Consider the following 56,973-nt stretch of genomic DNA (forward strand, 5'->3'; position numbering starts at 1 on the left):
CCGTAGTTCGCTTAAGATTTGGTAACAAGGGAACGAACAGACTCGGTGGTCGGCACATCGACCTTGAGCGAAACGAACAGATCGCGTTGTTTCTTGGTCACTTCGTTCAGGACCAATTTGCTCCCCATCCTGGACACTTTCAGCTTGGAGAGCTCGTTGATCACATCAGGATACCAGACCTTTCCCTTGAGTCCGCTCTCGGATATCCTTCTGAGAAGCTCCGACCGGAGGATAAGCGAGACGAACTGGACGAAGATCAGACCGTCGGCCGTGCCGTCGGTCTGAAGATACCTGACCCCGCCTTCCAAGTCGGATTTCAACTGCCTGAAGTCGAATTCTATGTCGTTCCTCGTCCTGTACCTCGAGAGAACCGTATCCCACGGGTCCTCGCTCGTGGTGAGAATCACCATCCTTCCGCAGACGTTCTCCCTGGCGGTTATGGCGTTGCGCTTCCTCTGGAACGCCACTTTGCCTCCGTCGTCGGACAGGTCGAAGAACCTCAGGATATCGGTGCCGAACCGTTCCCTGAGCTTCTTGTGGATGCCTTTGGTCCATTTCGCATCCGAAAGCACGGATTCGAACGAGCATATGCGAGAGTACAGGGAGCCGATCTCGTCCAGCCTCCTGCCCTCGTCCAGATAGGATATGGCCCTGACAGAGCGGTCGCCCATAGCAACCCGTGTCTCGTATACACGGAAGACGGAGCCGCAGAACATGTATGTGCTTAGGGAGCTGTTATCCCGGACGGATTCCGAGACAACAGATTTGAACACCTTCCTGCCGGACTGGACAGGCGTGGTGAAGCCCATTCCGGCATCCAGCTGCGAGAGCAGGTTGCTCTCGCTGTAGAAGCCCCTGTCCATGACGAAGTGGACGTCATCGCATCCCAATGACGAGACGAATTCCGCCATGTTCTTCAGCGTGCTGACATCAGAGATGCTCCCGCTGTACAGGCGGTAGCAGAACGGCCTCCCGCTGTCCATGGAATGCACCATTCCCATGGATACCTGCGGCATATGGATCTTGCGATAGTCGTCGCCGTATTCCAGCCTGGACATCCTCGCGGATTCGGAGCCGAAGGAAGACAGATCGAATATTATCGCGCCTCCGCCCTCGTATATCGATCCGAAGAAAAGGTTCCTCGATTTCTCGCTGATGCCCATCATCAGTCTCGACAGGTCCCTTGAGCCCATCCCGTCGTTGCTGCGGTATTCCGAGAGGAATGACTCCTGCATCTGGTCGTCCACTTGTCTCAGCGGCAGTGGGCGGACGCACCTGAGCATCGCGATGCTCAGTATGTCCTCCCCCACATCCCGGCCGAAGCAGTCGCGGAGTTTCTCTTCGAGGCCCAGCGAGTCGGAGATCTTCTGGAGGAGCCAGTATGGTCCGAACGTCTTGCTCGCGATCACGGCCTCCCTGCGCCTGGATTCGACGAGGTTCCCGTCCTCGTCGCACGGGCCGACATACTCGCGGACCTGTCTGGAATTCTTCTTCACAGGGTCCCAGACCCCGGTGACACGGTACAGGTAGTGCTTGTCCCCGACGGTCTTGATGTGGTTGTATGTCATTATTACCATATGGTAACAATGATTAATAACCTTTGCTATGCCTGGCCAGATCCGGAAAACAATGGGATTGTTACCAAAAATTACGCGAAGTTAGGCTCCATGGGGAAGAGAAAAGAGTAGGCTACCTCGGAACCGGAGAACATAGAAAGGGTCCGGCCGTGGAGAAAAACATCACACCACCTCACCGCTCTGGAATAGTGCTTCATATTACGGTCCAGCACGCATCCTCTCAGCTCCGCGTCCACGTCGCCGATATCAGAGCATCCATCGAAGTAAGGCAGAAGACGGCGGACTTCCCTCCTGTTCCCGTAGTCGCAGGATAATGTGCGCAGATACCTCAACGCAGCCCGTATGAGCCTGTTCTCGGCGCGGTCGGTGCCGAAGACCTGATAGGATTGGTAGGTCCTCTCCCTGTGCGAAGAATTGAGCCTGATGTCGTCGGAAAACAGAATCCTGCCTGCTGACGTTCCCGAACCTGCGCATCTCTCGGCCCAATGCGTCCCCCAGCTGAACATAAGATCCATTGGAAATGATTAAATCGCCTCCTTGATTACTGCTGAAGATTAGCGGGAGGAATTCCATTGGAAGGCAACGATGTTGATGGGCAGAAAAAAGAGATCAGCGAATGGGAGGAGCTGGAGAATCTCAGCAAAGACGAACTCATAATCGAGCTGGTCAGGCAGAGATGGCTGTATCGTAGCCTCAAGAGACTGATCGGAAGCCTTTCCGAGGATGAAGGCTGGTACGCAGACATCGGAGGTCAGATCCCTCCTGAAGAATGGCAGAGGAAAATAGCCGATTATGTGTTTCCGAATGTCGAGGACGGCGGATATGAGGACTTAATGACCTGGGGAGTCGACGAAACAGTGGGCGAGGCCCTCTTTGACGAATATTACGAAAAGCATTTCGACGGGAACGGCAAGAGGATATGCCGAGAGAATCGGATTAATCCTTCGGAGACTCCTGCCGTTCCCATCATCCGGTCAACAAATGGATGGACTGTCGATCCCTTCTGAGATCAATTTCTTCTGTTTCTCTATTATGGGAACGAGACCGTCCTCATCGTTCATCTTCTCAGCTAAGGCGATGGCTTCCTTGGCTTGATCGAACATGCCCAAGCATCTGAGGACATCGGCTTTGATCATGATGTCCTCGACCCTGCATTGTTTCTTAGAGATCTCCTCCAGAAACTTCCTGCGCATATCCGCGGCGGCAGCCCCGTCGCCTTCGTCGTCCGCCATCCATGCGGCCCTGAGATATGCGGAAGCGGATTGGCCGTGCATCCCCTTCAAAGAACGCAAAAACGCTATTGCAGCATATCTGTTGGAGATGGAATCGTGCCTGATGATCTACCGGTACTCGGGCAGCTCGACATCCTCCTTCGTTACAGTCGTCTTCTCTGAGATGTCCTCGGCGACATATCCGCATTCGCAGCGATCGATATATCTCATGGGATCATCCCCCATGAAAATCGGTCTGGTATCCATCATGCACCCCATGGTGGAGCATGAGCATATCACGCAATAATTGGCTTCAGCTTTGCAGACGGCACATCTTTTAGAAATTTTTCTCATCGTGGTCATGCATCTCTCCCTCCTCGCTTAAGCGCCCCAATGAAAAGGCGAACCTGCATATTAATAAATCCCAAGATGGCACGCAAAATACGCACAATTCGCTATCGAGCCACAATAATAATCCAAGCGCTACAATCAAATCAGATCATAGGCCCAGTCAACTTTATATGGCGGATAACATCAACAACCAGAGTAAAAGGAGATGAGAATGGCAAGCGAATGGGAAGAACTGGAGAGGCTCAGCAAGGACGAGCTTATAATCGAGCTGGTGAGACAAAGATGGCTGTATAAGGATCTCAAGCTGCAGCTCAGATACATGTCCGAAGAGGAGGGACAATACGCCGGCGCTCCGGGACAGGTCCCCTCTAAAGAGTGGCAGAAGAAGATCGCCGATTATGTGTTCCCGAATATCGAGGACGGCGGATATGAGGACTTAATGACCTGGGGAGTCGACGAAACAGTGGGCGAGGCCCTCTTTGACGAATACTTCGAAAAGCACTTCGATGAGAATGGCAAGCGGAAGAAAGTTTGAGACTGAATCAAGGGCTTAAAAACCACAATAAGCTGTGTCGCATATCTTCTGAACCGTCCAGTATTCAGCCAAAGGTGCAGTGAGAATTTCACTTATTTACAATTCACATCCCGAACAGGATTCCTGTTACCTATATAGAGCACTATAGTCTGACCATAAATCGGACAACTGTCCAGAGCCTCTGATTAATAGTACTATAGTCCGATTTAAACACCGGTTCGAGATATGAACCTCTTCGATTCCAATGTTAATGCAATAATAATGAATTAAACCCTGAACGATGACAGACCCCTCATAATCTCTTAAGAGCTTCCTGAGCATCTTTGCGGACGGAGAAATCCTCTAACTGATCGGCGGCTTTCTGATACCATTCGCGGGCGCTCATCAACGACCGGGTGACCCCCTCTCCCCTCTCATACATAGCAGCAATATACAGCTGAGACGGCGGATCGCCGTTCTTCGCCGCTTTCTCAAGCCAAAAGAAAGCCTCTTCGTACGACTGCGGAGTGCCCGTTCCATTATAATACATGAGCCCGAGGGTGCATTGGGCTCCGGCATGTCCCTGCTCGGCCGCTTTGCCGTACCATCTCAGAGCCTCGGAATAGGACTTCCCGATGCCGATCCCCTCGCGATACATGAACGCCAAATTGTTCTGCGCGACGGCATATCCCTGCTCTGCCGATTTCATGTAAAGTTCGACGGCTTTTTCATCCGATTTCAGCACCCCTCTGCCGTTCTTGTACATGTTTCCGAGGCTGCATTGGGCGTAAGCATCGCCGGATTCGGCCGCTTTGCCGTACCAGAGCGCAGCTTCCCGGTCGGATTGCTTCACCCCTCTGCCGGCATAACACATCCATCCGTAATTGTACTCGGCCTCATGGAACCCCTGCTCCGCGGCTTTCCTGTAATATCTGGCAGACTCGGAATCCGATTGCGGGAGGCCTTGGCCTTTCTGATACATCATCCCAAGCCTGTTCTGCCCAAGAGCATCCCCTTTGTCGGTCGCTTCCGTGCACAGATCGACGGCTTCCAGATATGACTGCGGGACCCCCAGGCCTTTGGCATACATCTCGCCCAGCCTTCCTTGGGCGCGAGCGCATCCCTGGTTTGCGGCTTTCCCATACCATTCGACGGCTTTTTCATTCGATTGCGGGACTCCCCTTCCGAAGCGGTACGAGTTGCCGAGGCAGTTCTGAGCCGGAGCGTACCCCTGCTCCGCGGCTTTCCTGTACAGCAGAGCGGCCTTCTCTTCGGATTTCGGGACGCACAGGCCCTCTTCATTCATGACGCCCAGAATAGTCGTTGCCGGGAGGTCTCCGGATTCTTCCAGCTCGGAGAACCATGCGGCTGCCTCTTCATCGGTACGGAAAGAAGGCTTCCTATCGTCCATCAAGCTAGTGAATACATCATAAGTATCCGCGGAAGCTCTGCTCCTCTCATACCAGACGGCTACGGCGGCGCTCCGGATCGGAGAATACTCGCCCCCATCATCATGGCCATCTGCGCTGTCTTTTCCTCTCCCGAAGAGCCTGAACGCCATGGCTCAAAATGCAGGTCTGCGGTTAAAAGATTTCAGGGTCCGCCCCTATCATCGGTCGGAGAGATTGCAGCCATTCCCAGGAACCGTTAAGAACGCACGGATGCATCTTTTCTTATGAAAGCCAGCTGGGCACTCATCCCTGTCGTGGTCGCCGCGATCGTGGCGATTCTGGCTGGGACATTCCTCCTCCAGAACGATGACAACGGAGCTTTCGAAGCCAAACTTGTCGGCGAAGGCTCATCCAGCAGCATAAAGCTGGATGTCCCGCGCGACGAATTCTATGCCCATGGGATAGAGCTCGGAGACCGTCTGGCCCTGTGCTTCCCGGACAAAACATACTATGCCTATTTCATATGCGACCGCAGCGGAATCGCATCGCTGGACATGTATGTGAACTGCTACTCAAAAGACCAGGAAGTGGAGATCGGAATCTACGATTACGACATCAACCTCCTATTCGATTACGATATGGGAACCGAATTCACGGTCTGCAAAGAAGGCGGGAAAGCCGACTACTTCGACAAGATCCCCCACTATTCGGCGGGCTATTCCGACGACAGAGAAGACTTCAGCTCCTCCCAGGGTTACGGAAACTACCGCGAGGTGACCCAAGGCAGCTTCAAGCAGGACAGGCTTTACAGATCGGCGTCCCCGATGCAGCACAACGGGACCCGCTTCCTTTACTGCGACGAATTCCTGAGGTCCGTGGGAGCCGACTATGTGTTCTCTATCAGCATAGATATAGACGAAGTGGAAAGCTACAGATACCCGGGATCGTACGCATTCTCTCTTTACGACGAGGGGAAAGTCGTGGCGAAGAATCTCAGCCCTTCGATACTGTGCCACAAAGACGAGATACTATTCGTCATGGACACCATCCTCAGCCTGGACGGAAGCGTTGGCATATCTTGCTCCCAAGGAAAGGACCGCACCGGACTGTACTGCGCCATACTGGAATCATTGGCTGGCGCCAGCTACAAGGAGGTCCGCGACGACTATCTCCTGTCCATGTGCAACTACTGCGGCATCGCAGAAGGCAGCGAAGAATACGACACCGTAGGTTCGATGGTGATAGACCGCATTTTCTACATATTCCAGAACCCAGAAATCCTGGACCACGTCACCGATGTGGACTGGAGCGGGATGGACATAAGCGGATACGATGCGGAAGGGATAGTGACCGGCTATCTCCTCGGGATAGGGATGGACGAAGGAAAACTGAATATGCTCAAGTCCAGCCTCAGAACGGATTGACAGAGGAGCTTCCTGTCCTAAAAAGAACCTGAAGAATGGAATCTGAACTAACGCCCCTCGGCATCAAAACTAAGCCCGAATCGCTGAGCAGATATTTATCAGATGGCATCCTGTGAGATTAACGCATACCTTTGGAGCCCTAACCTCGCTAATATTGGCGGCAACAGCCCATCTCGAATCTCGCATGGCAACATCTTCTGCCCGACAACAGGTTGGATTATATAGCAAATGTACCAACTATTCTATTTTATAAGGAGATTGGACGATGACCGAACAGATGAAATTCGACAAGGTACTGGTGCCTATCGACGGTAGCGCATCTTCCAAAGCGGCTATCGATCTCGCCTTGCATTCTGCTCTGGAATTCTCGGCGACCCTCGTTTTCGTCTATGTCGTAGACATGACAAGCCTCAACAAATTCGGATCCGTAGACCCCGCCCAGGACTATTACAAAGCCAAGATCGAAGGGAACATAATCCTTGAGAGCGCCGCCAAACAGGCGGAAAAGGTAGGCGCAAAGCATGAGGAGGTACTCGCTGAAGGCGCCCCCTGGGAGATACTCAACGAGATGTCCAAAGACGCCGACATGATGATCATGTCCGTCACCGGAAAAAGCGGCATGAGAGCGGGACGCATCGGATCCACCGCGAAGAAAGTCATTGAAGGAAGCTATTGCCCCGTGCTAACGCTCAAATCCGCGTCCTCGCGCCTGGAAAAGATTCTCTTGCCGGTGTACGAAGAGAACAGGCCCGCCATAGATGACGCCATACAGACCGCCAAACGTTCCGGCTCCAGCATCACCGTACTCAGCGTCAAAATGAAGAACAGCGACCCGCAGCCTCTGGTAAACAAGATAGCCGCCGAGATACAAGCCGAAGGCATAGAATGCGAAGGTACCGTAGTCGAAGGAGACCCCGTGGAGACCATACTGAGCCTCTCCGGCAAATATGACCTAATAATCGTTGGAGTCGACAAACGCAGCAACCTGGATTCGATCCTCCACGGAGGGAAGACAGAGCGCATAGTCACGATGGCTTCGTGCCCGGTGACCGTGATCAGAAACGTCTGAACCCAAACATAAATCTGGGGCGTAAACCCCAGGCATCTTTTTTACGCCAGCCCCTTCCATTAGAATTCTTTAGAACCTTTAAGACACTATTCATTTCGATTATGACTTGGACTCCGTGACTTCGAACTTTTTCGCTGAGCCATGCCCGCTGAATATCGACCATTTTCCGGGGCCGAGACGCTGCATGAGAGCTTCGCGCTCCTCTTTGCATATTTTCGGATCTGTATCCACGGATGTCATAAGAATGGGCGCATATCTGTTGTATTCGGACTGCTCGGCGGTCATCCCATGGACATTCACGTATATGTCGCCGGTGAATGCGATTTTAGCAGTATATTCTATCAGGACGATCTCCCCTTTGAGATGCCCTCCGCGCCCCTCATAGACTTCGAAACAGAACTCCCCCACGTTGAGATAGCCCGCAGGATACAATGGGACCGGGCTTTCCGGGCGCGCCTTCCAAATGATGCTCACTTTATCCGTAGGGATGGGCTCGTACGAAGTGAGTATCTTGCAGATGCTGATATACGGTTTATGCAGAGGATTGGACTCCCTGAATCCGTCCCGTCCCTCGAATTCCTCGCGCATGCATATGGCGCTGTTCTCGCTGGACAGAACCTCATCAAAAATGCCGCATAGTCCTATATGATCCAAATCCGCATGGGTTATGAGCACCCTCTTCCGCATGCCGTCAAATCCTGGGACGACTTCCCTGATGAGCTTAAGGGTCTCTTCTTTGTAGCATGCATAACCAGAATCCACGAACAGCGTCTCCCCGTCCGATTCGATTATGGTCACGTTGCTTCCGCACGGAGGCTCGATCACTGTGATCATAGATCTCTCCGAGATTCTGTGGCGGGTGACCCTGGACGAGAATGCATCGCCTTTGCATCTGACCAGAAGCTCCGCCAGCTTCCCTATGGAATCGAAGGTGCGGTATGGGGACAGCCCCCTCTCATCGAGAAGCTGCATCGCCCTGTTGCAATTGACCAGAAGCTCCTCCTTCTTCTCCGGGCTCAAAGCCATGCTTCCGGATAAGGCGGAAACAAACGACCTGTAGAAGATTGAATTGTCGTATACGGTGTTTGAGCTGTTGTAATCGAGGATGTTCACCTCGCACAGCTCGGATACCTTGGCCATAAAACTCGAAACTTTCTCGCTGTCATCCACGAAGAGACCCATCTTGAACCTCTGGAATGGGGTGCCGTCCTCCTGCGACGATATGTATGAGATGTTGAACCCGAACTCGGTTATGAGCTCCAAAACTTTTGTGACGCTCCCCGGCTCATCCCGAAGGATGAACTCCATCAGCATGACGGTGCGCTCGCCATCCGTCGACTGTATGTAACCTATTTCGCGCAGCTCGACGTCAGCTTCGGCAAGCTGCTCAGGCGTGCCTTCGGCATCTATGAAGAGGGTGTGCATGTCCACGGCTTTGTTGTAGCTTACCCTCGTGATATTGATCCCAAGCGATGCGAAACATCTGCTGGCTTTCAGGAACGCGCCTATGTTGTCCGGCATCGTGGTTACGTACGACTTCCTCATCGCTGGCGTATCCCCGTCCCCAAAATATAACTTGCACCCTGAAAGCAAACTGCGGCTGGCAGTCGAGATAACTTTTATTTTCCAGCGGACGATAAGAATCCATGGAGCCCACTTCCAAACCCTATGCGGCGCTTGCAATACTGGTTCCGACCTTGGTCATCGTCTTCGGACTGATAAGGGGTTGGAGCTGGTTTTCCCTGCTTTTCTCCGCCATAATCCTGTTTTCCTGTTTCCCCATCGTTTGCGCGGGCCTGTGCATGTGGCTCCATGGCAGCGGCTACAGATTCCTGAACGTAGGCGTAGATTGGAAATCGATGGATGAGAAAAAGAGAAGGGAAGTCGCATCGAGATGGGGGCTTTGGATAGCCATCGGAACCGTCGTCCTGATTTGGGGGACAGCATTTCTGATGTTGAACCTTGTGATAGGCATAATCCTGATGGCGGCAGGTACCATTCTGATGGTCCTTCCATTCGCCAAAGGCGCAGCCAAAGGATCCCCTGTACCGAATTGGTCCAGAGGCAAGCGCATCGTGGTTGTGGCCGCTTTCACTCTGCTTACTGCAGTCCCTTTCGCATTCGTCATGGACGGCGGCGCAGGATCGATGTCCAATTCGGTCGATATATCGCTGGGAGATGATAGCTTCACGGTGAAGGCACCGTTCTTCGACCACAGCTTCTCCTATGATGAAATCGATGACTGCCAATACTTCGAGGACTTCCAGAAAGGCAGACGCGTCATGGGATACTCTGACGGAACTATTTCCAGCGGACGGTATGACAACGATCTGTTCGGAAGATACGAGCTGGCATCTTACACCAAAATAAAGCCGTGCATAGCAATCTCTGTCGGAGGAGAAATATACGCATTCAACCAAAGCTCAGAAGATCTGACGGAATCCCTGTACCAATCTTTGCTGGATAAGATTTTGAAACTATCCTGAACTGATTCAGAACAAACGCTGGGAGCGTGCCATCTTGGGTGCGCCCCACTTTATCATTTCCTTATCGTTCCCTAGGAGTCCCTTAGGATTGCTTAGACCCTAAGGGCTCCTTAGAATCTCTAATACTCTCTTACCGATCCCTTAAACGCTCTTAGAATCCCTTAGAAATCCCCTAATCGTTCCCTAAGAGTCCCTTAGGATCGCTTAGCTCTCTTAGAACCCTAAGGGCTCCTTAGAATACGCTTAGATTCCTTTAGAATTCCTTAAGGGCCCTTATAATCCCTTAGAAATCCCCTAATCGTTCCCTAAGAGTCCCTTAGGATCGCTTAGACTCCCTAAGAACCGTAAGAGCCTCTTAGAATGCTCTTAGGTTCCTTTAGAGTTCCTTAAGGGCCCTTAGGATTCTTAGACCCATAAGGTTGTCTTAGAGTGAGCTTAGATTGCCTTAGAATGCTCTATGAGTCCCTTTCGATTCATTATTATTCCTGTGTGAAAACAATGGAAGACGAACAGATGCCGCAATCTTGGAGACGCATTCAATAGATGGAAAGCAATCCGAACATATCCGCCAGTCCGAAAATCAATATTGCCAGCAAACATATGGGGCACACGAAACGGATCATCACTCTGAACAGGCCCTTGGATCTGAACGGATTTCCGCATGCCTCCACCTCGTCCTCTATCGGCTTGGTTTTTATCACGAAGCCGATGAATGCGCAGGTCAGGACAGCCACTATGGGCATGAGCAGAGAGTTGGTGACCATATCGAATATCCCAAGCCACCCTGCGCCCTGATCGAACGGAGCCAGATCGGTCATCAGCGGCCCGAACCCTAGAATACAGAAGGCACCCAAGACAGCCACCGCTGAACCGGCCATTGCCAAGGACCTCCGGCGCTCTATCCTGAACCTGTCCATGAAACCTGATACCACCGCCTCGAGCAGAGAAATCGCCGACGTCATCGCGGCGAACAGCACCATCAGATAGAAGACCGGCGCGACGATCGCTCCTCCGGGCATCTGAGCGAACACCTGCGGCAGAGATACGAACATGAGCCCCATCGACTGGCTGTCCCCGAACCCGAACATGAACGCCGACGGCACGATCAGCAGCCCCGCCAATATCGCCACGGCGGTGTCGATCATGCTTATGCCGCGCACCGACTTCTCGATGCTGTCCTCCTTCCTCATGTATGATCCGTACGTTATCATGATCCCCATGGCCAAAGACATGGAATAGAATATCTGGCTGGTGGCGCCGAGGAACGTGCCCATGCTGAGCTTGGATACGTCGGGGCTGAGATAGAATACGATTCCGTCCCAGATTCCGGGGAGGGTCATCTCGTAAGCCGTTATGACGACTATCATCATGAGAAGCGAGGGCATCAGTATCTTGCTCATCTTCTCTATGCCTTTGTCGACGCCGATAGCTATGCAGATCACGCATGCCGCAGCGAAAAGAGCGAACCAGATGAATGGATCTCCCATGCCTTCCGCCTCTCCGGTGATGTATTCCCACCAGAAGCTGCCTCCATCCGAAGACAGAACCGACAGACTTCCGGACGCCGATTCGAAGAACCATTTGAAGACCCATCCGCCGATGACGCAATAGTACGGCACTATTAGCATCGGGACAATGCCGGCCAAAGTGCCGATCCATCCGTGCTTCTCAGACAGTTCGCGGAACGCTGTGGTGCAGGATTTGCCGGTCTTCCTTCCGATAGCGATTTCGGCAACCATGAGCGAGAACCCGAACGTCAAAGCCAATATGATGTACACCACGACGAATATGCCGCCGCCGAAATGCGAAGTCAGGTAAGGGAACCTCCACAGATTCCCCAGGCCGACAGCGGATGCCGCCGCAGCTATGATGAACCCGATCCTGCCGCTGAAAGATGCGCGCTCGCCTTCGGTTCCTCCTGACATGCGGAAACAAAAAGGTCGTTTTCCTATAAACGTGGCTCGGCCATATCCAATACAGCGAAAAGAACCGGAGCATATCGGTCTGCCGCCAGCCGGAGATAGCTGCGAATCCTGAGCTCATGGGCCGAGTCCCGCTGTTAATAACTATCATGGCATCTGTTGATGAGAAATTAATAACATTATAATTAGTTTTTAATAGTCATAGTAATCAGTCAGAATTCATGAATAAGATAGCGATCGCAGCCGTAATCGCCGTGGCTTTGATATGCACCGGAGCCGCGATGGCATTTGCACTGATGCAAAGCGAAAATGGCAAAGAGAAAATCGCAGTCACCATGCCATGGGAGAAGACCCTCGTGGAATCCATCGCCGGAGACGATTATGCCGTGGCATCCATGATCGGGGAAGGCTTCGATCCCCACTCCTCGTATAGCACCCCAAGCAACATAGCTGATCTGTACGGATCGAAGATATTCTTCGAGATCGGGTCTGGAGTGGAATGGGAGACCGCCTTCCTCAAGAGCGTGAAATCCGACATCCCATCCTCGGTCAAAATCGTCAATCTGGCCGATTCCATCGAGTACGAGCCTATGGCATCCTCCCACCGCCATGATGGGGCAGCGGACGATGACGAGGAGATGGACGCACATATCTGGACCTCCCCCGCAATAGTAAAGAAGATAGCGGCCGCGATCGCCGATTCGCTCAAAGATCTCAATCCGAAGAATTCATCAAAGTACGCTAAGAATCTTGCCGAGATCGAATCCAAAATAGACCTGCTGGACGCGAAAGCGAAGAGGATCGCCGACGCCTATGGGAGAGAAGAGACGGAGATCATGGTCTGGCATCCGGCATGGGGATACATGCTCGGGCAATACATGGGATCGTTCGGCGCCGACCTTGACATGGTATCCATCGAAGCCAACGGAGAGGTGGAATCTGCTGCGGACGCTGCGGCCATACTGTCCGGCGAAAACGCCAAATCGATTGTAGTGTCGCCCCTCGACGACGGATACGTCTTCCGCGACGCCCTTACCGACACGTACGGCGTCAAGGTCTATGCGGTGAACCCTACGGCATCGGACATTCTGAGCGAACTCAACCTCTTCCTGGACGATCTCGCGGAAATACTGGGAGTCTCCCTGGGGCGATGCCATGGCCGAGATTCCGATCTCCATCAGGAACATGACCGCGGGATACGATGGGATCCCAGTCCTCAGGAACGTGACCCTGGACCTCAGGGACAAAGATTACTTGGCTATCGTGGGGCCGAACGGAGGGGGAAAAACTACCCTCCTGCGCATCGCCCTGGGCCTTCTGGAGCCTATGAAAGGGGAAGCGGAAGTATTCGGCGAGAGCCCCGCAAAAGGCGCGCGCCGCTTGGGATACGTGCCCCAGCATGGAACCTTCGACCGCCGCTATCCGATAAAAGCGGAGGAGGCAGTCATGACCGGTCTCAGAGATGCGAGCCGCGGATTCCAGCTGAGATACAGCAGAGAAGAGAAGGAATCCGCGGAGAAAGCGATCGAGATGGTTGGGATCGAACATTTCCGCGGGAAGCGCATCGGAGACCTTTCAGGTGGGCAGATACAGCGCGTCCTCATCGCCAGAGCTCTCGCCAGAAACCCTGAAGCCATCCTTCTCGACGAACCTACCGCGAGCTTGGATCCCGAGATGTCCTCGAAGATCTATGATATACTCAGGAACATCAATTCCAACGGCGTCGCAATCATGCTGGTCACTCACGACCTAAACTCCATGACCCAGGGGGTGAAAAGGGTGGCCTGCGTGAACGGCAGCGCGATTGTCGGCGAAAAGCCAGAAATCACCCCCAAGATGTTCGAACTTGGGTACGGGATACGCATAGGGGAGGCGGCACAATGACGTCCCTGCCGGAGTATCTGGCCATCCCGCTGATACAGAACATGTTCGTCGCCACCGCGGTCGTCTGCGTGCTGTGCGGTATAATAGGGGCGTACGTCGTCGTCAATCGCATGGTTTCAGTAACTGGGGGAATCGCACACACCGTCTTTGGCGGCGTCGGATTCGCATATTATGTGAGCTCCGTGTTCCTGGTCAGCTGGCTAACCCCCATGATGGGCGCCTTGCTGTTCGCTGTGATAGCCGCGATAATAATGACCCTGCTGAAACGCATCAAAAACATCAGGCAGGACACCTCGATCGGAGTCATATGGGCCGTCGGGATGGCGCTGGGCGTGATATTCATGTGTTTCGTGGACCGCACAAAGGTGATACCGGCCTCCTTCGAATCCATCCTATTCGGGGACGTTCTTTACGTGGGCACCCAGACGCTGTTCGTCATGATTGTTCTCGCCATAGCCATCATCGCGATCGTCGCGTTTCTCTACCGCGATTTCCTCATACTCACTTTCGACGAGACGCAGGCGAAGATCTCCGGGCTACGCACCGGACTTCTGGACCTTGTCCTTTACCTGCTCATAGCGATAACCTGCGTGATGGTATCGAACGTAGTCGGGATAATCATGATAATCGCTCTCGTGACCATACCGTCCGCCATCGCGAACCTGTTCTCGGACAGCCTGAAAGAAATGATGGCCATCGGGACGCTGCTGTCGCTTGGCCTTTCCATATTCGGCCTGTTCATGGCGCTGGCTCTCAACACCCCGCCGGGATCGACGGTGGTTCTGGTCATCGGGCTTGCGTTCGTCTCGGCGCTGATGATCAATCGCATCCAGAAGAGGGGGAAGGCCACGGAAAAAAGCCCATCCAATCGATATGACATGCGAAACAAAGATGATCCTAGCCTTTCACGAGTGGGTGATATAAAGACGATAGAAGCTCGATTTCACTTCAGATAGACCAGCGTACCCCCGTATTTGGGGCTGTATTCGCTCTCCATCGGGCACTCCTTATCAAACGGCAGCACCGTACTCAATCCCGCGAGGGCCATCGTGCTGTCTATGCAAACCACATTGCCGTTGGGATCGTCGCGGATCAGCAGCGCCTTATGGTCCACAGACAGATGGACGAAATAACGGGACTTCTTGAACCCGTCCGATCTGAGCGTGTCAGGTCCGGTCCTTACGATCTCGAGGCTTGAAGGTTTCAATCTGTCTCCGAAACCCTCCGGCACATCCTTAGACGGACAGGGGGCAGCGGACGGGACTTTGGCTGGAGGATCGTTCTCCATCACCAGCACCTTCGCCTTCAGGAGCTCCGCCTCTTTCTCCTTGGCGGCTATGATTTTCGAATCCTCCTCCTTGATTCTCTTCAGCTCATCGATCTGGTCGGACAGGTCGGAGATCGTCTTCTCGAAGGACGCGGTCTGCTCCCTGACAGCTTTCGCGATCTGCTCGTTGACCACGTTCTTGTAGATCTCCTCCAGAAAAGGCTGCAGGATGGTCTTGTTGTTTTCCCACAGATAAAGGCTGAGAGAATCGATTTCGTCCTTCTTCATCTCGTAGAGAAAGGAACCGTCGATTCTCTTGATGGGTTTAGCGAAATAATTCTGCCCGGTCTTTGGGTTCAGACTCAGAGAAACGATCCATATCTCGCCCGGGTTTATTTCCAGCAGATAGTTGTTGTCTCTGTATACCCTCTTCCCGCGGTACATCCCGGAGACATAATTCCGGTCGTCATAATCGAACTTCACGACGCCGGATTCGGACAGAAGGCTCCAATCTTCGTCGCTCGTACCAAACTTGTCGTTTTGCGAAGCGACCCAGTCTTTGAATTCCATCGGACCATCTCCAAAGTGCCGTCCTGCGTAAGGACTTCGGAAATATTCATGAGAGACAGTATCGGTTCCTTATCCAGATTGTGATAGACATCGCACTGGCGCTCCATCTCATCCGATTTGGAATTGCTGAATGCGGCGACCTCCACCCTTTTGCCGGCCGCCTGGACCTCCTGTATCGCCGGAATGAAATCCCTGTCCCCGCTGACGACCACGGCGACGTCATAATTATTCTTGTACGCATGGGTCACCATCTGCACGGCCATGGCCACATCCACCTCTTTCTGAACGTTATGGTCTGGGTCGTAAGAATCTCTGGCGATGACCCTGAAGCCTTTGTATCTCAGATAATCATGGAAACGCTTCGATTTGTCGGTGGCATCGATGGCGCCTTTGCTGTCGAACACATAAGCCGCGATGAGCTTTCTGGGACCTTTCAGGCATCTCACCAATGAAACATAGTCCACCTTGGAATACTTTGAATCCGCGGACACGCTCTTTATGATGTTCCTCAGATCGATGAAAATCATGATGCGATCGTTCGCATCGTATGATATTATTGACATTCCTCTTCCTCCTTCCCACGGATTTGACGTCGACTTGTTAGAGATTCGGATTTGGTTCGCTATATGCTTAAGAATGTAATACTGGATTCCGATAAATATTTAGGCATACCTATACTTAATACTTATCGGCTCAACCTGCATTATTGTCCATTTCTCAATTGTAATAAATCTTTTTTAGCCGAAATTAGCGTCTTCGAACAGACCCACCCACAAGAATCATATCGGCGGAACCAGAGTGCGCACCATGGAAATCTCCGGAACAGTACTGGAAACTGATAGGCGCGGATTCCGCTTATGGCTCGAAGATAACCATGATTCCGCCGATTTCTGCTGGGTCGTCTGCCCCAGAAAAAAGCCGGAGAACGGGGAATTCTGCTATCTTGACGCTGTAGAGGAGGCCATTTGCTTCGGATGGATAGATTCCACGCTGAAAAGGACCGGCGGAAAAACGTACAACCGCTTCTCACCCCGGAAAAAAGGCAGCCATTGGACTGAGCTGAACAAAGAAAGGGCCAGAAGATTGGAGAGGCTGGGGCTGATGCGCGAATCGGGAAGGGAAGCTCTCCCGGATATGGATGCCGCGCCCCGCATGGACCCGAACATCAGAAGGTGGTTCCGGAAGAACCCCGAAATGGAGGCGAGGTTCATGTCATATCCCGGTCTCTACCGCAGAATACAGCTCTCCAACCTTGAATTCTACAGGGACAGAGGCGGAAGCGAATACCGCCGGAGACTAAAGAGCTTCAGGAAACATGTTGAAGACGATCGCATGATACCCGGTTGGGACGACTACGGAAGGCTTACCGGAAATTATAGCCGGGATCGATCTGTCTCCCATCGGATTCACAGATCGGAGCTCTGTTTCCTGTATCTCTCCAGCTGAGCCATGGCGGCACCTTCGTCTATGAGATTCCCGGCGATTTCGGCCCCTTCGGCCAGGCTTTTGGCTTTCCCGGCGCAATATATTCCGGAAGCGGCGTTCATGACGGTTATGTCGCGCCTGGCGCCTTTTTTTCCGGACAGAATCCCGATGATTATGCCGGCGTTCTCCTCCGGGGTCCCGCCTACGATCTCTGATCTGGAAGCCCTCTGGAACCCGAAATCCTCAGGCGAAATCGAATAGGCCTCGATCTTATCATGGTCGAATTCGCACAGGAACGTCTTGTCCGAGATGGATATTTCGTCGATGCGATCGCTTCCGAACACGGTCATTCCCCTCTCTACGCCCAGGCTTCCCAGCACACGGGCGAGAGGCTCCAAAAGCGGCATATCGTAGACGCCCAGAACGCAGCAAGAGGGACGCGCGGGATTCGTCAGGGGCACGAGGACGTTGAAGACAGTCCTGATTCCGAGATGCTTCCTGATGCTCCCGACGAACCGCAGGGATTGATGGTATCTTTGGGAATTCAGGAAGCAATAGCCGGCATCTCTGAGAAGCGATTCGGCTTTCGTCGGACTCTGGTCGGTCTCGGTCCCCAAAGCTTCCATGACATCGGCAGATCCGCAGCGGGATGATACTGCGCGGTTTCCGCTCTTGGCCACCGGGATCCCGGATGCCGCGGCTACGATGGAGGCGGCTGTGGAGACGTTGAAGCTCCCGGAGTTGTCCCCTCCGGTCCCGGCGATGTCGAGCGCCTTGAGATCTGAATGGAATCCCAAAGCGTGCGCCCTCATGGCGGCCGCGCTCCCGGCTATCTCGTCCGTCGTGCCTGCGGTGGTGCTTTTTGTGGACAGCGCAGAAAGATAGGCGGCATTCTGTATCGGAGAGGTCTCTCCGGAGAGCATCTCGTCCATCACCCTGTACGCTTCCTCATAGGTGAGGTTCTGCTTGTCCACGACCTTGATTATCGCCTCTTTTATCATCCGAATCCCTCGTCAGCCCCGGTTCCCGCGTCTGAAAGGAATCCGATCGGCAGACGGGGAAAGTGCCGGCAGCATTTAATTGTCTGTGGGGCGGGAGGGTTCCTTCCCCTCCCCAGACCTCTTTGCGTCGCCCATCTCCCTGATGCGGACGAACGTCTCTATGGGAGTGACCATGATTATCCCGTCCCCGTTGTGCCCGGTATAAGCCGCTTCCGCTATGGCATCCGCGAGACGGCGGACCGCTGAATCGTCCTCGACGACAACGTCCACCCTCGTCTTCTCGATCTCGTCGACGAGTATGTCGCCCACCCTGGTGGTGAAGCGCAGGCCCGCTTGGGTTCCTCTCCCATGGACCTGCGTCATCGTCATCCCGTTCTGGCCCTCGCGCTTCAAGGCATCCTTGACCGCTTGGCACATGTCAGGCCTTATCATCGCTGTAATCAACTTCATCGTATCACATCATGTAAGCGGGCTCGGCGTTCTCAGCCAGATCCTGCCCTATCATCTCTTCCTCCGGCGTCAGCTTGACTCTCATGAGCTTCGACAAAACCCAGATTATGGCGTACGAAACAGTAAAGCAGAAAGCCAAAGTGATCAGAACAGCGGCTATCTGCCCGACGAAAAGATCGGTACCGCCGAATGCCAAACCTCTGATCCCACCGGAGAGGGCCGGATCGGCGAATATGCCGGTAGCGATTGCGCCCCATATCCCTCCGGTACCGTGAACCGCGAAGACGTCAAGCGCATCGTCCAGAGGCACCTTGGCGCGGAACAGACGCACCGCAAAGAAGCATATGACGCCGCCGGCGATGCCCACCAAAAGCGATTCGCCGTATCCTATGTATGGCGCTCCTGGGGTTATAGCAACCAACCCTGCTACCGCTCCGGTGATCATCCCGAGAGTCCCGACGCGCCCGACCTTCATGTATTGAGCTAACGACCATGAGAGCAGCCCTCCGGCCGCGCTTATCTGGGTTGTCATGATGGCGTGAACGGATACGCCATCCGCTGACAGACCCGACCCTCCGTTGAATCCGAACCAGCCGAACCACAGCAGAATCCCTCCGATGAAAGCGAACGGAACGTTGTGGGCTCTGGAAGCCTTGACATGGTCGCTTCTGCTCCCCAAAAACGCGATCAGAGCGAGTCCCGTGGCTCCTGCGCAGATGTGCACCACAGTGCCGCCTGCGAAATCCAGCACCGTCAGGAATCTGTCGATGAGACCTCCTCCCCATACCCAGTGGGCCATCGGCGCGTAGACGACGACGGACCAGATGACAAGGAACCAGATCATGGCGCTGTAGCGTATCCTCTCGGCACATGCACCGATAACTATCGCGGCGGTGATCATGGAGAACATCATCTGGAAGATCGCGAACTCCATCTCGGATATGCCGTCGACAGCCTCCTCGGACACGCCGTGGAGCAGGATGCTGTCAAACGATCCGATCAATATGCCGTCCCCGCTGAAGGACAGGGAATATCCAACGAGGAACCATGAGACAGTCATGACGCCCATGGCGGCAAGGGTCTGGGTCATGATGGAAGTCATGCTCTGCTTGCGAAGCATCCCTCCGTAGAACAGGGCGACCCCCGGGACCATGATGAACACCAAAGCAGAGCATATAAGAATCCAAGATATCTCTCCCGGACCCGCGGCTGACCCTACGGAGGCTACCGTCCCCGTGGCCGAAATTATTTCCTCGCTGATCTCATTCATTTGAACACCTATCTGGTAATTGAAATTTGAATTAGACAAATGTCTAATCATATTTGAATTTATACCGACATTCATTCATGATTTTATGAATAAAGCGCCATATATCTTCTAAATGGCGCATTGGCCCGCCCTAATGCCATTCAACAATGAGTGCTCGGAGAAGGAAGAACAGGTTTCACCCGCCAGGCCCTGCTCTGTTGTTTTCTCTTTTATACTCTTGATTCCTCAAGATTCTGTATCTTTTCACAATCTCAGAAGGATAGCCATCCTTAATCATATAATTCTGATAATTCAGAATTTTTTAACTGACATGCAATAAAATTCTAATATTTCAGAATTTTTTAATATGCGCATCGCATCATCGTATCGTGGAAATAATCAGGGAAGACTACCTAAAAATGCTGGCCTCGGCCAAAGATATGCCGAGCACCGCCAAGATCCTTACTGGAATGAGACGTACGGGAAAAACCACGATACTGAAACAATATGTGGATCGTCTGCGCACTATGGGCGTAAATGACGATAACATATTCCATATCAACCTGGACCTTCTGGTTGACGTACCGGATAATTCCTGGCTTCTCGAACAGATTGAGCCTGTTCTGAAAAAGAAAGGGATGCATTACATCCTCATAGACGAGATACAGGATGTGGATGGGTGGGAAAGATTCGTGTCGATGCTTATCGCCAGAGACGATTGCGACATATACATCACCGGGTCCAATTCCAAGATGCTGTCCTCAGAATTGGCCACAAAATTATCCGGGAGATACATTGAGATCAATATCCTCCCCCTTTCATTCAAAGAATACCTGGAACTGCATCCGGGGGATAAAGAGAAAAGATTCGACGAATACCTCAGATTCGGAGGCCTTCCAATGATCGACCCCGACAGAGGAGAAACTGTATGTGCAGATCAATCCGAGGGAGTGTTCAACACCGTGATGATGAAGGATATACTGTCACGCATATCCGGAAATGCCAGAAGGCTCACAGCCATCTGCAGATTCCTTTATTCGAACATCGGCAACGTAACTAACGCAGACAGGATATCTGATGCGCTCAAGATACCGAAGGATGACGTCTACAAATATATGGATGAGATCGTCTCCGCCCACCTGTTCTATCATGCAGACAGATATGACATCGTCGGGAAGAAATATCTGAAATCCAAAGGAAAATACTACGCTGCGGACTTGGGAATGAGGTACATGACACTGAATCCCGGAAGTCTGGTCGATCTCAGCAAGCCATTGGAGAATGTCGTATACTTTGAATTGCTGAGAAGGAATTATAAGGTGTCCGTTGGCAGTTACATGAATTCGGAAATAGATTTCACAGCCATGAAAAGCAAAACAGCGGAATATTATCAGGTTTCACAGACCATGATGGCGGAAGAGACCTATTCAAGAGAGATGAGACCTCTGAAAGCGGTTTCCGACAACTATGAGAAAACGATTCTGACCATGGACAGATTCGGACTGGGCAACGATAATGGGATCAATATCGTTAATGTGATCGATTGGCTGCTCGAATGAATGATGAAAATAATCATTAGAATGCGATGGGCATTGGAACTGAAGTTATCGTTTGGCTTCGATCGGACATTCTATAGGCGTCTTGCTTTCGGTGATTTGATTGCCTTGATCCCACAATTGGTCAGCAGTGCCAGACATGAATTCCGAATCGGAAGGACCATCCCTATCCAGCAAGCTCGGAGACCGTGATTACGGGGCTATCTTTTTCACAGCGTTCAACTGAGAAATATCAGATCTGATGATGAATGAGAACGCGTATCCTCGAGAAATCTTTACAGCAAAATGAAGTCCGTGGTCAATCGTTCATCCTTGGATTCGAGAAGCCTCTTTTTTCTCATGCTCCAGCCTTACCGTTCCGAACTGATCCGTCTCTTCTGCTACATAGACCATCCTTTTATCTTGCGTACATCGGCGATGACTTAGGGACGACGAACGGAAGCCCGCGATGGTCGATGATCTCCACTTCCATGCCATACACTTCCTTGATGAGCTCCTCGGTTATCACTTCGCTTCCGCCATAGGCGGCGATCTTCCCGTCTTTGAGGAACAGGAACGAATCGGAATAGTGCACTGCCAGATTGATGTCGTGCATGGTCATCACGGTGCACATGCCTCTGGAGCGGACGATCCCGGATATCATCTCCATGGTGCGGTGCTGATTGGCTATGTCGAGATTGTTCGTCGGCTCATCCAAGACCAAGACCGACGGCTCCTGGACTATGGCCCTTGCGATCTGGGTTTTCTGGAGCTCTCCCCCGCTGATCTCCGTGAGATACTTGAGCGAGAGGCTCTCCATCCCCAGGCCTTCGATGACTTCTGTGACCTTGTCTATGTCTTCCTCGGAAGCCATCCAATCGATGTAAGGCCTCCTCCCCATCAGAATGGAATCGAACACGCTCATGCGGGATGCCTGGGCGGCCTGCGGCACATACCCTATCTTTCTGGCTAGCTCCCTCCCGCGAAGACGGGCGATATCCGTGCCGTCCACTGAGATGGTTCCGGACGACGGCTTGCTTTGGCCGCACACGCATCTCAGAAAGGTCGTCTTTCCGGTTCCATTGGGCCCCAGTATGGATAGGATTCCGTTGTCCTCGAACGAGAAGGATATCCCTTTGAGCACCTCTTTGCTGCCATAAGAAAAAAAGACGTCCTTGACCTCTATCATCTTCTGTACCTCCTGAGAAGGATGGCTATGAACAGCGGCCCGCCTATGGCCGAGGTTATTATGCCGACCGGCACGACGGTCTCGAAGGCGAATGATCCCACGATGTATGACAGCAGCATTACGATCGCACCGACCGCCATCGAGCCCGGGATGACATAGCGGTTGTCGTTGCCTATGATCCTCTTGACTATGTGGGGGCCGACCAATCCAATGAATCCGATCACACCTACGAATGATACCACCGTCGCCGTGAGAAGGGCGGAAACCGTGAGACCAACGAATCTGGTGATGCGGATGTCGGTCCCGAGTCCGCGGGCGACCTCCTCCCCGGATTCCATGGCGTTGTAATCCCAGCGCTTGTAGAAGAAATACAAAGCGGCTGCGGCCAGAACCACGGCGATTATGCACGCCTGATCCCAGGTTATCTTGCTGAGATTCCCGAATTGCCAATATACTATGGCAGACAGCGCGACGTCATTCGCGATGTATTGTAGGAATGCCAGCCCGGCCGAGAATATGGCGGAGATAGCCATTCCCGCGAGCACTATCGATTCTGGGGTGCACTCCGTCACCCTGACGAGAAGAAGCATCACGCCGGTGGCCAGCATCGCGAACAGGAAGGCCATGGCAGTCACTAGGAACGGGCTGTTGACATCGACATACGCCGACGCCTGCCCGACGATGACTCCGCCTTCCATGAAAAGAATTGCCAGGGACGCTCCGAACGCAGAAGCGTTGGAGAGCCCCAGGGTGAAAGGGGATGCGAGGGGATTGCGGAGGATGGTCTGCATCACCGCGCCTGCGAGGCCGAGTGCCATGCCGGTTATGATTGCGGCGACTATCAGCCTCAGGCGAAGATCCCACACGACCGTGGTGTTCCAGGAGTCGTCTGGGGAGAACAGATATTTCATTATCTCCGAGTAAGTGAGATCGGTGGCCCCCAAACGTATGGTGACCATCGACAGCGCCGCAAGCGCCAGCACAGCGATGGCCAAGAAAAGGAGCTTCCCCCTCGAATACTTGAGGTATCCTTCCTTGACCTTGCCGGTCCCGATATCCCCGCGCATCATTTGGATCACGCGGCCGCAATGGTGTATTCGCTGCCGTTCTTCACTACCTTAGCCTCCCCGAGAATGGGGAATTCGACTCCGTTCGCAGAGGACTTTCCGGCGAAGAAAGCTTTCATGTCGCTGAAGACATGATTCCCTTCGTCGCCGTAGAAGAGGACGAAGATGTCGTTTATCTTCCCCTCGACCTGCTCCAAAGTCAGAGTCCCGTGCACCAGATGCGCGACGTAGTAGGCGCTGGCAAGGGCGCAATCGTAATTGATGCTGTCCCAGACGATAGGAACGGTGACGTACAGAGGTATGTCGTTGGACGGATCCGAATCGCCGTTGATTATGCTGACGTACCTGAGGAAATACTGGCTCTCAGGCTGGGAGACTTTGTCCGAGGAGGAAGGATCGATGATGATCATGTCGATGTCGAGCTTGGCAATCTCTTCCTCCTTGAGGACGACCTTGTTGGCGGTGGAACCCAGATTGTAAGCGTTGGCGGTGCCGGTGAGATCGAAAGGCATGTAGACAGGGAACGTGGTGTTCAGTGTGTTGCTTCCGCTGATGGTGACTCCGGCGACGTATACTTTGGAATCTCCGTTCCCTTTGAGCGAGCTCAGCTCCTTGATGACCGATTCGACTCCGGAGATCAGCTCGGAAGCGCGGTCGACCTTTCCGAAGGCTTTCCCGAGCCATTCCACATTGTTCCTGAAGAATTCGGCGACTCCGGATTCGGCATCGCCCATGGTGTCCATCCTCTGGTTCTCGAGGACTATCAGAGTGGTCATCTTCGCGAGGCTGCTGAACAGATCCGTGTTGCTGCTGTAAAGGCTGAGCGAGGTTATGACCAGACTGGGCCTGTCTTTGCCGAGCTTCTCCACGAGAGCGGCGTCGATGGCGTTGTCCGCATGGTACGACGTGAGCTGGTCATACGGATAGGCGTAAGAGTAAGCCCTTCCGTTCTTGTTGTCGGTGACATCTCCCTTGTCGGTTTCGATCACGTATCCGTTCATGCCGAACATGGACAGGAATCTGAGAGGTCCGGTACCGCCGATGGTGACGATCCCGTTTCCGAGCTGATCGGGGACGGTGACAGTTCTCCCGGCGGCGTCGACGAAGGTCTGGCCCTTGGTATCCGGAACGTAGCTGGGAAGGCGGAGGTCAGAACTTTCCTCGTTTTCGATGAACGAGATTGCGCCGTCGTCGGAGATCGATATCTTCCCGTGGGTCGCGTTGCCCCTGAAGGCTTCGAAGACCGCAGACATGTCGTCGTAAATGGAATCCCCGTCGGGGAGAGGCACATTCTTGGACGTCAGCTCCGAGCGGTTGGATGTCTGGCTTCCGAGGAATTTCTTGTTCAGATCATTGATCTTGTTCTCAAGTTCCGCATCGGTGAGAAGCCCGTACGCATCGTGGAGAATCTGATAGGCGCAAGCGAGGACGTTCTCATAATTGATTCCGGTCCAGATATAAGGGTAAGCGATGTAAGCTTCGTGCCCGGCGAAAAGCTTCAGGATACCGATGGACGTGTTGTCGTCGGTCTTGTATATCCCGGTGGCATCCAAGAACAGGATGGTATCGCTGCTCATCTTCTGGCTGATGACATCCGCGGAATAGACTTTGACGCCGGAATCGACGTAATCCATCGTGTCGCCGGACATGATGTTGGTGACGTTGGCCAAAGCGAAAGGCATGAAATAGGGGATCGAGGAATCCGCCCCGTGGGCGCCGTTGTAAGCAAGGCATCCGATGTATCCAGTCTTCTTGGTGGTCACCCTGGAAGCGATGGATCTGATGTCATCGACGGTGGTCTTGAAAGCGGACCTGATCTCATCGGCGCGCTTCTGGGCGTTGAAAGTTTTTGCGAGGATGTCGAGCTGCTTCTCGACGGATTCGGTTATCTTGAAAGTGTTGGCATCGAGGAAGGTGTAGATGTATCCGATGTGGACGATGTGCAGCCCCCCGGCGCGCAGAGCGTCCATCTGTTTCTTGCAATCGGACTCGAATCCTTCGGGGACAACCACCACGGACGGATTGAGGTCCAGAATGGTCTTGACATCCTCGTCTGTGACCGAGCAGTTGGCAGTGGTGAAAGCGAGATCCTGGCCGCTTATCGGCTTTGCACCGTTGAGAGCCTGGGCTTTGCCCTGATACATGAACGCTTTGCCGAGATAGTTAGTCTTGTCGTTCATGTCTACCATGACGCATTTGTCGGCGAGACCGAAATAAGTGACCCATCTGAATGAGTCCTGACCCACAGCGACTATGCCGCGGCTGAGGTCATTTACTGCCCTGACCTCGTATCCGGAGAAATCTTTGAGAGGCTCATCGTGAGATTCATTTCCGCCACCGCCTCCGTTGTTCGTGAGCGCATATATGCATATTCCTGCTACTGCGATGATGGCGGCGGCCAAAATCGCATACATGATGGATTTTTGCATACGGGGTCATAACCTAAGTAATATTTATTTTGAATTAGTATTACGAAATAATAATTTTATTGGATTATTATGCATATGGATTCAAATGCTTACTTTTAAGTGATAAATTCCTAATCATTATTGTTGGATATATGATGGGCCGCTGGGGCCCAGAAGACAGCTTACCAACGACTCTCATACCCTTCAAAACAGTCCAGGCATACCTTGCGTCCGTTTTGGATGCGGATGAGATCCTCCCTTGCGGATTCCCCGCAGCATTCGCATTTTATGCTATGGAAGATCTTGGCCCTCGTAGGCACCTCGAAAGATGGGCGCTTGATTTCCAGGACCTCCTCCTCGGGCCCGTTGAGAATGAAATCGATAAGCTCTTCCCGCGACTTGCCGGCCCTATCGAAATCCCTCATCACTATGCGGACGGATTTGCCGTTCTTTCTGTTGAAGAAAGACCACGCATGCTTCCCTCTCAGGCGCATGATCATGTTGCCTTTTCCGAGGGTGCAAGAAAGCGCGAATTGAATGCAATCCACCCCGCATGCATCGTTCTCAGTGACGCATACGATGTCTTCGTCTTCGGTGCGCCCGAATTGCGCCCCGATCTCGCGCGCGGCAGTTTCGGCGGCGCGGAATCCGGATGCCAATCCGGGGCATTCGTGGCCATGGAATTCGATGCACCTTTCCCAGAGCTCTTTGTCCATGCGCATACGTATTCCATATTAATTTTAAATAATTATACTGCAAATAATAATAAATTAAATAATAGTATTATTATCCTCGCCCGGAAGATTTGATGGCCAGAACAGAAAATGAGGATGAGATTGGGTATTCCCGCGTATCTAAACTCAGGGTATTTGTGATAGTGTTTCTTGCTACGGCTGCCGTGGCTTCGGCATTGGCTACCCTAACCATAGATCTGGGATCGATGACATTCTTCGACGTTATCAGGGTCATCTTCGACAAGGGCAACCCCGAGAACACCCGCTCCCAAGTCATTCTGGTCTGGGACATATACCTCCCCCGCATAGCCAGCGGAATACTGGCGGGATTCGCCCTTGGGGTAGCCGGAGCGATTATGCAGTGCGTCCTCCGCAATCCGATCGGATCGCCGTACACCTTGGGCATCTCGAACGCCGCCGCATTTGGGGCCTCTCTGGGGATAGTCATGCGCGGCGGAGAAGTCGTCGGCCAAAGCCACGCTTCCATAGTCATCAGCAACCCGTACATAGTCACTGGAAGCGCTTTCCTATGGGCGATGATCGGGACCGGGATAATAATCGCGCTGGTCAAAATCACCAGAGTCGACGCGAATACCATGGTGCTTGCCGGAGTAGCCATAAGCTCCATCTTCGCCGCCGGGATCAGCGCGCTCCAGTACATCTACAACGATTACGCCCTGTCCGCGATTGTGTTCTGGCAATTCGGTTCATTGGGAAAAGCCACTTGGAGCGAGCTGCTGATCGCGGCCGTCGTCGTCATCCCCACGCTCATATACTTCTTCTGGAGGAGATGGGACTATAACGCGTTGGACAGCGGACCGGACATCGCTCGGTCGCTGGGGGTTAACGTTGAGCGCCTCCGCATCGCGTCGATGGTCCTTTCAGCGGTGGTCACTGCCGTGGTGGTCTCTTTCATGGGGATAATAGCTTTCGTCGGTCTGCTTGGACCGCACATAGTGCGTCTGATAATCGGCAACGACCACCGTTACCTTATCCCGGGATCGATACTGGTGGGAGCGATCATCCTGCTGATTGCCGATTGCGTCGGGCAATGCGCCTTTGATTTCACGCTTCCGGTGGGGATAATAACCTCGTTCCTCGGCGGACCTCTTTTCCTTTTCCTTCTTATCAGAGGATACAGAAAGAGAGGTGTGCTGACGTGAGCCGGCATCCTTTCGAAGGGGAAGGATTCGACCGCGATCGCGCCCTGAAATTCTGGGACGACATAGCGCTCGATTACGAGGGATGCATCATGCAGGGCTCCATCCCGGAAATGATAGTCGGAAGGCTCCTCGAAATCGGTGTGCTGGGCCCGGACAAGGAGATCGTCGAATTCGGATGCGGGCCGGGAACCTATTCCATACCGATATCGAGGCGTGTGCGCTCGCTCACCTGCGTAGACGCTTCCGAGAAGATGCTTTCGATCCTTTCGCGTTAGATCGATAGGTCAAACATCCGCCTCATCCGGGGGGATTTCATGCTCTTCGACCCGGAAAAAAAATTCGACGCGGCCATCATGTCCCTCTGCCCCGGGACCGGCTCCAAGGATGGGATCCTTCGCGCGAACGGCTATTCGAAAGGTTGGTGCGCCCACATAATGTGGGTCGAGAACTCGTGGGACAACCTCATCTCCGAAGTTTGGAAGAGACTCGGCAAGGACTACTCTTTCGAGGGGCGCAGACAGAATATCATGGAATCCAACCTTGAAGCTCTCGGATTTGATTTTTCGAAGGAGATCTTCGAGGAGGACATCACCTGGAGCCTGCCTTTGGAAGACGTGCTGGCTAGGGAGAGCCACATATTCGGCGCATATGGGATCCGCGATGCGGAAAGCGCCATCGAAGATGTTCTGTCGCCCTATTCTGACGATGGCAATTTCGAGTTCAGATGCAGGAATTCCATGAAACTGATCGTCTGGAGGGCTGAACGATGCTGAGCGTCAAAGACCTGTCTTTCGGGTACGGCGACAAAAAGATACTGGACGGCATCTCGTTCGACGCAGAAGGAAATTCTGTGGTATCCATATTGGGGCCCAACGGCGTGGGGAAGACCACCCTGCTGAAATGCCTGTGCAAGATGCATGCGCCCGATTCCGGGACGATAGAGCTCAACGGGAAGGATGTCCTTTCCATGTCCGGACGCGAAGCCGCCAAACATATCGGGTTCGTCCCCCAAAGCACTCCCCCATCTGGCACCAGCGTCTTCGATGCCGCCCTGATAGGCCGCAGGCCTCACATCGAATGGGCGATGGGAAAGGAAGACATGAGGATAACATGGGAAGCGCTGAGAGCCCTGAAAATAGACGGCTTGGCCCTGAAGCGCACCGACGAGATCAGCGGCGGAGAATACCAGAAAGTACAGATAGCGCGGGCGATGGTCCAGCAGCCCGAAGTCCTGATATTGGACGAACCCACAAACAATCTGGACATAGCCAATCAGCACATAGCCATGCGCACCATCTCGGAAGCGGTCTCGTCCAGAGGGATGTGCACCATCATGACGATGCACGACATCAACTTGGCCGCGGGATATTCGGACAGATTCCTTTTCATCAAAAACGGGAAGGTTGCGGCCTACGGCGGGACCGACATCATAACTTCCGACCTCGTAAAGGACGTCTATGGCATAGAAGCGGACGTCATAATGCACAAAGGAAAGCCTTTTGTCATACCGGATCTGGATTCCGAACGAAAGCGATTCCATGCGCCGTCGCTCAGCCGCATCTGCGTTCCGTCCTTCATAAACAGGCAACAGTCGCATATACCAAAAGATTCTCTGCAAGCGCATGTATTCCATCAGCAAAATCGTGAAGATCAAACACGACGATGGACGCATTGAAATCATCCCCTGCGACGCGACCGTAGAGCTCCTGGCTCTGGAACTCGAAAGAATAGGCATCTCATATCCGGTTGGGATCGACGATGAGGAAGCCATTTTTCATCGCTTCGGGGACATGGACGCAGAAATCGGGTTTGTGGAGGAGGAAATGTGGGCCACCAAAAAATACGATGAGCAGGTGTGCCGCGCGGTCGACGAATTCAACTACGACGACGACATCGAATTCATAGACTATGAAGAGCTCAACAGAAGGCTCAGAATCGTTCTGGATAAGATGGAAGACGGCACCTTCGAACCGTATGTCAAGATAAAATGGAGAAAGAGAAGACATACGAGTGAAGAAGCGCACTTCTGAAACTACTGTTTTATAAAGTAGGGATGGGAGACGCGAACGCAAAACTTTATCCCCTGCTGAATGCTAATATACAACGATGAGCGACAGAGATACCATACTGGAAGCAATGAAGAAAGCCGGAGAGCCCCTCAACGCAGGGAAAGTTGCGGAGCTGACCGGTCTCGACCGCAAAGTCGTCGACAAAGAATTCGCCGCGATGAAAAAGGATGGGACGATCGTCTCGCCCGTCAGATGCAAATGGGAACCGGCGCAAAAGTGATCCTTCTGCGATCAAAACGGCCATGCGAACTGCACCGAATAAACCCTTTACATCCTTTCTTCTCCCGTTCGATCCGGACCGATTATGTTTGCAGAGCACGCATGCACATCGGCATGATGGGAAATGTATGCTGACCCATCAGGTTAAACCGCAGAAAAACCATGCCTGCTCCCATGTTCAGGGAAGTGGCAAGGGAAAACAGAAGGCTGTCCGCGGAAGAATGCGTCAGAATCCTCTCCGAAGAAAAGAGAGGCGTCCTGTCGGTCATAGGCGACGGGGGATATCCGTACGGGATGCCGATGAACCACTTCTATAACCCCGACGATGGGAAGCTATACTTCCACTGCGGGAAGGATGGGCACCGCACCGATTCCATCAGGAAAGACAGCCGCGCAAGTTTCTGCGTCTATGACAGCGGCTTCCGCAGGGAGGGAGAATGGGCCTTGAACATAAAATCGGCCATAGTTTTCGGGCGCATCGAAGAGATCGCCGACAAAGAGACCATATATGACATCTCGCACAGGCTCAGCCACAAATTCACGGACGACGAGAAGCACATAGAGGAAGAGATAAAACGTGCCGGGCCCAGGACGATGATGTTCGCGCTTGTCCCCGAGCATATCACAGGGAAAATCGTGAACGAATCTTGATCTCAACAGAAAATTAAAGGTTGAATGGCCTCTTCCTATCCGACATACGCGCGAAAGAAGGGATATGAACGGTGCAACTGCTCAGATCGGATAGCCATGACTTGGAGATTCTCCTCGGAGAGCCCAAAAAAGCCGTCCGCAGCATGTTCTTCCCGTTCCTGATAGCGTTCGCCGTTGTTGAAGCAAACCAATTCATAGACACGTTCTGGATCTCCGGCCTGGGGACATCCTCTTCATCCGCCATATCGGCCGTCGTCCCGTTCTATGTCCTGCTCATGAGCGCCGGGATGGGCATCTCCGTCGGAGCCACTACCACCATAGCCTTCCGTCTCGGACGCAATGAAACCGTGGAAGCGGGAAAGCTCGCATCCAACGCGATTACGCTGGGAGCCGTCCTCTCTGTCTTCGTATCGGCCGTTCTGCTTCTGATTCTGGATCCTGCAATGAGCGTAATGGGCGTCGGCAGCATCCGCCAGGAATGCTGGGATTACATGCTCCCGATGATCCTCATGTCCACCCCCATGATATGCCTCCTGATTCTCGGAGGAAACCTGAGAGGCGAGGGGGCGGCCAGGAAATCTACGGTCATCCAGATGTCCGCCGCCATCATGAACATAGTTCTGGATCCCATGCTCATATATGTCTTAGGGATGGGCATCATGGGTGCGGGCCTGGCCACCGGCCTCTCATCCCTGATAGCGCTGATGATCGGCATTTCGTGGTATGTCAGAGGCAAGACCGCCCTGAAGATGACCAAAGACAGCTTCAAAGCGGACAGAAACATGATGCGCGAGGTCCTGACCGTCGGAGGCCCCAGGACAGTCAACGAACTCATAGGGAGCTCGATGACGTTCATCCAGAGAATCTTCTTCGTCGTAGCCGGTGGCACGACCGCGGTTCTGATGTACAACTATCCTTGGCGTTTCATATCGCTGTTCAATCTTCCCGGTAAAGCATTCGAAAGCAGTCTGATACCGGTAGACTCGGCCGCTTACGGCCAGAACGACACGGAAAAGATGTGGTCCGCCTACATCTATTGCTTCAAGCTCACATCCATTGTCTCGATAGCGGCCGCGATATTCATCTTCGTTTTCGCAGAGCCTCTCATGTCCATAATGACATATGAGGAAAGCATGATGGCCTTGCTCCCCAAACTCGTGTGGTGCCTCGAGGTCTCCGTGGTTATCCTTCCTTTCATGGCTCTCAGAGGGGTTGGGTCGGCCCTACTGCAGTCGATGAAGAAAGCCAAGATCCCTATGTACTTCGATCTGTTCTGGGGCTCCGTCAGGATGGTCCTGTATGCGATGAGCGCTTATGGGCTGCTGGGAGTCGATCCTTTCGACGGAATCATCTACATAATGGCCATCGTCTACTCCCTCAGCGGAGTGATCATCAACGCTCTGGCGATCCAGCAATTCAGAAAACTGAAAAACGGGATCAAACCGGTCGGGCATCGAGGCGCCAACCCGGATTGAGGATTTCCACAGCTACAGCAGATGACATCTTAGACCTCTGAAACCTAAAAATACCTCCCTGAACGATTCGCCCGACGCTGGGAGTGTCAATGCCGATCGCGCTGCGATTATCGATCCCGCGGCCGTCGCATGATACTGTCCAAACCTTGGCGCGCGGGAAGATACAGTTGGCGAAATACGAAGAGCTCGGAAAAGCGATCGAAGAATCGGTGAGGAAATCCTGCGAGGGGAAGTCCGTCGGAGTGGCTTTTTCCGGCGGGATGGACTCGGGATTGATCGCCGCGCTCGCATCCAGATATGCCAGGTCGGTCACATGCTATACCTGCGGCACGGACGGTTCCTTCGACGTCACCGCCGGAAAGGAACTGGCAGAGAAGCTGGGCCTCCCTTGGGTCCACTGCAGGATAAGCAGAGAGAACATAGAGGATACGATCCGCGAATTCATCGTGACCACAAAAGTAAGCGACCCTTTCACCATATCGTACGACCTCCAATTGTTTTGCGTGTGCCGCGAAGCCGAAGAAACCACGATCCTCTCCGGGCAAGGGAGCGACGAGTATTTCGGTGGATGTGCAACTTCTTATGATTCAATGTTTAAATTAACAAAATAAAACTTTTCGATTATGAAAGTTTTATATCCTTACTTTATATACTCAAATCTATGAAAGAACTTAGGAGGGAAAAATACCTTTCTAAAATCCGTCCATTTTACAATGACAAGGACATAATCAAGGTCCTGACAGGGGCTCGCAGATGCGGAAAATCTACAATTATGAAACAGATAATGGACGATCTCGGCACTGATACAAAAGTCGAGAAAACAATCGTGTATATCGATCTGCAATGATTTCCTAAAATCATGTACCTTCGCAGAGCGAGGCATTTTTTGATCTGGCCATTGTCCGAGGACCTGATCCTTTCCGCATGAGCGGCCTATAATCTCTATTTTTAGGGCAGCAGATCCGGATTCCGGCACTATAATCCATGGTTTCTTCGTCCGGAGGCATGTTTTCAATGCCGATATAGTACATTATAAATGATATATTTATATTCATGTACCATATTATATAATCGAAGGACATGAGGGTGCCCAAGGACATCAGGGAGATGGAGAGGCCGGACCGTACGGTCGTGGAACCGTACCAGTCCGGCAGGTATGCGGTGAGGACGCGCATCGACAGATACGACGGCAAGGGCAACCTCCTGTACAGGAAGAACCAGGTGATAGGGTACATCAGCGACTCGTACCATCCTATCATGCAGGAGAAGGCGCTGAAGTCTGTCGGGATTATAGATTCCAAGCAATACGGCGTCGCCAATCTCCTTAACGAACTGTGCAGGGACATCCTGAAGGACCTGTGCGAGTTCTACAGCTATCCGGATGCGGAATGGATCTACTGCGCCGCGCTGATCAGGGCGACCCATCCGGGCATCCCCGACTGCAAACTGAGGGCGCGGTACGTGCATTCGTTCGTATCCGAATTCTATCCGGGCGTGGCGATGAACAAGGATCACGTCACGGAGATGTTCACCCTTCTGGGTGAACAGTTCCGTACTACGGAGGCCTTCATGATCTCCCGTCTGGGGAAGGTGCCGGAGGACGAGCTCGTCGTCATCAACGGATGTCTGAAGCAGGATAACGGCGAAGGGCTGTCGATATCCAAGGCGTCCAGGACGGCGGCCGCCAAAGTATGCCACCACCTGGCGATGTACGCATACAGCCCGTTGGAAGGGGAGCCGCTCTGTTCGAAGGTATATCCCGGGAACGTCACGGATGCCGTCGCGGTGAAGGATTTCGTGAAGAGCCTGAAGATACACAACGGGATCATCGTAGCCGACAGGGGTTTCAGACCCGAGGTGATGAGGAGAATTTCCGAGGAGCACAGGGGCCTTCATTATCTCGTCCCGCTGATGAAGGGGCGTCTGGTGGCGGAGAGGTCGGGATGCTTTTCCTTCGATACGGTCATGATGCGCGACGACGGCCCGGTGAGCTGCAGGAGATCGGAAGCCAAGGGCAAGGACGGCGAGGGGCTGGGGTACTGGCTGTACTCCTTCAAGAATCCGAGAATCGCCGCGGAGATGGAGAGCGAATACCTGGAACAAAACGCGGGCAAGCTTGACCCCGTTCTGCTGGAAGCGGAACGGAGATGGTTCGGGGTGCTGATACTCCAGTCCGATCATAAGATAGAGCCCGATTTCGCTTACGACTGCTATGACGACAGGTGGGGCATAGAGCCTCTCTTCAAACTGCACAAGACGGGGCTAGAGATCGATGACACCAGGGAGAAATCGGACGAGACGGCGATAGGGAGCGAATTCGTCAACTATCTGGCCACCGTCATGTCGGCCAGGCTGAGGAACCACCTGGCAAAATTCGATTTCTGCAGGAACAGATCGTTCAAGGACGTGCTCTCTGATCTCCGCGACTGCGTGAAGGTCAGGAACGGCGACGGCGAATGGGAATTCCGCACGACCGCAGGCAAGGATATGAAGTTCTATGTGAGGACGGGGGCTGTCACCGAACCGGATATGGTGGACATGTACGGTCTGAAGGAGACCGTTCCGCAGGAGGGTCCGCGCAGGCGCGGACGTCCTCTGGGCTCCAAGGATTCAAGGCCGAGGAAGAGACGCACCGCTGCAGAACTCGCCGCAACTCGGTCCGTCAAAAGTACATGATTTCAGGAAATCATTGTTCCGAAACGCTACAAATCGGCATTTTCCCGTTTTATAAAATTAGCGATAATGGACATTTCCCGTTCCGTGAGTATGTCCGGCATATCTCGGGCAAGTCGAGCTACGACATGATCTCCGGGATAAAGGAGTTCTATGCTGCACTTCAATCGGGTGAGCTGGATTCCGATGTACCGTTGCAGGATACGGAGAAGATCCGCAGGGAGTACGGGAAGGAGCTGGCAATCAAACTGCGTTGGCAGCACGGCATGCAGGTGAAAGATTTCGCAGAATTGTTTGGAGTTTCAAGGAACACCATCGGCAATTGGGTGAACGACAGCAGGCCCAAACCCGGCGACACCTGAAGATACACGTTGCACCCACCCTTTCGTGCAACTTCGGTCAAACCCCGGGGACGGGGAGACCCGCCCCATTAACTTTCCCCCGATGCACGGATGCCTCTCGGAAACCCCCTCGGAAACGGGGGGGGCCCCTAGATAGATATATACGCGCCGCGCGAGGCAGCCGATTTGGTTGTTGTGCATGATCTGACCTATCCGAAAATGCACAATACCATTCTGCACCGTTTGGACAGAAGAAAGTATAACAGATATCGCCCAGAGAAACATATTCAGAGAATTACGACAATTTTCCCGTTCGCTTTTCCGTCATCCAATGCCATGCATGCATCTCTTATCTCTGAGAAACGATAACATTCGGCATACTTCGGACGGAGTCCGTGTTCTTTGATGAAAGCGAAAATCGAATCCACCGTTCCCTGCGTAGGGTAATTGCTGAAGTAGCCGGTAAGGTAAACGCCGTTCGGTATGTCCTTGATGGGGTCGAAACCGTTCAGAGAATAGATCCCTCCGAGTATGCCGGTGTCGCATACTATGCCGCCCTTCCTCACACAGCGAAGGGTATCCAGCAGACTCTTCGGACCAACGAGATCCAGTGCCTTGTCTGCTAATACCTTATCTTCCAGATCACCATCGTCGAGGATTGCGGTATCGGCTCTTCCGAGAAGAGGGATCTTGCTTTCTCTGTGGGTGGTGGCTATGACCTTGCAGCCCATCGCTTTGGCGATATCGATTGCTGCATATCCCAGTGCACACGTTGCACCGCGGATGAGCAGAGTCTCATTCCTTTTCAGGCGGAGGCATTCGAACAGCGACCCCCATGCGGTCAGATAGGTTTCGGGTACGGCCGCGAGCTCGTCCCAAGGGAGATCCGAATCTATCTTGAAGACATGATGAGCGGGAAGAACGGCGTATTCGGCATAACTGCCGTCGAAACTCCTCCCCATCCCACCCATCATAGCTATCACCCTATCCCCTACGGAGAAGGACGTATCGGATGCATCGGCGATCTCGCCGACACATTCGATGCCTGGAATCACGGGCTTGGCGATATAGTCCTCATCGATTTCCTCAAGACGGAGAATCTTCTCGGAATGATTCATCCCGAAGGCGCATATTCTGACCAACACCCATCCGGAACCGACCTCTGGAACCGGTACGTCGGTCAGCACCACATCTTCCGCCTTGGTGATCCCATCTATCTTAACTGCTTTCATCATCAATGCTAATCACCTTCCAGCACTGGGGGTCGGGAGCATACATGTCCCCGTGGTATCCTTTCGCCACCGCCGGGCATCCGCGGCAGAAACGAAGGAGTTCGCATTTCGAACATTTTTCGAAGTTCTCGTAAACCCTGTACATATCCATCTTCGGTCCGGTGAACAGATCGTACAGGTCGTCTTCAAGTGCATTCCCGACCTTGCTCTCCATCCTCCTGCATGCATAGACGGAACCGTCGGAAAGGATGGTCAGATGGGAATTCCCGCAGTTGCACCCGTCATAGACGTATTCGTCGTCAGGGTAATCCTTCGGATCGAAATCCCCTATCTCGTGACGGTAGAGCGTCCACAGATGGTCCTTGAGATTGAAGGTCGTCCCCGAATCCTTGTATTGCTGATATTTCTTCCAGCACCTGTCCATCATATCCCTGTATTCCGTCGGGGAACACGTGGTATCCCTGTCGGCGAGGGAGGGACAGTAGCGGGCGAAAGCGAATATGTCGGCCTTGTTCCTCACCGCCTCGTCCACAAGCGAAGGAATCTCGGAAACGTTCCACTTGGATACGGTGGACATTATGGCCACGTCAATCCCGGCATCGCGGAGCATCGGTATGGCGGACATCGTCGCATCGTAGGAACCGGGTTGTCTTATCCTGTCGTGAGTATCCTTAAGACCGTCGAGGGAAAGCTGGTATTTCACGACCCCGAGTTCCCTCATGCGTCTGCACACTTCGGGGGTCAGATGGAATGGATTGCCGAGGATGGCGATACGCATATTGTCCTTTTTCAACAGTTCCAGAAGATCCCAGAAACGCGGATGGAGGATGGGGTCCCCGCCCGTTATGTACAGGTACGGTTCGCGTCCTGCCTTCCTGCAGAAGGCCCTGATGTTCTGAAGTACAGTCTCCATATCACTGAAAGACATCTCTCTGAACTTTGCATGGCTGCCGAGGGCGTAGATGTAGCAATGCTTGCATCTCTGATCGCACGCTTCCGTTATGTGCCACTGGAATGCGAAATAGGTCATGGTAAAATAAACGCCTCCGTTTGGAGGCAATGAAATCAGTTTTTCTTGTCACCGGATCCGCATGCGCTGCCGCAGGCCGATGCTTTCTTGTCACCGGATCCGCATGCGCTGCCGCAGGCGGAGGAGACGTCGTTTCTTCCGAACATATTCTTGAGAGCCATTCTTGAAACCTCAGTATTGTATTCAAAAACAATTATATAAATTAGTAAGATATCATTTATATAGAATTAAAACAAAACCGTCTATAATGTTCTAATTTGGAAGGGAGACGATGGGAAGATACGAGAAAGCCAGCGGAAAGACCGAACGCGCGATCCAAGAGGCATATTGGGAGCTGTACGAGAAAGGCGATGCGGGGAGGATAACCATCGACGAGGTGTGTGCATCCGCAGGTGTGCATAGATCCACCTTCTATTATCATTTCAGGAGCGTGGATGCAATCCTCGAATCCATCAAGGAAAGACAGATCCGTCTCCTGAAAGAACTGTTCGATAATACGGGAGGGAAGGATGTGGATTTCCAGAAGTTCATTCCCGCATTCCAGGAACTCTTCGCAGAGAATGAACGCTATCTAATTCCTCTCGTAATCGAATACGGCGACAGGGAATTCTCGTTCAGATACAGATCGTATCTGGAGGATATGATGTTCGAGCATCTGAAGATCACATTTCAGCAGCACGACGACCGGACCGCAGGCGTACTGGAGATCGTGATATCCGGAATGGTCAATATGTTCCTGATATCACTGGCGACCCACACGGTCTCCCTTGAGGATTCCAATCTCCTTTCCCACGGAATGATAAACGTGGGATTGAGATCCGTACTCCGCGACAATTTCGGAATACATATAGGATTCACGACAATGGCATCGTTGTTTCGATGAAAAGATCGACCTCTCCCCTACCATTAAATTCTTAGTAAGCGCATAGTCAATCGCAGAAACGACGGGAATCCTCAAGGAAGTGAAAAACCATGAGGAATAGAAAAACCGCCGAAGGTGACGTTTTTATCTCCACCCTCAATGAGAAGAACCGCACCGTGTCGGACGAGAAACTTCCAGAATTTTCGCGGATGTGGGCAGGAGATACGGATACGACGACGTCGCCGTCGAGTTCGTCGAACTCACCGACTTCAAGGTCAGATGGCAGAGGAAAGCTCGTGGAGAAAGAGGTCCCTCGTTCGGTCAGGAACGCGATCGAGGAGTACCTTCCCGTGAGGGACAAGATTATCGCCGAATTCGGGGACAGGGGAAAGGGATCGCTGATAGCCATCCCCTACCGTGCCCACAGCCCCGATGCGTCGGTGAGATTCGTGGAGCAGTGCATGAGGAACCTCGTGGACAAGACCAGCATCAAAGCCACCTGCCACACGCTGAGAAGGTTCTACTGCACCAACCTGTTCGACGCGGGGGCGGAGCAGGACATCGTCCGCAGGATGATGTGTCACTCGCACCTTGACACAACTCTGAATCACTACCTCTACGCGGACCCGAGGAAGATAAAGGGAGCCACCACGGCGGTCGACGACGCGCTCGACCTGTGAAACTTAGAAATACTTTACCAAACGATTTACCCATCTGAGGATTCGAGTATCAAGAATCACTCAGCTGGGATTTTTCTTTGGAATGATCCTCCCTGATTATTGGACAGATACCCGTCTAACCTTGAAACGTGGGAAGATACAGTTGGCGAAATACGAAGCTCTCGGTAACGCGATCGAATCCGCAGTCCGGAAAGCCTGCGAAGGCAAGGAAGTGGGAATCGCTTTCTCCGGCGGAATGGATTCGGGATTGATTGTTGCACTTGCAAAGAACTGCGCCAGATCTGTCATCTGCTACACCCTGGAACGTCCGTGTCCCGAATTGGTGCGTACCGGCATCCGCCTGCGGTTCGCGGAACCGAACTAAGGCAGACTTAATCGTTTTTGATTTCAGCAATTCGGCATAATCCTCAATCAGATACATCAGTATCGAAAGGTTTCCCGTTTCCTAAGATCGAGGACGTTTCGCAGATGGTGCATCGATATTCCCGTACTGTGGGTGGACGGGATGCTGCCTGTTGCGGAACAGGTAAGGATGGTCGAGGAGTTCTCAGGACTGTAAATGCGCCTGATATTCGACATCAATGAAGAGGATCTTCGGGGAATATAGGGCCGTGACCGAAAAATATCTCGCGTTCTTTCTCTGCATCAGTTACTTTTCTGCGTATTTTCGGCTCCGATTCAATAATCTTTTCCACAGTGAGGCCGAACCTCTCAGCGATGTCTTCCGGCGATTCCGATTTTTCATTACGCAAATAGATTCTGGCTTCGACGAATGAAAGAGGCACCCTTTCCTGCAGCAGCCAGATACGGGTGGCATACCTTACCTCACGGAATTCGCTTTCGGTAAGCGGTTCCCCCGTTCTCCAGGGACGGGTTTTTTCCCTGTCTATATTGGACCTATTATTCGGTTGGTTTTCCCTCTTACGTTTGACCAAGAACTCCTGTATTTCCCCCGCTCCCTGGAATCTTCTGCAATTGTCAAGAATCCACTTGCTGATCACAGGGTCTAGATTCTTCGAGTTATACTCATCCCATAGGTTCTGCTCTGTTCTTTCCCACAGTGCGGGTTCATCGACATTCATCCTGTATTTCAGGAACTTCCAAAGACTTCTGCCCCATGCACTACTCAGATAAAGGGAAATCATCTCGAACGGGAGACCTAGTCCGTCCTGTAGCTTCCATAATTGCATAGCATAGACATACTGGCAGTATTCGTCCCGATCGGTTATATCTGTAGGCTTGTTGAATCTGCATTGGAGAGGCATCTTACCACTTGTTCTTACTGCGCCAGCAGAATATCTTCCTGAACGTACTTAATGCTGATTCACCGCCTTCTTTTCTGGAGGATATTATCGTTTTCGGATAGTTTTCGTTTACCTTGTTTACTGCGGACTTGCCTGTGATGTTGGTTCCTTCCCGGATTGCGCCCCCGGATCTCATTGTAGTTCTGTCGCTGTCACGGGTATTTCTGCCAGACACATCGTATCTGTCGTTTTTCCAATACCCTGATACTTCCTCAGATTTGTGTTTCAAACGCAATTCCGTCTCTGCTGCGGTAGCGGTTTCTTCGGCATTTCTTACCTGTTTGATCGATTTTCCTTTCATCCTTCCGCATTTGACGTTACCTTTTCCATCGGTAGGATATGCGGTCTTCGCATATTTGTCGCGGTCACCGTCTACGGTCCTCATGTGATGTACCATCTCGTGGGTCACGGTCATCTCGCTGGGGTTGGTCTTTAGGATTATCGTCGGAGACTCGCCATTGTCCTTGGTGGTCGGTCTGGCATATCCACCGTTCTTTCCGTCAAGGTTGCCGTTAACAACGAAGGGTTTTCCGAAACGGTCTATTTTATCAATTTCGTCTTTTGAAAAGTTCTCCGTTACTGTCTTGAGCACTTTCTTTTTCGTGGCTTCGGTACAATCGAACTTGAATGCACTTTCAGCGGATTTCATCTGCGGAGTGTATCCACTAATGGTTTTTCTGCCAGTTCCGCGTCCTCTTCCGGTACTTCTACTAGATCTGTGCGACGAGGTTGCTCTGGAAGCGGTTCTGGTCTTTGAAGAAGATCTTCCTGAAGACGTTGGAGTGACGGTCTTCCTGGACGAAGCATGCTGTTTGAAGCCTTTGGCGAACGTACCGTCAGAATGCCTTCTCTGTTTTCTTGCCTGCAGAGATCTTGCTTTGGATGCTGATGATGCGGTATTTCTGCGTGAAGATGCTGATTTTGTACGTCTTGTTGTTCTCGAATTTGTTGCCTTACGGGTAGTTTTACCCCTTGTAATTCTTGTCATGGTAAGATATATTGATTTTTAACTTATAATTATGATTAAAGATGGCAAAATGCTACCAAATTATTTAATATTTGCAATTCTGTTATTGTTTGATAACATGTTGAACAAATCTGTCAGGATACCGAAAAGGATGCTCGACGAGATCGACGGGTATGTCGGGGAAGATAAATTCTATTCATCCCGCACGGATTTCGTATTATCCGGAATGCGTCAGCTTGTCTATACTTATGCACAGAAAAAACGCGAGATGCTTGAGCGCTACAATATGCCCTTGACTAATGTTGTTATCGAGCAGACATTCTCTTCTATAACCAAATTATACTTGGATTCTTTCGACAGATACGATGGCGAAACGACGCAGGTTAATGTCAGGACGCCGGGAGGGTTATGGAATCAGATTTCCCTGCTATTGAAAAGAGAATACGGTTATGAAAAGTTGGCGGATTTTCCCAGAGCCGCAGTGATGTGCCTGCTAATCCACCTCAAGGACACGGACGACATACTCAATGAGACTGAGAAGTTCATGGAGGAGCAGAATAAACTTCGCCAGGACATATATCAGATCGTGATGGAGGGGCTCAAGAACAATCTATCCGGACCTGAAATAATCAACGACACCTATCAGAAAATGATGGCGAAGCATGTGGACAATAAACCACGTTGATTGCCATTTGGCGCGTAACGCTGATTTTCCGATGAATGTGGGCTTTATCAGTTGCGAATCCCGTCTGTAATCAGACCTCGGCGTTATTACTATAATCCCGTTATCCGTTACCGCTGATGTTTTACCATGACGGGGCTTATCGCTATCGACGAATCGGGGGATCTGGGTTCCCACGGGACCAGGTATTTCGCAATAGCGGCCATCGTTATGCTCAGGCCCCGTAATCTGAAAAAGGCTGCGGATCTCCTTCCAAAGGATTCCGAACGCAAATGGCACAATTCCCTTCCCCAGGTAAGGGAGGAAGTCCTTTCGGCCATGTCGGATCTAAGATTCAATGCGGTCTACACCGTAGTCGACAAGAACAATCCCTCGAACCATCACCCGGTATACGGGAACAAGCTATATGAGAAAGTCCTCAGAGAGGTTGTCTCCGATGCGATGGATGTTCTTCAATGCTGTGATACAAACATCCTTTTGGATGGGTGCAGGTTCATATCGGTAGACAGATTGAGGGAGATATGCGCGGAAGAAGCCAAAAAACATGGCATTAATTTGAAGAATGCAGATAAAGCCAAATCCGATCAGAACAAGTGCATCCAATTGGCGGATTTCATCGCCGGGGCATCCAGAGCACGTTTCGAATACGGGGACACGTCAATCGAGATAATCCGCGATAAAATATCCATTGCCCGCAGGCGCTAAGGGCCGCCGATGGCGACCTATCCTACGGGTCTTATCAGGATGATAATCAATCATCAAACGCATATTTAAAACGTCCTTCGCCCGTAGGCATCAATGGCCGCCGATGGCGACCTGTCCTGCGGGCCTTATCCGGACAGCATATCATACGTTCTGGCCGATAAAACGGTTGCGATTCAGTCTCCACGTTTCTTGACGTAGATCTTGTCGATGTCGACGACGTTCGCCATCTCGATTAGTTTGGGGTCTGTGGTTCCGTCGACATCAAGGCGGGTGGCGTAGCCATATCCTTCGACTCCGATGCGGTCAGTGCGATCGCAGGAAATGCCGTAACCCTCAAGGCCGAACTGAAGACTTCCGGTACCGGTATCGAGAATGCCCAGGCCGTTATCGAGGTCACCCTTTCAGGAAGCACCTTCGAGAACGGTAAGGCCAAGGTCGCCGTACCCTTCACCGCCGCAGTTCCTGACGGCAAGGAACTGAAGGTGTACTACATCGACGGTGACAACAGGACGGAGATCGATGCGACCAGCCACACACTGCGGAGATTCTACTGCACCAATCTCGCCGATGCGGGAACGGAGCCCGATACACTGCGGAGGATGATGCGGCACTCCCACATCGACACGACCGTCAACCATTACCTCAAAGCTGATCCGAGGAAAATGAAGAGTGCCACAACCGCCGTCGACGACGCCCTCGACCTGTGAAACCTAAAAATACTTCCCTAAACGATTTGCCATCCGCGAAGAGAGTATCAGCTCAGAGTAGATGGGCTTTTCATCGAATTGCCCTAGCACCAATGACGGTACTTGTCTAAGCCTTGAAACGTGGGAAGATACAGTTGGCGAAATACGAAGCTCTCGGTAACGCGATCGAATCCGCAGTCCGGAAAGCCTGTGAGGGCAAGGAAGTGGGAATCGCTTTCTCCGGCGGAATGGATTCAGGTCTCGTTGCCGCACTCGCAAATAAATACGCCAGATCGGTCACCTGCTACACCTGCGGAACGGACGATTCGTTCGATGTTGCCGCCGGTCGTGAATTGGCCGAAAAACTGGAACTGCCATGGGTTCACTGCAGAATCAGTGAGGAAAGCATAGAAGACGACATTCGGGAACTGATCATGGCCACCAAGGTCAGCGATCCGTTCACGATAAGTTACGAACTCCAGCTCTTCACGGTCTGCAGGAAAGCACATGAGCCAGTGATTCTCACGGGCCAAGGCAGTGACGAGTATTTCGGTGGATGCGCCAACTCGGTCAACGAAGACGATTCCGAATACAGGGCGGTGATGGACTGGGGCATCGAAAGGATGATGAAAGTCTCCGTCCCCTGCGAGATGTCGATCGCGAAGGGTTTCAGAAAGAAACTGTTCTACCCATATCTCGACGAGAAAGTGGTGGAATGCGTCGGTAAAGTGGATCCCGACGAGCTCAGACCGAAATCTTTGGAAGATAGGAAAGCCGTGCTGAAAGAGGTGGCATCCGATCTTGGATTCCCCCTGCTTGCGCATCGCACGAAGAAGGCATCACAGTACGGCTCCGGCACCACCGATCTCATTCGGGATGCGGCACGCTCCAAAGGAGTCCGCTACAACCGCTTCATATCAGACATTTACGAGAGCCTGGGTCTAAGGAACGCGAACCTGCTTCGCGATTCCGCCGTAGATGTGCGCATGGACCCCATATTGCTCCATGATGCCGAGGATATCCTGGGAAAACTGGGAATGACCCATTCCGAAGCGATGGCGGCTTTCTACCGCCGCATGGTCAGAGAAGGCGACCTCGATTTCCTCGACAAACGAATTGTCTGGATCGCCCCTGTGAAGCGCGGAAATTGACGTTCGATCTTATGTCATCCAAATCCACGGTCTTGACTAGGCTCTCCACGCCGGAGATCTTATCCTCCTCCGCGGCCGCCGTCCCTCCCCTCAGGATGTACGGCACCAGATCGTGGTCGTAAGCGGCGAAATATGTCGATAGAACGCAGCAATGGGAGATCAGACCGGCGAGGACCACTCCGGAGCATCCAGCTCCCTTCACCGCCTCCTCCAAACCGGAATCCCTGAAGGAATTCGCGTGCGTCTTATGGACTACGATATCCGATTCGCTGAGGACCAAACCCTCCACCGGATCGTCTGGATTCTCTATCCCTGCGCTGCAATACGCCTCGCCGTCATAGAACACGGCTATGACGGGATTCCCGGATTTTCTGAATTCGGCCGAGACCTCGTTGATTAGTCCCATCCTTTTCGCAAGCGCCCTTTCCATCTCTTCCGAAGACTTGGCGAATTTGTTCTGGAGATCAATCAGAACCAATGCGACCTTCCTTTCCCGGAACCTGTTCGACGGATCTGCGAGATCAGAGTCATCCATGCCGATGGAACATCCACGCGGATATATCCAATTTCCGCAGGCACTTTCGGGCATCCCCCTCTCTCATGAACGTTCATAAACGCGCCATCCGTGGTTATGTCCATGGAGCCCGATACGGCGGAATACCTCATCACATGCGCCTTGAAGGAGATGGACAGCTTCTTCGGACCGCACAGATCAGGCGAAGCCATATCCGGGCTCCGGATCTATGGAAGGCACAAGAGGGAGGACATATCCTTCACCACGTACAGGATACTGGTGAAACCTTTCATGGAAGCTTCCGGGAAAACGTACATCGGATGCGCGACGATAAACGGGGAATCCAGGGTCGCCCTCTCTTACGTGGCCATGAACATGCCTCTGGATGGGGCTTCCGCGATGATGTCCGAATCCATGAAGGAATATGGGATATCCGCGGGCATCTCCACGGACGGCTTCAGATGGCTGTACGCCCGCAAAGAGGACGGGAAACCGCGCTTAAGGAGGATCTTCGATCTTCGCCCATATTACATAGAGGCGCTGGATCGCAGCAGATTCCGCGTCGCTGTCCCCGCTGACCGCAAAGAACTGACGGAATTCTCGGAAATGATGGGGTGAAACGGATGGGCTCAAAAATTCTAATATATAATAATCGTCACAACAATTATAATATCACGGCATACAATCACATATACATGGATTTCATGATGGAATGTTGCCCGTACTGCGGCGGCAAAACCAACAGGAACGAATCCGGAAGATGCGCATGCCAGGAATGCGGAAGGAACCTTTACGGCGACAGATCCGATTTGCGCTCGCTGGTAGATCCTAAGACCGACGAGGGCGGAAAGTACTTGAAAACGCTGGATGCCATCGAAGATGGGAAGGCCAAAGCGGCCGTGGAAATCGCGTCGGATTATGTCGAAGATAAAGGGAGCACGTTCTCCCATGTGATGCGCGCCATGGCCTACATGTATGAGGGCGAAGACGGAAGGGCCCTCGCGGATTTGAAGGCTGGATTCCCTGAGATCAAAAAGGATGAGATCGCGCACGCGGATCCGGACACCGACGCTTACATCTGCATAATCGGAAAGAGCGTCTCGGATCTGATAATCTATGACGAGCGCGAATTCATCGATTTCGATTACATCAACTACCTGGATCGCATCAGCGACCTGATAGATTCCAACCAGAAGTGCGATTGCAAAGGCCTTCTTTATGCGACTGCATTCTCCTGCTTCGCGCTCAGCTTCAAAGAGATGGATGAGAGCGAGCGCAAATCGATGTATGAGATCATGCCGCCTCTGGTCCACAGGGCAGTCGCCTACTCCAAAGAGCAGAGTCTGATGAACGCTGTGATAGAGGAGTACAAAGAGCTCAGCGGATACAAGCCGGACACCTACGCCGAAGACGACAACTATGACGTCCGCGCCCTGGAGATGCTTTCCTCCAGCATAATGAGGCATTTGAACGGCAAAGATGGCGCGTTCGCTCACGGGCGCAGCGACTCCGAGACGAAAACGTCTCTCGAGGAATACCTGACGAACATCCTCTCCTTCAACGGCGATGCCAAAGCCATGGATAAGCTGGAGAAATACGTGAGAAAGGCGCATTTCTTCGACGAAAGGCCCAACATAGAGGATGCCATCGAAGATTACGCGCAGAGGTACCTCCAAATCAAATGATCCCAAGGCCGTCCAGGAGGATTTTAAGACCTATCAGGATGAGAATCGTCCCTCCGATGGCTTCAGCCCCGCTGCCATATCTGTCGCCGAACAGGCTCCCCAGCTTCACTCCGGCGGCAGATATGGCCAGGGTGACAATACCTATGACAACCGCCGGGCCGAATACGCTGGTCTCCTCCATGGACAGGGAAATGCCTACAGCGAGCGCATCTATGCTTGTGGCAATGGCCAAAGGCAGCATGGCTTTGGGGCTTGTGTCCGGGTCGCTGCCTTCCTTCTCATCGCTGAAAAGAGCTTCGCGTATCATGTTCGCCCCGATTATCAGCAGCATAAGGAACGCCACCCAATGGTCGAAAGCCGATATCAGATCGTAAAAAGATGATCCGAGATAGAACCCTATGACGGGCATCGCGGCTTGGAAAGATCCGAACCATAGCCCGGCCACCATCATATCGCGGAAGACGACCTTCCTAAGGGCGAAACCTTTGCAAAGAGACACCGCGAAAGCGTCCATCGCAAGGCCGACCGCTATCAGGAAGACCGGGACGAAATCCATATCGCCACCATGATACGATGGTAATTAACTGTGGCGGACGTAATCCTCAAGACGATAGGATTTACGCCCCTTCAGCTCTATGACCGTATCCCTGGGCGTGAGGGCGCCCCAAAGCATCTCGGTATCGGAGCAGCACAGCCTTGTGCCTCCGGGATCCCGGCCAGACCTTCCCGCATAACAATAGACGCAGCCGTGGGCGCAGGTCCCGTATTCCCCGATGTCGATGCTTTTTACGCATCTGCACCGCTCCCTGACAGTGGATTGGGCGGTATCGTACGGTATCCCCAAAGAGACTAACGTCTCCCTGTCAAGACATCCGCGGGGATATATGCCGTATTCCGAAAGGTCCCTGCGCAAACAGCACGACGTCAGAGATATGCCGTATTCCTCGGCGGTGCGGACGGCCATCCTTATGAACGCATCCTCTTCTTGTCTCGAGACCGAGCGCAGAACGCCGGACTCGGTCAGAGACAGAAGCTTCCCGTAGATATCCACGAAACTGAAGATGCAGCGGTCGGTCCATTGGGACGCTTCCCTGCAGAGCATCCCGAATTTTCTCCTGTGATATGCGATGTCCTTCCCGGGGCCGAAAATCACAGGGTCGTACCTCCATGCCATCCTGTCCCTCCCTAAGCGTTCCGACAAGCTGACACAGGCGTCGTTGATATCGGCTTTGAACGGGACACCGGGCTCCAAATCCTTGCCGTAAGGTGTCAGAGTCACCTGAAACAGGGATGTGAGCCCCAGGGAGCCAATCTCCTTCATATATGGTATCATGGGGGCGGGATTCTTGGTCATGAACACTATGCAATCGACATCATCCTTGGTGAGTCCGATGCGGTACACGACATTCCTCGACACAGGATTGCGAACGAGAACACTGCCGGCGCGCAGGCGGTTCATAATCCACTCCGAATGGAACGCAGGGATGTCCGTGCGGCGGCTGGCACAGATGATCATAGCGAGGAATATACGGCATCCGATAAATCGCATGCGATTCGAAATGATGGCGCAAAAGTCAAAGATGACGTTTTTTGTTGATAAAAAGGGTTTTGACCGGGGGTTTCCCGGCCGTTTAGGTTCATTGCTCTATCAGTTTCTTGTCCTCACCGGCGAAGATACGTCCCTTGAGGTTGTCAGCGTTGACCGCAACCTTACCGTTCTCGTCCTTGAAGGTGTAACCGAAGAACGCCTTGGAGTCGACGTCCGAAAGGTTCAATCCGAAAGTGACCTGAGCCAGGTTCGTTCCGGAGAATGCTCCGTATCCTATGGTCTCGGCGCTGCTCAGATCGGCGGAGGTGAGCTCACTGCAGCAGTAGAATGCGTGCTTGCCGATAGAGACGACGCCGCTCAGGTCGATTGTAGACAGGGAACTGCATCCGCTGAACGCGCTGGTGCCTATGGAGGTGACATCTCCGAGATCTACGGTCTCGAGGGCCTTGCAGCCGAAGAAGGCGTACGATCCGATAGTCGTTCCCCCGTTGAGAGTGACGGTCGTAAGGCTCTTGCATCCCTTGAAGGCATTGCTGCCGATGTTGGCAGATGTGGTCACGGATGTGATGCCGGTACCGGCGAAGGCCTGGGAGGCTATGGAGGTAACGGCCCACTCGAATCCGAGATAGGTGATGGATTCGGGGATGACCAGATCGGCCACCTCATCCTTGGCAAAGCAGGCAGCGGCCACAGTCTTGGATTCCACATCATTCGAGGTTATCCTGTACTTCACGCCGCTGTTGGCAAAGGTTCCCTTGAGTGGCGGGACGTAAATATTGAGTTCAGCGCTGCCAGCTTCGGATGTGAACTTGTAACCGTTAATTGCGGCTTCAACTGGCATACTCTGACCGGTCTCATCATAGAAAACGCATCCGTAGAAGGCGTTCGATGCGACTTCCACGAATTGGGCGTTGAACACGATGTAATTGAGGCTGTCGCATGCGAAGGCGTATTGTCCAATACTAACATTCTCAGATCCCGAGAACTTGAGGCATTCGAGCGTGCTTCCGCTGAAAGCGTCGGCTCCAATTGTGGTGACAGAAGCGGGGAACTTCACGTAGCGGAAGTAGGTTTTTTCTGCGGGTTCTTGATACTGCTCTTTGAGCGAGGCACCAGCGTTCTGGAACGCTCCTTCGGCAATCGTAGTCACGGTGTCGGGTATATAAAGCATCCTCTTGGAGCAGGGGAACTGTATCAAGGTTGTGAAATCCTTGTTGTAAAGGACCCCGTCATCAGAAGCGAAAACCTCATTTTTATCGGCAACGGAAATACTCTTAAAAGAGTCAGCCGCGAACGCGCGAGGACCTATTACGGCCACATTAGCTCCGATTTCGACAAAATCGACGATCGTGCAACCAAGGAAAGCTTCAGCATCGACGGCGGTAGGCGTGCAGGTCATGTCATAATCATCATAATAGAAGGTGTCAGGGATGACTATAGATTCGACCGCGGGGTTGTATCCAATTGCAGTCACAATTCCGCTCAGGTCCTGGATCTTATATACAACTCCATTGTATTCTATGGTTCTGCTGTTCTGCGTGAACGTGGCTGTGAGGTCCATATTCGTGAGGACCTGAGTCTCTTCTCCAAGGTTCCAGTTATCGAACAAGAAGAAGAAGTCATCGGTCATCTCTGCTGGAGTGGTGACAGCGCGGTAGGATTCCCCCGACTCATAGTCGTCCACGCAAAGGTCATTCTTATCGGTGTAGATTGAGCTCCCCCAGCTGACTTCGATTGCGGAATCTTCAATAGGAACGTCGTTGTCGGACTCATACCATATGACAGTTCCGTATCCAGCGTCGTTAGGTGCTACTGAAACAGTGTACTTCATGGTTGTCTGAATGACGTCACCCTTGATGGTGAGGTCTTCTGTGACAAAGATTCCCTCTTCAGGCAATTTGACATATTCTCCTCCGGCATCCATGTAGAACCATCCGGAGAACTCGTATTGGTATTGGCCAGCAGGGTCTGGATCATGCTGAGGGTTGCTTATCTTGAAGCCACCAACCTTAAGCTTACCGTTTTCTTCTATGACGAGTGCGTTCTCGGGCACATCACAATACGATGGACTCGAATTTGAGAGGACCGTGACCGTGTAAGAATTGGCCGCGTCAACATCGGAACTCGATGACGACATGACAGCCGCGGCCGCGACAATCATTAGGAAAGCCGCAGCGAAGGCTACGATCGCCTTTTTTTCGTTGTAGATTGTATTTGCATGCATACGAATCCAAATCGACCTATACGTTTCATCAAATAAAAACATGTCCAATCAAAAAAATAAAATGGGGCTGGATGACAATCAAAACTGTATTTCAATTGAATATATGACAAACATCCAAAATCTCTGCCGCACGATGGGATGCAGCCAAATATGCGGATTGCATAGGCTGCGTCACAGGAATGTACCGTCCAATAGCCAACTCTTCGGCCCCTGAATAGGAAAGTGTCCAGCACATCTTTGGTCCGAGGGGCATCTGGCCTTATCCTTTACTACCATCCCGCAAAACTGATGGAAAGCCGTTGAAAGGAGGGATGAGTGACCCCTTGCAGATGCTCATACGGTTTTTACCTCGCTGAACTGGCCAAAGTATTCAGTTAGCATCTGAGGGTTCCTATCCATCGCGTCGGTTACGTCGAGGATTGCGCGCACACTTCATACATCCCATCTCCGACGCCCTCGATGGCAATCTCCATCATGCCATTCTCCGTCTTGGCATCGGCCCAGTTCTCAGCGCCTTGCTGATGGCATTCGATGCTGCAGTAGGAAATTCCGGTCACCACAAGTCTAGGCCACGACCCTGATCACGCCGTTCTCCCTCGTAGCAGATAGACATGGATGACATCGGCCTCGGATACAGTCGTCCCATAGTCTTCGACATCGATATAGGGGGGGAGCTCTGCCGCTGCTGACCATTGATGGCAATCTGCCATTATCTCTGCGTCAGCAGTCAGATCAAAAGTTCACATTTGACATCTGTACAAGTTTCTAAAACGGTGCGTTGCAATGGCTCTTTGCGATCCGAATGCCCGAGCATCAAGCATTCATCCATCTTCGAAAACAGTCGAATACATCCGACTGATTGCGAAATCTGCCACGCCGATGAAACTCCAACAGTCCGCCGGCAGATTCTGAAGCCTTACCCTTTAAGCCCTTTCATAGCGATCCGAAGCTCCCTTTCCCAAGCTTTGTCGCTCTTCGCCGCTGTCTCCAGCAGTTCGCAGGCCTTGGAGAGGTCTTTTTCCGTCCCTTTCCCGTAAAGATACGCCCTTCCGAGGTATCCCATTGCGGCCGGATCCCCGATATCCACCAGAGGCTGCGCCAGACGGCACATCTCGGCGCAGGATTCCTGGGTTCCTCTGGCCCAAAGAAGCTTTACCAGAAGCAGCCTGGAGCCTCTGACCTTGGCTTTCAGCGCCTTTCTCAGATATATTTCGGCCCGATTGTGGTCCTTTTCGGTGCCTTTGCCGTTGTAAAGCGCCCTCCCTAGCCAATAATAAGCGAGAGGGTTCCCCTCCGACGCTTCCATCTCGGATATCCGCACGACTTCGCCGCACGACTCGTCAGTGCCCTTCTTCCAGAGAAGAAACATCAGCAGGCCGTAAGCCTCGCCGTCCCCGGATTCCAAAGCCTTTCTGGCCATAGCTTCCGCAGAATCCAGATCTTTGGCGAGATAATTCCCTTTGCTGAGGGCATCAGCCATGTAGCGCATGCATAACGTATCGCCATCCTCCGCCCCTTCCCTCAGTGATTCCATAGCCTTGGCCATCAGATTGGGGCGGCCGCCTTTCGGATACAGCTCATACAGATAGCAGGCGGCATCCCTTGACCCCGCCGAAAGCGCCGACTCCAGGCAATCCAAGCCTGCCTCTGGATCTGCGATGCCTATCCCTTTGATCTAGCAGAGCCCGTAGCGTGCCTGGCACCCTGGCGCTCCTTTGATGGCCAATACGCGGACGGAATCGGCCATCGCCCTGTGGAACCTGCGGTCTCCCGTGCTGTAAAGGAAATCGAAATACTCCTCCCTAATCTCCGGAGTCCTCTTGTCCCTGGCGGCCTCCGCGAACAGCTCCGCGGCCTTGTCCGTATCCTTGGGGACTCCCTTCCCGTATCTGTATGCCCTTCCCATGCGCAGCATGGCGATCCTGTTGCCATCCTTCAGAGGCTCTTGGATCATTTCTACCATCCTGCCGTACTCATCGGGGCTCCCGTAATCCCAGATAAGGTCGAAAATATCGTAAAGCGCGGGGGAGTAGCCCTCATCGATGGCTTTCCTCATCCATCCTTCGGCCACGGCCATATCCTTCTCTCCGAGGGTGCCGTCCGCGTGAAGCTTCCCCATCTCCACCATGGCCTGGGGAATTCCCTGGTCCACCATGCTCCGCAGGAGTTCCAGCCCTTCCTCCTTCCGGCCCTCCGACATCATGGCCGAATAGCGCTCCATGGAATTCTTCACGCTCAGGACTTCGCCCGACCTTATAGATGCGAACAGCGCGCTGTACTCCATGTACAGATCGTCCAGGCGGCGGTTTACATCCTCGCCGGAAACTATGGCATCCAAGCACTTTTCCATGTAGCGGTAATGCTCCTCCAGATAATGAACCGGATAAAGCCCCCATTTGTGGTAGGCGTCAGCCATCTGGAACAGAGGAGTCTTGATGCAATAGCAGCCTGTGGCCCTGTAAAAATCCCTGTTGAACCTGGCGATGAAAGCGTTCCTCTCCGCCGACGCCGCCTGGCTGAAATCTTTGAGGCATCCCTCGCGGTCGATGAACATATCGGATTCGAAAGAGCAGTTGAGTATGACCTTGTCCCCGTAGCGCTCCTTCACGAATGCCACCAGACTGTCCATCATCCGCGAGTATCTCTCCCCGATTTCCTCCGGCTTGATTTCGCGCATCTTATGGGGGAACCCTTTCTCGATGAGGATCTCGTCGATGCCGTATCTGAAAGAGGCTTTGGATGAGATGTAATCGCAGGTACCGTCCTCGTATTCTATCTCCGTCAGCCCGTAGGAATCTGTCCGGCCGTCGATTATCAGCCATTCGGAGCCCGATTCTCTGAGCTGGTCAGGAATGGTTTTGTTGTAATCGGCCAGAGCGGATCTGATAGCTACCCCTGCGGTCATGGTCCGGAACTCCGTCTTCAAGAGATCCAGATCATCGGAAGTCAGCTCCGGGCCGTTGCGGCCGCTGAATTGGGACATGAACGAGCAAGCCATGAAGTTCTTCCCAAGGATGAAACGGGCGGCATCCTCGTGGAAATCGCGATGGAAACCGAAAATATCCCTGCTGGCGCATACGCCCCAGACATCCATAGTTACTGGATCCTTGCTGCGGAAGACACTCTTATCGGCCATGGCTTGCCCACTGATTACGGAATATTAAACAGTAACCCTGACCGCCGTAATACTTTGGCTTATATGGATCGCATTGTACAGACGCCGGGAATCCGAGAAAAATGGAATTGATACCGTCATAGGGACGCTTCCGCCAGCGTTCGGCTTCGGCCGTTCGGCACCTTAGAACCCATAACGGCAAACGGAACAAATATACGCGCGCAACATAATCATGCTGGCATATGGATTACGGATGCATCTTCTCTAAAATGACGCTGATCGGAACGGTGAGCATCAGCGAGGACGGGGACGGCAACCTGACGGGAGTGTATCTCCCCAACGCCAATCTTCCCAGCATGGATGCAAAAGAATCCGAAGTCATCTCAGAAGCCTTCGGGCAGCTGGACGAATACCTGAGCGGCAGAAGGCGCGAATTCAATCTGCCTTTGGACTATGGGGTCACAGGATTCCGGAGATCCATCCTGGAAGCGCTGGAGAAGATACCGTACGGCGAGACCCGCACCTACAAAGACATCGCCGAAGCCGTAGGCAACCCGGCCGCATACCGCCAAGTCGGATTGGCCTGCGCCGCGAACCCTCTGCCGATAATAATACCCTGCCACAGGGTGGTGCCGTCTTCGGGCGGGATAGGGAATTATTCAGGCGGAGAAGCTATCAAAAGAAAGCTTCTCAGCCTGGAAAAAAGCATGCTCTGAAAGCAGATTCAATCAGGATTTCTTGGCGCAGAGCTCCCTGATAAGCCTCTCCACCTCATCGGCATTGTCTGAGCCGACGCGGGTGCCGCTGCGCTCGAGGAAGGTCCATCCGCGCTTCTCGCATTCCTCCTTGAAGTCTGGAGAAGTGATCGCTATGAGCTTCCCATCCTCGATCTGATCGGCTTCCAGGAACATCGCGAACATATCCTTGGGGATGCAGAAGATCACCTTATCGAACGGACGGCAAAGATAGGACACCTGATCCACGAAATGCTTGGCGCTGTCCACGAATTCGTATTCCTCTCTGTTGGCCATCACGCGGGGATAGCTGTCTATGACGTAGTTGCCTGGGACGAACCCATATCTCGTGGTTATGACGCCGTATGAGACGTCGCAGAGCTTCTCGCCTTTCTCGTCCGATGCCTGGTCCAGACGCGCGACCAGATTCTTCACTTCGGTAGCGCGGCCTCCGAACATGTTGAAAGCGCTGTCCACACCCTTGCTTCTGAATACGGTCGAATCGTTCGTCACGATGAGTATGCGGACGGACACCTTCGTCTCTGTTAGCAATGCCATGTCAAAACCTCTTGGAACCTAGCCTGTATGATATGCTGCAATTGCCTTCCATGGAAACCATGCACGGCCCCATCGGATTGGATGGCTTGCAGACCTTCCCGAACATCGGGCACTGCTCGGATTTGATCAGACCTCTTAGCACGTCCCCGCATCTGCAGCCGTTGGCTTCCTCTTTGACTTCGGGGGTCTTGGAAAGGATGTCCTCATGGACCTTGGTGGCGTCATGGTCCGCGAACTTGGGCTTGAGAGCGAGAGCGCTCTTGGGTATCATCGGGAATCCCCTCCAATGGCGGTCTACCGGGGTGAAGGTCTCGTCCATGAGCTTCAATGCTCTGGGGTTTCCTTCCGGCCTCACCAGTCTGGTATACTCGTTCTCGACTTCGGCGCGGCCGTCGCGGATCTGCTTGCAAAGCATGTAGCATGACATCAGTATGTCCAGAGGCTCGAACCCGGCAATGACCTGGGGCAGCCCGTAGACCTCGGATACCGGGCGGAACATCTCCTCTCCGGTGATCACTGCCACATGCCCGGGTTCGATGAACCCGTCTATCGTGGATTCTCCCAGCGAAAGAAGAGCCTTCAAAACCGGGGGGCAGATCCTGTGGCAGCTGTAGACCGTGAAATTGTCGGGGCAATCGCCGGAGTTCAGCGGGACGCAGGTCGAAGGCGCGGTAGTCTCGAATCCGACGCCCACAAATGTCAGCGGCTTCTCCTGCTCCCTGGCCATATTCACCGCGTCATCGATAGAGTAGACGATCCTCACGTCGGCCCCGTCGGCTTTGGCGTCGAACAGAGAGCCGATGGTGGTAGGGACCCTCATCATGTCCCCGAAAGCGGTCACGGTTACGCCGTTGCGGGCGAGAGTGATGGCATCGGCGATCTCTCTGCTGGTGGTGACGCATACGGGGCAGCCTGGTCCCTGAGCGATCTCTATGCCGGCGTCCCTGAGCATCTCCTCCAAGCCGAAACGCACTATGGTATCCTGATGGGTCCCGCATATGTGCATGAATTTGGCGTGGACCCCCATATCCTTGATCCCAGCGAGGATCTTCTTCGCGGTCGCTTCGTCCCTGTATTTGAACATCATTCCTCCTCCTCTATATCCATGCATTTTATGGCGCAGGATTGTCCCTTCACCACTTTGATCGCCCCTCCGCAATCCGGGCAAGAAAGAACCGGGATGGAATGCGAAGCGAAATCGGGATCCGCCAATATTTTGACCGGCCCGGAATAACCGCACGAAGCGCACAAGACCTCTATCGGCTCATGCTCAACGATGAATTCGGAGCCTTCCAAAACCGTGCCGCGGGTGACTATCTCGTACGCGAAAAGCATCTGCTCCTCGCCGAGATTGGTCAGGTCGCCGATCACCGCCGTGACGCTGTGGACCTTGGTGACTTTGTACTTCGCAAGCTCATCGATCACAGCGTTCACAAGGCTGGAGACCACCGAAACTTCATGCATCGTTTCCCCTAATGGGTTGTTCCCTATTAAGAAAGATTCGAGGGGCGGCTCCCAGAACCGCGGTCGCAAAGGTCCCTCACAGGGCATTCCGAGCATCTGGGGCGGTTGGGGATGCATATCTCCTGGCCGTGGCGGACCAGGTATCTGTTTATGTCGGACCAGCGGTCCATAGGAGTGAGCTCCATCAGCGCGAACTCGGTCTCCTCCGGGTTGGAAGTAGACACAAGGCCCATGAGATTGGATATCCTGTGCACATGGGTGTCCACGCATACGGACGGAATGCCCATGGCGTAGGATCTGACGCAGGCGGCGGTCTTGCGGCCGACCATCGGAAGGGAGCACAGCTCCTCCGTGTCCTCCGGGACTTTTCCGCCATATCTTTCCAAGATTTCCTTGCAGCATCTGACAATGGCTTCGGATTTCTGCTTCGGGAATCCTGCGGGACGTATCAGCTCGGCGACCTCCCCCGGATCTGCTTCCGCGAGGGCTTCAATGGTCGGGAACCTGCCGAAAAGA

At 52.9% G+C, this 56,973-nt stretch carries 62 protein-coding genes and 1 pseudogene (1 of these 63 only partly in view); 32 read left to right on the forward strand and 31 right to left on the reverse strand.

Translation table 11 applies throughout. From position 1 onward, the window contains the following. Positions 1–11 precede the first annotated feature (11 nt). Positions 12–1,577: a hypothetical protein gene (locus IKP20_06695; GenBank protein MBR4504638.1), complete on the reverse strand. Its 1,566-nt coding sequence runs from the start codon at positions 1,575–1,577 to the stop codon at positions 12–14. A 71-nt stretch (positions 1,578–1,648) separates the two neighbouring features. Next, the gene (locus IKP20_06700) at positions 1,649–2,092 is read right to left on the reverse strand and encodes a hypothetical protein (GenBank protein ID MBR4504639.1); all 444 of its coding nucleotides are present in this window, start codon (positions 2,090–2,092) and stop codon (positions 1,649–1,651) included. 57 nt (positions 2,093–2,149) lie between these two features. Between IKP20_06700 and IKP20_06705 the strand changes: the two genes are divergently transcribed. Then, entirely contained in the window at positions 2,150–2,584 is a 435-nt protein-coding gene (locus IKP20_06705; protein MBR4504640.1) for a hypothetical protein, read from the forward strand. On the opposite strand, the gene IKP20_06710 is transcribed toward IKP20_06705, so the two are convergent. Next, entirely contained in the window at positions 2,552–2,860 is a 309-nt protein-coding gene (locus IKP20_06710; GenBank protein MBR4504641.1) for a hypothetical protein, read from the reverse strand. The two genes, IKP20_06705 and IKP20_06710, sit on opposite strands and share 33 nt — an antisense overlap. Before the next feature lie 57 nt (positions 2,861–2,917). Continuing rightward, a complete protein-coding gene (locus tag IKP20_06715) occupies positions 2,918–3,151 on the reverse strand; it encodes a hypothetical protein (protein MBR4504642.1) in 234 nt (77 codons plus the stop codon). A gap of 199 nt (positions 3,152–3,350) precedes the next feature. Between IKP20_06715 and IKP20_06720 the strand changes: the two genes are divergently transcribed. Then, positions 3,351–3,674, forward strand: a complete 324-nt coding sequence (locus IKP20_06720; GenBank protein MBR4504643.1) for a hypothetical protein — start codon at positions 3,351–3,353, stop codon at positions 3,672–3,674. Between the two features lie 292 nt (positions 3,675–3,966). Here the strand turns inward: IKP20_06720 and IKP20_06725 are convergent, their stop codons facing one another. Further along, complete coding sequence (locus tag IKP20_06725; GenBank protein MBR4504644.1) at positions 3,967–5,214, reverse strand: SEL1-like repeat protein; 1,248 nt, start codon at positions 5,212–5,214, stop codon at positions 3,967–3,969. A gap of 114 nt (positions 5,215–5,328) precedes the next feature. Between IKP20_06725 and IKP20_06730 the strand changes: the two genes are divergently transcribed. Together IKP20_06730 and IKP20_06735 are read left to right on the forward strand one after the other, a co-directional pair. Further along, on the forward strand, positions 5,329–6,468 hold the full coding sequence (locus IKP20_06730; protein ID MBR4504645.1) for a tyrosine-protein phosphatase: 1,140 nt from the start codon (positions 5,329–5,331) through the stop codon (positions 6,466–6,468). A gap of 265 nt (positions 6,469–6,733) precedes the next feature. Further along, a complete protein-coding gene (locus IKP20_06735) occupies positions 6,734–7,537 on the forward strand; it encodes a universal stress protein (GenBank protein ID MBR4504646.1) in 804 nt (267 codons plus the stop codon). 99 nt (positions 7,538–7,636) lie between these two features. Here IKP20_06735 and IKP20_06740 read toward each other — a convergent pair whose 3' ends face one another. Further along, a complete protein-coding gene (locus IKP20_06740) occupies positions 7,637–9,082 on the reverse strand; it encodes an MBL fold metallo-hydrolase (protein MBR4504647.1) in 1,446 nt (481 codons plus the stop codon). 101 nt (positions 9,083–9,183) lie between these two features. Here IKP20_06740 and IKP20_06745 point away from each other — a divergent pair, with 101 nt between their 5' ends. Next, on the forward strand, positions 9,184–10,023 hold the full coding sequence (locus IKP20_06745) for a hypothetical protein (protein ID MBR4504648.1): 840 nt from the start codon (positions 9,184–9,186) through the stop codon (positions 10,021–10,023). 536 nt (positions 10,024–10,559) lie between these two features. Here IKP20_06745 and IKP20_06750 read toward each other — a convergent pair. Further along, entirely contained in the window at positions 10,560–11,948 is a 1,389-nt protein-coding gene (locus IKP20_06750) for a sodium-dependent transporter (GenBank protein MBR4504649.1), read from the reverse strand. Positions 11,949–12,166: 218 nt separating this feature from the next. Here IKP20_06750 and IKP20_06755 point away from each other — a divergent pair. The 3 genes and pseudogenes from IKP20_06755 to IKP20_06765 all read left to right on the forward strand — a co-directional run bounded on the left by IKP20_06755 (position 12,167) and on the right by IKP20_06765 (position 14,785). Further along, a pseudogene (locus IKP20_06755) lies at positions 12,167–13,024 on the forward strand (zinc ABC transporter substrate-binding protein). Positions 13,025–13,100: 76 nt separating this feature from the next. Then, a complete protein-coding gene (locus IKP20_06760) occupies positions 13,101–13,829 on the forward strand; it encodes an ABC transporter ATP-binding protein (GenBank protein MBR4504650.1) in 729 nt (242 codons plus the stop codon). Beyond that, positions 13,826–14,785: a metal ABC transporter permease gene (locus IKP20_06765; protein ID MBR4504651.1), complete on the forward strand. Its 960-nt coding sequence runs from the start codon at positions 13,826–13,828 to the stop codon at positions 14,783–14,785. Before IKP20_06760 ends, IKP20_06765 begins: the two co-directional genes overlap by 4 nt. Here the strand turns inward: IKP20_06765 and IKP20_06770 are convergent. Both IKP20_06770 and IKP20_06775 read right to left on the reverse strand, forming a co-directional pair. Continuing rightward, positions 14,773–15,666, reverse strand: a complete 894-nt coding sequence (locus IKP20_06770) for a hypothetical protein (protein ID MBR4504652.1) — start codon at positions 15,664–15,666, stop codon at positions 14,773–14,775. The genes IKP20_06765 and IKP20_06770 overlap by 13 nt on opposite strands. Continuing rightward, positions 15,576–16,229 carry an NYN domain-containing protein gene (locus IKP20_06775; GenBank protein ID MBR4504653.1) on the reverse strand — a complete coding sequence of 218 codons (654 nt, stop codon included), beginning with the start codon at positions 16,227–16,229 and terminating at the stop codon, positions 15,576–15,578. Before IKP20_06775 ends, IKP20_06770 begins: the two co-directional genes overlap by 91 nt. Positions 16,230–16,473: 244 nt before the next feature. On the opposite strand from IKP20_06775, the gene IKP20_06780 reads away from it, so the two are divergent. Next, positions 16,474–17,112 carry a hypothetical protein gene (locus IKP20_06780; protein MBR4504654.1) on the forward strand — a complete coding sequence of 213 codons (639 nt, stop codon included), beginning with the start codon at positions 16,474–16,476 and terminating at the stop codon, positions 17,110–17,112. Here the strand turns inward: IKP20_06780 and trpD are convergent. The 3 genes from trpD to IKP20_06795 form a co-directional block, all read right to left on the reverse strand. Next, entirely contained in the window at positions 17,073–18,092 is a 1,020-nt protein-coding gene (gene trpD, locus IKP20_06785; GenBank protein ID MBR4504655.1) for an anthranilate phosphoribosyltransferase, read from the reverse strand. The genes IKP20_06780 and trpD overlap by 40 nt on opposite strands. A gap of 75 nt (positions 18,093–18,167) precedes the next feature. Beyond that, entirely contained in the window at positions 18,168–18,542 is a 375-nt protein-coding gene (locus IKP20_06790) for a P-II family nitrogen regulator (protein ID MBR4504656.1), read from the reverse strand. 4 nt (positions 18,543–18,546) lie between these two features. Further along, the gene (locus tag IKP20_06795) at positions 18,547–19,812 is read right to left on the reverse strand and encodes an ammonium transporter (protein MBR4504657.1); all 1,266 of its coding nucleotides are present in this window, start codon (positions 19,810–19,812) and stop codon (positions 18,547–18,549) included. Between the two features lie 368 nt (positions 19,813–20,180). Between IKP20_06795 and IKP20_06800 the strand changes: the two genes are divergently transcribed. Next, positions 20,181–21,350 carry an ATP-binding protein gene (locus IKP20_06800; GenBank protein ID MBR4504658.1) on the forward strand — a complete coding sequence of 390 codons (1,170 nt, stop codon included), beginning with the start codon at positions 20,181–20,183 and terminating at the stop codon, positions 21,348–21,350. A gap of 394 nt (positions 21,351–21,744) precedes the next feature. Here IKP20_06800 and IKP20_06805 read toward each other — a convergent pair whose 3' ends face one another. The 4 genes from IKP20_06805 to IKP20_06820 form a co-directional block, all read right to left on the reverse strand. After that, positions 21,745–22,515: an ABC transporter ATP-binding protein gene (locus IKP20_06805; GenBank protein MBR4504659.1), complete on the reverse strand. Its 771-nt coding sequence runs from the start codon at positions 22,513–22,515 to the stop codon at positions 21,745–21,747. Further along, positions 22,512–23,585: an iron ABC transporter permease gene (locus IKP20_06810; protein ID MBR4504660.1), complete on the reverse strand. Its 1,074-nt coding sequence runs from the start codon at positions 23,583–23,585 to the stop codon at positions 22,512–22,514. The genes IKP20_06805 and IKP20_06810 overlap by 4 nt, the downstream gene beginning before the upstream one ends. 5 nt (positions 23,586–23,590) lie before the next feature. Next, positions 23,591–26,011: an ABC transporter substrate-binding protein gene (locus IKP20_06815; protein ID MBR4504661.1), complete on the reverse strand. Its 2,421-nt coding sequence runs from the start codon at positions 26,009–26,011 to the stop codon at positions 23,591–23,593. Between the two features lie 161 nt (positions 26,012–26,172). Next, the gene (locus tag IKP20_06820) at positions 26,173–26,706 is read right to left on the reverse strand and encodes a TraR/DksA C4-type zinc finger protein (GenBank protein ID MBR4504662.1); all 534 of its coding nucleotides are present in this window, start codon (positions 26,704–26,706) and stop codon (positions 26,173–26,175) included. 92 nt (positions 26,707–26,798) lie between these two features. On the opposite strand from IKP20_06820, the gene IKP20_06825 reads away from it, so the two are divergent. From IKP20_06825 to IKP20_06880, 12 genes are all read left to right on the forward strand, one after another. Further along, positions 26,799–27,887, forward strand: a complete 1,089-nt coding sequence (locus IKP20_06825) for an iron ABC transporter permease (GenBank protein MBR4504663.1) — start codon at positions 26,799–26,801, stop codon at positions 27,885–27,887. Further along, entirely contained in the window at positions 27,884–28,162 is a 279-nt protein-coding gene (locus IKP20_06830; protein MBR4504664.1) for a hypothetical protein, read from the forward strand. The genes IKP20_06825 and IKP20_06830 overlap by 4 nt, the downstream gene beginning before the upstream one ends. A gap of 39 nt (positions 28,163–28,201) precedes the next feature. Continuing rightward, positions 28,202–28,660, forward strand: coding sequence for a hypothetical protein (locus IKP20_06835; GenBank protein ID MBR4504665.1), 459 nt, complete (start codon positions 28,202–28,204; stop codon positions 28,658–28,660). Then, positions 28,654–29,562: an ABC transporter ATP-binding protein gene (locus tag IKP20_06840; GenBank protein ID MBR4504666.1), complete on the forward strand. Its 909-nt coding sequence runs from the start codon at positions 28,654–28,656 to the stop codon at positions 29,560–29,562. Before IKP20_06835 ends, IKP20_06840 begins: the two co-directional genes overlap by 7 nt. Next, positions 29,510–29,917, forward strand: coding sequence for a hypothetical protein (locus tag IKP20_06845; protein MBR4504667.1), 408 nt, complete (start codon positions 29,510–29,512; stop codon positions 29,915–29,917). The genes IKP20_06840 and IKP20_06845 overlap by 53 nt, the downstream gene beginning before the upstream one ends. Positions 29,918–29,993: 76 nt before the next feature. Continuing rightward, positions 29,994–30,176, forward strand: coding sequence for a transcriptional regulator (locus tag IKP20_06850; protein MBR4504668.1), 183 nt, complete (start codon positions 29,994–29,996; stop codon positions 30,174–30,176). A 173-nt stretch (positions 30,177–30,349) separates the two neighbouring features. Then, a complete protein-coding gene (locus tag IKP20_06855; GenBank protein ID MBR4504669.1) occupies positions 30,350–30,826 on the forward strand; it encodes a pyridoxamine 5'-phosphate oxidase family protein in 477 nt (158 codons plus the stop codon). A 71-nt stretch (positions 30,827–30,897) separates the two neighbouring features. Further along, positions 30,898–32,301 carry a hypothetical protein gene (locus IKP20_06860; protein ID MBR4504670.1) on the forward strand — a complete coding sequence of 468 codons (1,404 nt, stop codon included), beginning with the start codon at positions 30,898–30,900 and terminating at the stop codon, positions 32,299–32,301. 167 nt (positions 32,302–32,468) lie between these two features. Further along, positions 32,469–32,912: a hypothetical protein gene (locus tag IKP20_06865; GenBank protein ID MBR4504671.1), complete on the forward strand. Its 444-nt coding sequence runs from the start codon at positions 32,469–32,471 to the stop codon at positions 32,910–32,912. 50 nt (positions 32,913–32,962) lie between these two features. Beyond that, positions 32,963–33,148 carry an AAA family ATPase gene (locus tag IKP20_06870; GenBank protein MBR4504672.1) on the forward strand — a complete coding sequence of 62 codons (186 nt, stop codon included), beginning with the start codon at positions 32,963–32,965 and terminating at the stop codon, positions 33,146–33,148. Between the two features lie 233 nt (positions 33,149–33,381). Beyond that, positions 33,382–34,977, forward strand: coding sequence for a transposase (locus tag IKP20_06875; GenBank protein MBR4504673.1), 1,596 nt, complete (start codon positions 33,382–33,384; stop codon positions 34,975–34,977). A 125-nt stretch (positions 34,978–35,102) separates the two neighbouring features. Further along, positions 35,103–35,336, forward strand: coding sequence for a helix-turn-helix transcriptional regulator (locus IKP20_06880; GenBank protein MBR4504674.1), 234 nt, complete (start codon positions 35,103–35,105; stop codon positions 35,334–35,336). A 266-nt stretch (positions 35,337–35,602) separates the two neighbouring features. On the opposite strand, the gene IKP20_06885 is transcribed toward IKP20_06880, so the two are convergent. Both IKP20_06885 and acgM read right to left on the reverse strand, forming a co-directional pair. Then, positions 35,603–36,550 (reverse strand): zinc-binding dehydrogenase, encoded by a 948-nt coding sequence (locus tag IKP20_06885; GenBank protein ID MBR4504675.1) that lies wholly within the window; start codon positions 36,548–36,550, stop codon positions 35,603–35,605. Then, on the reverse strand, positions 36,534–37,577 hold the full coding sequence (acgM, locus tag IKP20_06890; protein ID MBR4504676.1) for a radical SAM/SPASM domain protein, ACGX system: 1,044 nt from the start codon (positions 37,575–37,577) through the stop codon (positions 36,534–36,536). Before acgM ends, IKP20_06885 begins: the two co-directional genes overlap by 17 nt. A gap of 271 nt (positions 37,578–37,848) precedes the next feature. Here acgM and IKP20_06895 point away from each other — a divergent pair, with 271 nt between their 5' ends. The 3 genes from IKP20_06895 to IKP20_06905 all read left to right on the forward strand — a co-directional run bounded on the left by IKP20_06895 (position 37,849) and on the right by IKP20_06905 (position 39,483). After that, the gene (locus IKP20_06895; protein MBR4504677.1) at positions 37,849–38,460 is read left to right on the forward strand and encodes a TetR/AcrR family transcriptional regulator; all 612 of its coding nucleotides are present in this window, start codon (positions 37,849–37,851) and stop codon (positions 38,458–38,460) included. Positions 38,461–38,549: 89 nt separating this feature from the next. After that, positions 38,550–39,119 carry a site-specific integrase gene (locus tag IKP20_06900; protein ID MBR4504678.1) on the forward strand — a complete coding sequence of 190 codons (570 nt, stop codon included), beginning with the start codon at positions 38,550–38,552 and terminating at the stop codon, positions 39,117–39,119. Between the two features lie 142 nt (positions 39,120–39,261). Continuing rightward, positions 39,262–39,483 carry a hypothetical protein gene (locus IKP20_06905; protein MBR4504679.1) on the forward strand — a complete coding sequence of 74 codons (222 nt, stop codon included), beginning with the start codon at positions 39,262–39,264 and terminating at the stop codon, positions 39,481–39,483. 214 nt (positions 39,484–39,697) lie between these two features. Here IKP20_06905 and IKP20_06910 read toward each other — a convergent pair whose 3' ends face one another. Both IKP20_06910 and IKP20_06915 read right to left on the reverse strand, forming a co-directional pair. Next, on the reverse strand, positions 39,698–40,384 hold the full coding sequence (locus tag IKP20_06910) for a hypothetical protein (protein ID MBR4504680.1): 687 nt from the start codon (positions 40,382–40,384) through the stop codon (positions 39,698–39,700). Position 40,385: 1 nt separating this feature from the next. Beyond that, positions 40,386–41,411, reverse strand: a complete 1,026-nt coding sequence (locus IKP20_06915; GenBank protein MBR4504681.1) for a hypothetical protein — start codon at positions 41,409–41,411, stop codon at positions 40,386–40,388. Between the two features lie 130 nt (positions 41,412–41,541). On the opposite strand from IKP20_06915, the gene IKP20_06920 reads away from it, so the two are divergent. The 4 genes from IKP20_06920 to IKP20_06935 all read left to right on the forward strand — a co-directional run bounded on the left by IKP20_06920 (position 41,542) and on the right by IKP20_06935 (position 44,614). After that, positions 41,542–42,075, forward strand: a complete 534-nt coding sequence (locus tag IKP20_06920) for a hypothetical protein (GenBank protein ID MBR4504682.1) — start codon at positions 41,542–41,544, stop codon at positions 42,073–42,075. Positions 42,076–42,201: 126 nt separating this feature from the next. Further along, positions 42,202–42,777: a DUF3800 domain-containing protein gene (locus tag IKP20_06925; protein MBR4504683.1), complete on the forward strand. Its 576-nt coding sequence runs from the start codon at positions 42,202–42,204 to the stop codon at positions 42,775–42,777. A 482-nt stretch (positions 42,778–43,259) separates the two neighbouring features. Further along, complete coding sequence (locus IKP20_06930; protein MBR4504684.1) at positions 43,260–43,484, forward strand: site-specific integrase; 225 nt, start codon at positions 43,260–43,262, stop codon at positions 43,482–43,484. A gap of 134 nt (positions 43,485–43,618) precedes the next feature. Then, positions 43,619–44,614: a hypothetical protein gene (locus IKP20_06935; protein MBR4504685.1), complete on the forward strand. Its 996-nt coding sequence runs from the start codon at positions 43,619–43,621 to the stop codon at positions 44,612–44,614. Here IKP20_06935 and IKP20_06940 read toward each other — a convergent pair. Beyond that, a complete protein-coding gene (locus tag IKP20_06940) occupies positions 44,544–45,149 on the reverse strand; it encodes a cysteine hydrolase (protein MBR4504686.1) in 606 nt (201 codons plus the stop codon). The two genes, IKP20_06935 and IKP20_06940, sit on opposite strands and share 71 nt — an antisense overlap. 102 nt (positions 45,150–45,251) lie before the next feature. Between IKP20_06940 and IKP20_06945 the strand changes: the two genes are divergently transcribed. Further along, on the forward strand, positions 45,252–45,746 hold the full coding sequence (locus tag IKP20_06945; GenBank protein ID MBR4504687.1) for a hypothetical protein: 495 nt from the start codon (positions 45,252–45,254) through the stop codon (positions 45,744–45,746). 86 nt (positions 45,747–45,832) lie between these two features. Then, a complete protein-coding gene (locus tag IKP20_06950; GenBank protein ID MBR4504688.1) occupies positions 45,833–46,813 on the forward strand; it encodes a hypothetical protein in 981 nt (326 codons plus the stop codon). Here IKP20_06950 and IKP20_06955 read toward each other — a convergent pair. The 6 genes from IKP20_06955 to IKP20_06980 form a co-directional block, all read right to left on the reverse strand. Beyond that, positions 46,806–47,369 (reverse strand): manganese efflux pump, encoded by a 564-nt coding sequence (locus IKP20_06955; GenBank protein MBR4504689.1) that lies wholly within the window; start codon positions 47,367–47,369, stop codon positions 46,806–46,808. The genes IKP20_06950 and IKP20_06955 overlap by 8 nt on opposite strands. A 24-nt stretch (positions 47,370–47,393) precedes the next feature. Beyond that, on the reverse strand, positions 47,394–48,329 hold the full coding sequence (locus IKP20_06960) for a DUF1848 domain-containing protein (GenBank protein ID MBR4504690.1): 936 nt from the start codon (positions 48,327–48,329) through the stop codon (positions 47,394–47,396). 121 nt (positions 48,330–48,450) lie between these two features. Further along, positions 48,451–50,586, reverse strand: a complete 2,136-nt coding sequence (locus IKP20_06965; GenBank protein MBR4504691.1) for a leucine-rich repeat protein — start codon at positions 50,584–50,586, stop codon at positions 48,451–48,453. A gap of 407 nt (positions 50,587–50,993) precedes the next feature. After that, positions 50,994–51,143, reverse strand: a complete 150-nt coding sequence (locus tag IKP20_06970) for a hypothetical protein (protein ID MBR4504692.1) — start codon at positions 51,141–51,143, stop codon at positions 50,994–50,996. 359 nt (positions 51,144–51,502) lie between these two features. Further along, the gene (locus tag IKP20_06975; protein ID MBR4504693.1) at positions 51,503–52,225 is read right to left on the reverse strand and encodes a sel1 repeat family protein; all 723 of its coding nucleotides are present in this window, start codon (positions 52,223–52,225) and stop codon (positions 51,503–51,505) included. A gap of 36 nt (positions 52,226–52,261) precedes the next feature. Then, complete coding sequence (locus IKP20_06980) at positions 52,262–53,722, reverse strand: sel1 repeat family protein (GenBank protein MBR4504694.1); 1,461 nt, start codon at positions 53,720–53,722, stop codon at positions 52,262–52,264. Between the two features lie 221 nt (positions 53,723–53,943). Between IKP20_06980 and IKP20_06985 the strand changes: the two genes are divergently transcribed. Next, positions 53,944–54,417, forward strand: coding sequence for a methylated-DNA--[protein]-cysteine S-methyltransferase (locus tag IKP20_06985; GenBank protein ID MBR4504695.1), 474 nt, complete (start codon positions 53,944–53,946; stop codon positions 54,415–54,417). Between the two features lie 12 nt (positions 54,418–54,429). On the opposite strand, the gene IKP20_06990 is transcribed toward IKP20_06985, so the two are convergent. The 4 genes in view from IKP20_06990 to IKP20_07005 are tightly spaced (at most 26 nt apart) and all read right to left on the reverse strand, a layout consistent with a single transcriptional unit that may run on beyond the window. After that, positions 54,430–54,993: a hypothetical protein gene (locus tag IKP20_06990; protein MBR4504696.1), complete on the reverse strand. Its 564-nt coding sequence runs from the start codon at positions 54,991–54,993 to the stop codon at positions 54,430–54,432. 1 nt (position 54,994) lies between these two features. Further along, the gene (gene hypD, locus IKP20_06995) at positions 54,995–56,077 is read right to left on the reverse strand and encodes a hydrogenase formation protein HypD (GenBank protein MBR4504697.1); all 1,083 of its coding nucleotides are present in this window, start codon (positions 56,075–56,077) and stop codon (positions 54,995–54,997) included. Continuing rightward, positions 56,077–56,457 (reverse strand): hydrogenase maturation nickel metallochaperone HypA, encoded by a 381-nt coding sequence (locus IKP20_07000; GenBank protein ID MBR4504698.1) that lies wholly within the window; start codon positions 56,455–56,457, stop codon positions 56,077–56,079. The genes hypD and IKP20_07000 overlap by 1 nt, the downstream gene beginning before the upstream one ends. Before the next feature lie 26 nt (positions 56,458–56,483). After that, a protein-coding gene (locus tag IKP20_07005) for an endonuclease III (GenBank protein MBR4504699.1) crosses the window boundary here: on the reverse strand, positions 56,484–56,973 show its 3' portion. It continues 185 nt past the right edge of the window; the window shows 490 of its 675 coding nt (coding positions 186–675); its start codon lies beyond the right edge, outside the window; the stop codon is at positions 56,484–56,486.

This window comes from Candidatus Methanomethylophilaceae archaeon, assembly GCA_017524805.1.
Lineage (GTDB): Archaea > Thermoplasmatota > Thermoplasmata > Methanomassiliicoccales > Methanomethylophilaceae > Methanoprimaticola.

Excerpts from the sequence above, each read along its gene's own strand:
- IKP20_06695 (MBR4504638.1), bottom strand. The coding sequence starts at position 1,577 with ATGGTAATAATGACATACAACCACATCAAGACCGTCGGGGACAAGCAC.
- IKP20_06700 (MBR4504639.1), bottom strand. The coding sequence starts at position 2,092 with ATGGATCTTATGTTCAGCTGGGGGACGCATTGGGCCGAGAGATGCGCA.
- IKP20_06715 (MBR4504642.1), bottom strand. The coding sequence starts at position 3,151 with ATGACCACGATGAGAAAAATTTCTAAAAGATGTGCCGTCTGCAAAGCT.
- IKP20_06720 (MBR4504643.1), top strand. The coding sequence starts at position 3,351 with ATGGCAAGCGAATGGGAAGAACTGGAGAGGCTCAGCAAGGACGAGCTT.
- IKP20_06725 (MBR4504644.1), bottom strand. The coding sequence starts at position 5,214 with ATGGCGTTCAGGCTCTTCGGGAGAGGAAAAGACAGCGCAGATGGCCAT.
- IKP20_06730 (MBR4504645.1), top strand. The coding sequence starts at position 5,329 with ATGAAAGCCAGCTGGGCACTCATCCCTGTCGTGGTCGCCGCGATCGTG.
- IKP20_06735 (MBR4504646.1), top strand. The coding sequence starts at position 6,734 with ATGACCGAACAGATGAAATTCGACAAGGTACTGGTGCCTATCGACGGT.
- IKP20_06740 (MBR4504647.1), bottom strand. The coding sequence starts at position 9,082 with ATGAGGAAGTCGTACGTAACCACGATGCCGGACAACATAGGCGCGTTC.
- IKP20_06745 (MBR4504648.1), top strand. The coding sequence starts at position 9,184 with ATGGAGCCCACTTCCAAACCCTATGCGGCGCTTGCAATACTGGTTCCG.
- IKP20_06750 (MBR4504649.1), bottom strand. The coding sequence starts at position 11,948 with ATGTCAGGAGGAACCGAAGGCGAGCGCGCATCTTTCAGCGGCAGGATC.
- IKP20_06760 (MBR4504650.1), top strand. The coding sequence starts at position 13,101 with ATGGCCGAGATTCCGATCTCCATCAGGAACATGACCGCGGGATACGAT.
- IKP20_06765 (MBR4504651.1), top strand. The coding sequence starts at position 13,826 with ATGACGTCCCTGCCGGAGTATCTGGCCATCCCGCTGATACAGAACATG.
- IKP20_06770 (MBR4504652.1), bottom strand. The coding sequence starts at position 15,666 with ATGGAATTCAAAGACTGGGTCGCTTCGCAAAACGACAAGTTTGGTACG.
- IKP20_06775 (MBR4504653.1), bottom strand. The coding sequence starts at position 16,229 with ATGTCAATAATATCATACGATGCGAACGATCGCATCATGATTTTCATC.
- IKP20_06780 (MBR4504654.1), top strand. The coding sequence starts at position 16,474 with ATGGAAATCTCCGGAACAGTACTGGAAACTGATAGGCGCGGATTCCGC.
- trpD (MBR4504655.1), bottom strand. The coding sequence starts at position 18,092 with ATGATAAAAGAGGCGATAATCAAGGTCGTGGACAAGCAGAACCTCACC.
- IKP20_06790 (MBR4504656.1), bottom strand. The coding sequence starts at position 18,542 with ATGAAGTTGATTACAGCGATGATAAGGCCTGACATGTGCCAAGCGGTC.
- IKP20_06795 (MBR4504657.1), bottom strand. The coding sequence starts at position 19,812 with ATGAATGAGATCAGCGAGGAAATAATTTCGGCCACGGGGACGGTAGCC.
- IKP20_06805 (MBR4504659.1), bottom strand. The coding sequence starts at position 22,515 with ATGATAGAGGTCAAGGACGTCTTTTTTTCTTATGGCAGCAAAGAGGTG.
- IKP20_06810 (MBR4504660.1), bottom strand. The coding sequence starts at position 23,585 with ATGATGCGCGGGGATATCGGGACCGGCAAGGTCAAGGAAGGATACCTC.
- IKP20_06815 (MBR4504661.1), bottom strand. The coding sequence starts at position 26,011 with ATGCAAAAATCCATCATGTATGCGATTTTGGCCGCCGCCATCATCGCA.
- IKP20_06820 (MBR4504662.1), bottom strand. The coding sequence starts at position 26,706 with ATGGACAAAGAGCTCTGGGAAAGGTGCATCGAATTCCATGGCCACGAA.
- IKP20_06825 (MBR4504663.1), top strand. The coding sequence starts at position 26,799 with ATGGCCAGAACAGAAAATGAGGATGAGATTGGGTATTCCCGCGTATCT.
- IKP20_06835 (MBR4504665.1), top strand. The coding sequence starts at position 28,202 with ATGCTCTTCGACCCGGAAAAAAAATTCGACGCGGCCATCATGTCCCTC.
- IKP20_06840 (MBR4504666.1), top strand. The coding sequence starts at position 28,654 with ATGCTGAGCGTCAAAGACCTGTCTTTCGGGTACGGCGACAAAAAGATA.
- IKP20_06845 (MBR4504667.1), top strand. The coding sequence starts at position 29,510 with ATGTATTCCATCAGCAAAATCGTGAAGATCAAACACGACGATGGACGC.
- IKP20_06850 (MBR4504668.1), top strand. The coding sequence starts at position 29,994 with ATGAGCGACAGAGATACCATACTGGAAGCAATGAAGAAAGCCGGAGAG.
- IKP20_06855 (MBR4504669.1), top strand. The coding sequence starts at position 30,350 with ATGTTCAGGGAAGTGGCAAGGGAAAACAGAAGGCTGTCCGCGGAAGAA.
- IKP20_06870 (MBR4504672.1), top strand. The coding sequence starts at position 32,963 with ATGAAAGAACTTAGGAGGGAAAAATACCTTTCTAAAATCCGTCCATTT.
- IKP20_06875 (MBR4504673.1), top strand. The coding sequence starts at position 33,382 with ATGAGGGTGCCCAAGGACATCAGGGAGATGGAGAGGCCGGACCGTACG.
- IKP20_06880 (MBR4504674.1), top strand. The coding sequence starts at position 35,103 with ATGATCTCCGGGATAAAGGAGTTCTATGCTGCACTTCAATCGGGTGAG.
- IKP20_06885 (MBR4504675.1), bottom strand. The coding sequence starts at position 36,550 with ATGATGAAAGCAGTTAAGATAGATGGGATCACCAAGGCGGAAGATGTG.
- acgM (MBR4504676.1), bottom strand. The coding sequence starts at position 37,577 with ATGACCTATTTCGCATTCCAGTGGCACATAACGGAAGCGTGCGATCAG.
- IKP20_06895 (MBR4504677.1), top strand. The coding sequence starts at position 37,849 with ATGGGAAGATACGAGAAAGCCAGCGGAAAGACCGAACGCGCGATCCAA.
- IKP20_06900 (MBR4504678.1), top strand. The coding sequence starts at position 38,550 with ATGAGGAATAGAAAAACCGCCGAAGGTGACGTTTTTATCTCCACCCTC.
- IKP20_06910 (MBR4504680.1), bottom strand. The coding sequence starts at position 40,384 with ATGCCTCTCCAATGCAGATTCAACAAGCCTACAGATATAACCGATCGG.
- IKP20_06915 (MBR4504681.1), bottom strand. The coding sequence starts at position 41,411 with ATGACAAGAATTACAAGGGGTAAAACTACCCGTAAGGCAACAAATTCG.
- IKP20_06920 (MBR4504682.1), top strand. The coding sequence starts at position 41,542 with ATGCTCGACGAGATCGACGGGTATGTCGGGGAAGATAAATTCTATTCA.
- IKP20_06925 (MBR4504683.1), top strand. The coding sequence starts at position 42,202 with ATGACGGGGCTTATCGCTATCGACGAATCGGGGGATCTGGGTTCCCAC.
- IKP20_06940 (MBR4504686.1), bottom strand. The coding sequence starts at position 45,149 with ATGGATGACTCTGATCTCGCAGATCCGTCGAACAGGTTCCGGGAAAGG.
- IKP20_06945 (MBR4504687.1), top strand. The coding sequence starts at position 45,252 with ATGGAGCCCGATACGGCGGAATACCTCATCACATGCGCCTTGAAGGAG.
- IKP20_06950 (MBR4504688.1), top strand. The coding sequence starts at position 45,833 with ATGATGGAATGTTGCCCGTACTGCGGCGGCAAAACCAACAGGAACGAA.
- IKP20_06955 (MBR4504689.1), bottom strand. The coding sequence starts at position 47,369 with ATGGATTTCGTCCCGGTCTTCCTGATAGCGGTCGGCCTTGCGATGGAC.
- IKP20_06960 (MBR4504690.1), bottom strand. The coding sequence starts at position 48,329 with ATGATCATCTGTGCCAGCCGCCGCACGGACATCCCTGCGTTCCATTCG.
- IKP20_06965 (MBR4504691.1), bottom strand. The coding sequence starts at position 50,586 with ATGCATGCAAATACAATCTACAACGAAAAAAAGGCGATCGTAGCCTTC.
- IKP20_06980 (MBR4504694.1), bottom strand. The coding sequence starts at position 53,722 with ATGGCCGATAAGAGTGTCTTCCGCAGCAAGGATCCAGTAACTATGGAT.
- IKP20_06985 (MBR4504695.1), top strand. The coding sequence starts at position 53,944 with ATGGATTACGGATGCATCTTCTCTAAAATGACGCTGATCGGAACGGTG.
- IKP20_06990 (MBR4504696.1), bottom strand. The coding sequence starts at position 54,993 with ATGGCATTGCTAACAGAGACGAAGGTGTCCGTCCGCATACTCATCGTG.
- hypD (MBR4504697.1), bottom strand. The coding sequence starts at position 56,077 with ATGTTCAAATACAGGGACGAAGCGACCGCGAAGAAGATCCTCGCTGGG.
- IKP20_07000 (MBR4504698.1), bottom strand. The coding sequence starts at position 56,457 with ATGCATGAAGTTTCGGTGGTCTCCAGCCTTGTGAACGCTGTGATCGAT.